The following is a 56298-nucleotide window of genomic DNA, read 5'->3' as shown; positions in this document are numbered from 1 at the left end:
ACCGGGCCGGCCGTCCCGACGGCGCGATCGGCGTCATCGAGGTGCCCACGCTGTACGTCTGGAGCACGCAGGACAGCGCGTTCGGCCCGGCGGCCGCGAGGGAGACCGAGCGGTGGGTCGACGGGCCGTACCGGTTCGAGACCCTCCAGGGCGTCAGCCACTGGATCCCGGAGGAAGCGCCCGAAACGCTGAACCGCCTGCTGCTCGACCATCTGCGAGCGCATGGCGCGCACTGAACCGCAGCGAATACCGCCGTCCGTCGACGCACCCCTGAGACGCACCCCCTGAGACGCACCCCCTGAAAGGTGACCCTGTGAAGACTGCGCGCGCGGCCTGGCGCCGCCTCGAGCCCCTCCACGGCATGATCTATTTCGTCCCCGAGGGCAGGCGACGGTACGCGGACCTCGGACTGAGCGGACATGCCGGGTACTTCGCCTCCCGGAGCGCCGCCTTCGGCCGGGCATCCGCCGAGCTGGTCATCTCGACCTTCTACAACTTCAACCCTGTTGTCGTACGGCAGGCGGTCGCCGGGGCCTGGGACGCGACGACTCCTCAGCAGGTGCTGGACGCGCGGTACGCCGCCGCAGGTGAGGCCCTGCGGCGGGCGGGAATCCACGAGCTGCCCGCTCTGGACGAGGTCCTGGCGCTGACCCGCAGGGCCGCCGAGGCCGCCTGCGAACATCCCCAGGGCCGCCCGCTGTTCGCCGCGCATGCCGTCCTGCCCTGGCCGGAGGAACCGGTACTGCAGCTGTGGCACGCCCAGACGTTGCTCCGGGAGTTCCGTGGAGACGGCCACGTCGCGTGCTTGCTGAGCGAGGGCGTCGGAGGCCTGGAAGCCCTGATTCTGCACGCTGCCACCGGTGAGGTTCCCGTCCACTTCCTCAAGGTGAGCCGCGCATGGTCCGAGGAAGAGTGGGCCGCCACCGAGGAGCGCCTGCGCACGCGGGGCCTTCTCGACGGTGGCTCCCTCAGCGCGGAAGGCGTACGTCTGCGCCAACACATCGAGGACCGCACCGACCACCTCGCCCTCCCCGCCTACGCCGCGCTCGGCGACAGCGACTGCGAACGTCTCGCCGAACTCGCGAGCCCCTTCGGCCGCGCCGTCGTCGACGCCGGCCTCCTCAAGCTCGGCTGACCGGGGCGCTGTGCAGCCCGTTCACATGGTGTTCGCGTTGCCCTCGGCGGCCTCGACGACGTTGGCGAGCTGCACGGCCCGTGTCATGGGGCCCACACCGCCACCTGGATCGGTGAGGAGCATCCGCCGCCCGCCGTGCAGGTGCACCTCGAAGCCGTGGTCGTGGTCCTCCGCGGCGAAGAGCCACGGTTGGCTGTTGTGCGGTGAAGGCGCCAGGGAGGCGGCGCGGGCCAGGTGGAGAGAGGCTCGACCGGGACGCACGTGGGACGCGCGGCCGAGGCTCTCGTACGACACGGACATGGTGCTGCCCCTCTTCAGGAACGTTCCTGACCCGCGGAGCCTTGCTCAGCCCTCGGTGACCAAGTCGTCGGCGACCGTCCTCGCCCAGTCCTCGATCCGGTCGAAGTCCCGGAAGTCGCCGCCCTTTCCGTTCTTGATGATCATCCGGGCGACCCACCCTTTGGCGCCCTCCTGCAGGCAGCCGCCGAAGGTGACGTGCCCGTTGACGTCGAGCCGGGTCATGGCCCGCTTCAGGCCGGGCACGGGCGGGATGTCCCGCTCGGAGGCCGAGGGGTCCAGCGGGCCGCTGCTGAACAGCCAGAGCGGGCGTCCGGCCAGTTCGCGGCGGTGCCGGCGGAGGAACCGGCGGGAGTCCTTGTGCCAGCGTCCGGCGTACACTGCACCGCCGACCACGACGGCGTCGTAGGGGTCCACGCGGGCGACGGAGCCGGCCGGCAGCGACTCGGCGGTGAGACCCTCCTTGCGCAGGACCTCGGCCACGGCCTCGGCGATCTGCGCGGTCGATCCGTTCGTCGTCCCGTAGGCGACCAGCACCTTGGTGGTCATGGTGCTCCGCCTCCTTTCACCTGTTCACAGCTTGCGCAGCCAGTCGTCGGCGATGCCGTGCAGTGCCTGCGCGTCGGGCCGTACGTGCGAGTCGTCCAGCCGGTGGGTGAGCTTGTCGACGACCGCGACCACGCCGTCGATCCGACGTGTCATGGAGACGGCGATCTCCGTCTCGCTCTTGCGCTCCATCTGCCCCATGAGCGTGACCACGCCCTCGGTGACGGAGACGGTGATACTGCGAGGAGGCAGCCACAGCGCCCGTGCGAGCACCTCGTCGACGACCTCGGCGCGGATCTCCGCGTCCGGCCGCAGGAAGACCTGGAGCAGGTCGCGGCGGGTGACGATGCCGACCAGCCGGTGTTCCTCGTCGAGGACGGGCAGCCGTTCGATGTGGTGCTGCGCCATGGTCCGGGCGGCCTCGACGATGGTGTCGTCGGCGTGGACCGTGATCGGCGGTGCGGTCATCAGCCGGCCGGCGGTGCGGGCCCGGGCCTGCACGGCCCGCTCACGGCCCGCGCGGGTGAGCCGGTCGAAGCGGAAGCGCTTCTTCGGCTCGTACGGGTCGGGCGTCTCGGCCTGCCGGACCATCAGATCGGTCTCGGAGAGGACGCCGATGACCCTCTCGTCGTCGTCGACGACGGGCAGTCCGCTGATGCGGTGGTCGCCGAGCAGCCGGGCCACTTCCTTGAACGGGGTGCCGTACTCGGCACGGACGACGTCCGTGGTCATGACGGAGCCGACCTTGTTGTGCTTCATGGTTGTTCCTCCTCAGCGGAGTCGGCGCAGATACGGGTCCTGGAGCCTGCGGGGCAGCTTGGGCAGGGCGCTGACCGAGGGGTGGCACGGTAGGCCGAGGATCGAGCGCGCGCGGGGGTTCACCGCGAACAGACGGCCTGTGCAGCGGCCCGCGTGCAGCTGGTGCAGGATCGCCCGGCCCACCGAGCCCGGCTTGCGTCCGGCGCCGACGACGGCGACCGTGTGCGGCCGCAGCAGCGGTTCGAGGCTGGCGACGTCGGCGGCGCGACCGCGTTCCTCCACGGCCGTGAGGTAGGTGTCGCTCTGGTCGAGGGCGATGGTGCAGCGCACCTCCGGGCCCTCGAAGCGGCGGGCCGTGTTCAGGCCGAGGTCGGCGAAGAGCTTCAGCACCTCGTGGTTCTCGCTGAGTGCGTCGGCCGTGAACGTGGTGATGCCGGCGGCACGGGCGGCGGAGACCAGGTGCTCGACGAGAAGGGTGCCGACGCCCCGGTGGTGCAGTCCGTCCGCGACCGCGATGGAGATCTCCGCCGTGTCCCCCGTCCCGCCGCTGTCGTACTCGGCGAGGCCGATCACCCGACCACCGGTCTCGGCCAGCAGCACCCGGTACCCGGCGCGCGGCTCGGCGCAGGCCCGGTCCGCGGCCACCGCGGCGACGCCCCGGCCGGCGGCGAAGAACCTCAGGCACAGGTTCTCCGCAGACATCTCCTCGTACAGCCCCTGCACCAGATCGTGGTCGTCCCGCCGCACCGGACGGATACAACACCGTGGTGCCGTCCGCGAGCAGGGCGTGGACCGTGGGCCGAATGAGCGTGTCGTCCGTCATCGCGGTTCCCCTCAGCGTTCCTCGGCGTTTTCCTCGGCACTTAAAAGCGTCCGGCGGAACGGGCGGCGGCCCCAGGGGCTGTCCGGGCGGTGCGGGTGGGCCGGTCGGCCCTCAAACGGGGGCCGGGCAGCAGGCAGTCCGGGGGCGGGCGTCGATCACGACGTCGGCGCTGAGCTCGGCTGCGAGCCCGAGCTTGTCGTCGGTGACGTCGGTGGCTGCGACGGTGGCTCCGGCGATCTTCGCGTACTGCACCGCCAGGTGACCGAGCCCGCCGACGCCGGAGATCGCGACAAGCTGCGCGGGCCGCACGTCGGCGACCTTGAGCGCCTTGTACGTGGTCACGCCCGCGCAGGTCAGCGGGGCGGCGTCGACGGCGGTGACGCCCTGCGGCACCGGCTGCGCGAAGTCGGCCCAGGCGAGCATCCTGCCCTGCCGAGCCAGGGCACGGCGACGGCCGGCCGACGCTGAGGTGGGTGACGCCGCCGCCGAGCTTCTCCACGAGGCCGCTGGTCCCCGGCCGGGACCGACCGGCCCAACGGCCCCCGGGTTCACCGCAGCCAGGGGTTGCGGCTGACGAACGGCAGCCGGGCCCATGCGTGGCCCAACCCCCAGACCGCGCCGGCGCCCACGGCGGCCAGAGCGATCAGGACGACCGCGTACACGACGTGGTACTCGGCGAACGGGTTGGTCGACATGCTCGGCGAGCCGTCGGAGAGGTGCTTGGCGGGCGGCCACTGCGCGATCCACATCAGCGCCATCATCAACGTGCCCGCGATCGCGGCCAGGCGGAGGCCGATACCCAGGATCAGCGCCACACCGATCCCGAGCAGGCCGAGCATGAACAGCCAGTCCGCCCAGGCGTCCCCGGCCCAGTCGTGGAACGTCGACTCCATCGGGCCGGCCGCGACCCCGCCGAGGAAGCCCTTGGTGGGCGAGCCACCGTCGACCCAGGCATGGCCCGACTGGGTGGCGTACCCGAAGCCGAACGTCTTGTCGAGGAATGCCCACAGGAAGACGAACCCGGTCAACAGCCGCAGCCCGGCCAAGACATAAGCGCTCGTCGCCGTGGTGTCGGCCGCCGCCTCAGCGGCCCTGGCCTTTCGCAGGGACGGGAGACGGATTCCCAGGTGCCGGTGCGGTTGATCGTGAACTGCCATGATCGTCATCCCCCTCGGGACGGATTCGTTGTTGACACCGTCCACTCTCGTGGCGCGGACATGCCGACGCCGGATGCCGAAGGTCCGTGTCCATGGGGCTGAACGGCCCCTACCTCGGGCCCTGTCGGGGTGGCGCCGGCGACTGCCGTGGCGGCATACCGGAGGCAGTGCCCAGGAGCGGTGACCGCGGCCGGGGTGTCAGGCGACCGGCAGATCGGGCCGCACAAGGGTCCCGGAGCGGCCGTGCACGATCTCGTACGCCGCGTCCAACGCCCCGATCGCGGCCAGCTGCCCGGTGTTCTCCACGAACCGGGCGGCGGCCTCTGCCTTACGGCCCATCGACTCCTGTGCGTAGTGAGCGTCGCGCAGTTCGGCCGGCGTGGCATCCAGGACGGGGCGCTGGTCGGGGGTGCCGTAGCCGGCGTAGACGTTCGGTACGTCGGTCAGCACGAGCAGGAAGTCCGCCTTCAGGTCCTCCGCCAGCCGGGCCGCCGTCAGGTCCTTGTCCACGACGGCGTCCACGCCGTGCAGCGCTCCGGTGGCCCAGTCGGCGACGACGGGAACGCCTCCGCCGCCCGCGCACACCACCACGGTCCCCGTCTCCAGCAGCACCCGGACGGTGTCGGCCTCCACGATCCCCTCGGGCGAGGGCTCGGGAACCACCCGCCGCCGGCCGTGCCGGTCCTCGGCCATGTCCCAGCCGTACTTGGCTGCCAGGAAGCGGGCGGGCTTCTCGGGGTAGATCGGTCCGACCAGCTCGGTGGGGTGCTCGAAGGCGGGGTCGTCGACGCGTACCCGGGTGTGCGTGACGAGCGCGACGACCCTGCGTCCGGGCAGGACGTCGCGCAGGGTGCGGAACAGGAGGGTGCCGATCATGCCCTGCGTCTGGGCGCCGAGCAGATCCAGCGGGTAGGGGGCGGTGAGGGCCGCGTCGGCCGTGCTCTGGGCGGCGAGGAGGTCGAGTTGGGGTGCGTTGCCGTACGTGACGACGAGTTCGTGGTCGTGGGCGAGGGCGGCGATCGCGGTGGCGACGCGGACGATGTTGGTGCACTGGACATCCGCGTCGGGGCGTTCACCGCGGTGCAGCAGGGCGTTACCGCCGAGGGCGACGACGATGCGCATGGTCTCCGCCTCTCTCTTCGCCTGTCTCCGTGGCTTCTGCGCCGTGCGGGTCTCCCCTCCCCTTCATTCTTCCCCTTCATCGAACGCCGGACCGCTCGTCCGCACAGGGTGCCGAAGGGTTCCCGCAGGCCGCCGGACGGCCCGGTCCTGAGGCCGGGTGGCCCATGACCCCGGCGGTCGTGCCTGCTCACGCTGGAGGTGGTGGCTCCGCACGCGGACGACGGCGACCGGGCAGTGCGCATGGTGCAGCACCGCCTGGCTGACCGAGCCCAGCAGCAGCCCGGCCCTGCGTGCGCTCGGCGTTGCGGGCGAACTCGCGGGCGATGCGGGCTGACTGCTCGGCGGGGACGGAGGTCGTTGTCTCCTGCCAGGCCGGGGTGCAGGGCTGGGTGGCGTCCTCGTACGACGCCGACCGGTTGCCCGGGAGGCCGGGGCGGGGCAGGGCGATCTCGACGGTGTCCCCGGCACGGTCGATCAGGCTCGACTCCGGGACCACATCGCCCAGATCGAGGTTCCAGCGGCCTCGCCCGGTCTCTCCCCACCGGAAACCGAGCGAGCCGCCGGGGACCACCGGTTCGCCGGTGGCCCGGTCCGGAAGGACGGTCTTGAACGCCGCGTTCTCTTCGGCCTCCTCGCCACGGCCGAGGTCGGCGGCGGTCAGGAACGCGTCGGTGACGAGACCCTGGCCGTGTTCGCGCAGGTCACGAGGAACGGCGCGTCCGTGCACCTCCTCAAGTAGTGCTGGAAGTACGGCACCTCGCGGTCGACGGGGAACTCACGCAGGATCATGTGCCCCATGGCCATCGCCAGCGCCCCGTCCATGCCGGTGTGCGGGGCCAGCCACTCGTCGGCGTGCTCAGTGACCGACGAGCCTGATCAGAGGATGGACACCCTGGAGCTGTCGTCGTTCGAGCAGTCGCTGCTGGTGGCGGTGCCGGTCCCGGTCGGGGCGCTGACCGACCGGTACGGCGGCCGGGTCATGCGGAAACCAGCCCTTCCCGTCCAGGGGCGGAACGAGTGCCACGGAGCCGAAGAGGCGTCCGGCGGCCCGTCCGACGGGCGTGGACTGCCTGAGAAGTCGGCGGTCCCCGAACGACAGGCGGTGCGCCGGTCAGCCGGTTGCCGGCACCATCACCACAGGGCAGTGGGAGCGGTGCAGGAGGGTGTGCGCGACCGGGCCGAGCTGTGGCCCGGGACGGCTTGTACGGCGGTGGGCGCCGATGACGACGACGGCGGACTCGTGCGTGGCGTCCAGCAGGGCCTGGGCCGGTCCTCTGCGGACCGTGCGGGTGTCGACGCCGACCTGGGGGTGTTCTTCCCGCAGCTTGGCCACGTCGAAGCTCGGCACGGCCTCCTCGGCCAGGTCGCTCTGGGCGCGCCGCCGTTGCCCTGAGCTTGTCGCGGGAAGCAGGGAGGGCAGTTCGGGGGTGATGTGGCGGTGGGTCGAGTGCAGGACGCGCAGCCGGACACCGCGCCGCTCCGCCTCGCAGAAGGCATAGGAGGCCGCGTCGGCGTCGGAGTCGTCCTCCAGGCCGAGCAGCACGCTGCGTTCGTCGTCGCACGGGTGGTCACCGCGTACGACGAGCAGGGGGCCGTGCACATGCGCGGCCAGGCGCAGACTCACCGAGCCTGCCAGCAGCCCGGTGACACCACCCAGGCCGCGGGTGCCGACGACGGTCAGGTCCGCGCCCTCGCTCTCGCGTACGAGCGCCCGCGCGGCGCCGCCCGCCGCGGCCTCGGTCACCACGGACAGGGCCGGATGACGCTCCCGGACGCGTGCGGCGGCCGACGCGAGGACGGGTCCGGCCTCGTCACGGTCGGACACCGCGTACACGACGCGCAGTTCGGCATCGCGGCGCGCAGCTTCCGCCGAGGCCCAGTCCAATGCGCGTACGGCGTTCAGGGAACCGTCCACTCCCACGACCACATGGCGGGTCATCTCCCTCTCCCTTCTGCTCGGCTCCGTGCTCCCGATACTCGTCCTTCCGCGACGTCGCGAGCAGGGGCCAGGCGGAACCTGCTGACACGCCGTACGGCCCCGGGCGCAGGGCCGTTCGACCCCGCCCCGGGCCCACGCGGGAAGTCGCAGACCGGGTCAGGAAGAGCGACGCGCTGGTCAGCCGCAACGCGCGCCTCCGGCGCGTGCTGCGCATCGCCGGTCTGGCGCGGGCACGGGTGGTGGGACTCTTGCCGCCAGAGCCCGCTCCGATACGTGGGTGTCGTCGGACGCGACGCCGATTGCTCCACGTATCCCCGCAGGGCACTCCCAGCGAGCAGCGAGCCGAGTCAGTGAGCGGCGGCATCGGCCCGCGAGTCGACGGACGCAGCGGAGCCTTCGTCGTCCAGGAACTCGCGGATCGCGAAGCCCACCAGCGTGATCACCGCGGTCCACACCACGACTGCCGTCGTCGGGTAGCTCCAGGTGAACAGCACTACGGCCGCGACCACCAGGATGGCCACTCCGATCCAGCGCTTGAAGCGGTGGACGAACCGCCCGACCACACCGAGACGGAACCCGGCCGACGTCGTCACGTCGCGCAGTGCGCCGATGCTCCGCCGGCAGCCGGTGCGCGTGAGAACGGCGATCCTGGACGGGCCGGCGAGGAAGGCACCGGCGGCGGTGAAGAGGGCGACCGCGGCGAGGGCCCGTACGCCGGCCCGCAGGAACTTGACCAGCGCGTCGTACACGGATCCCGCGGCGGCCTGGGACGTCCCTGGCGGCAGATGGTCGAGGTAGACGTCACGGGCCACGGTGAGGCCGATTCCGAGGACCAGCATGGCGGCGAACACGGCCAGCGCGGCCCCGACCAGCGCGTGCCGACGGTTGAACGCCACGTACACAGCGGCGGCCGCGACCAGCAGCGCGATGACGGGCAGCCAGCCGCCGAGGATCTCCAGCACTCTCACGTAGGTCTTGATCTCGCCGACGTCCTCCGACGCGAACACCACGAAGTTCGTGTGGACGGCCGGGATCTTCGCGGCGGGTGAGAAGCCGGCGTCGACCAGCTGGTCCTTGACGTTGGCGACGATCGGCCCCAGGTCGATGACGACCTTGTTGTCCTCCAGCTTGACCGTGCTGTCGGACTGGCCCGTCAGGGCCTTGTCCAGCGCCGCGTGCGCCCTGCGGTTGGCGTTCACCCAGACCGTCTCGAAGGCACTGCTGGTGACCACCCGCTCCACCGTGCTGCTGACCAGCTGCTTGAGACCGTTCGCGATCGGGCCGTCCAGGTCGCCCAGCAGTTCGGCCGCCCGCGGCGGGACACCCTTCTGCTCGGCCACGTCCGTCAACTCCTTGACCAGCGCGTCCACATCGACCTGCGCCAGCACGGCGGCGGTGACCCGGTTGGTGACCGCCTTCTGCACATCGGGGTCGCTCGCCAGTGGTCCCACGGTGTCGACGTAGCGGTCCGTGTCCTGCACGATGCTGTTCGCCCACACCGCGACGACGGACAGCAGCGACAGCAGCGCGGCGAGAAGGATCAGCAGGACCGAGCCGAGCGAGCGAAACGGGTGGTGCCGCGGCGTCCGGGCACTCTCCAGGGCGTTCACCCGCTGCCGCAGTTCGTCCAACTCGCTGCGTTCCCTGGCCGAGAGCTGTTCGTCACCGCTGTCGCTCATGGTCATCAGCAGACCCGTGCGGCGCACGGCACGCGACCTGGGCGAACCCAGGCGGGTGACCGAACGCAACACGGACTCGTCCCTGACTGCGATGCCTCACGCGAGGACAGTGGCGGAGCGGGGCAGGCGGGAGGAGGGTGAGGAGTTACGACGGACGAGGTCCTCACGGCCTTGACCCTCGGCGGTCATTCCTCCCGGCCTCCGCAAGTCGCACCGGCGTGATCCTGCTGATGCCGTCGCCGGATGAGGCGAGAGCCGATGCAGGGCGTGTGGCGCGGGCCGGGTCGCCCGCCGAGCGTCGTTCCCGCCGCGTGCATAACGTGGGTGAGCAGGAAGGAAGATGTGTGTGTGCTTACGTGCCCGGTGGGGCTCGGGTGGCGCTCGCCGTGAGCGAGGCGGCTCATCCGGGCCTGGTAATCGGCTTCGCTGATCCGGGCGTGCAGCAGCAGTCCGGTGCTCCACCGCTCGGTGGCTTCCAGCGCGGCGCGGCGGCCGCGCAGTCGGGCGAGCGGCGAGCGGCGGGCAGCGGGATTCGCGCGGGGTGATCAGCCGGACGGTGTCGTAGACGGCCCCGGCCAGGATGACCACCCCGAGCAGCAGGGCGATCACCGCGGACATGGCAGACTCCCGGTTTCTCGGCGCGCCCTTCGGTCACATTCGCCTGGTCACATTCGCCGGTGCGTCTCATCGTGCTTGGACAGCGGATCGTCCTTCGGCCGGTACTCGTGTCCGGTGTCGTGGCCGCCGTGCATGCCGCGCATCATGAAGAGCATCATCAGCGGGCAGGCCAGCGCGATCGCCCCGAAGAAGAGCGTGGCCACCGGCACGCCGAGGGCCAGGGCGCCGACCACGGCGATCGCGACCGCGATCGCGTACAGGCCGTAGTTGCGTGGGTTGGTGTTCATCACGGGCCTCCTTCACCGGTGCGCCCGTCGGGCGTGTGGTCAGTTCTTGCTGAGTGAGGGGCCCCTCCCGGTGTGGAGCACGGCGAGGCGGCGGCGGTATTCGTCCTCGTCGATCTCTCCGCGGGCGAAGCGCTCGGCGAGCAGCTGCTCTGCGCTGGGCGCGGGCGACGAGGCACCGGTCTTCGGCGCATCGGTCCCCTCCGACCGGGCCAGGGCCCGGAACAGCAGGACACCGAGGGTGATGACCAGCGTCCAGAACAGGATCATGCTCGCCGACATGGCGAACCAGCCCCATCCGCTGAGATCGTGGTCGTACCAGAACATCGTGGTCACTTCCTCGGAGGCCGGGAGGCCGGGTCGGCCGCGGACCTGATGCCTGCGGCTTTCCTGATGCCTCACCCTCACCGTCGCCCCGGCCCGTCGGTACGTCATGGGCCGCACGGGCCAGAGCACCGGGGCCGTTGGACCCTTACCCCGTGGGGGTGTTCGGGAGGAGATTGGGAGGGAGCCGGTCAGAGAGAAGGTCTGTCATGGGGATCGCCGACATCACTGTGATCGCGATCGCGGCTGGGCTGATCGCCACGCTCGGCTGGTTCTTCTTCGGCCCGCGCCGCGCCCGCTCCGCCCGGATCGAAGGCGGGGTGCAGCGTGTGGACGTGACCGTGCGGGGCGGTTACAGCCCCGACGTGATCAGGGTGCGGCAGGGCGTGCCGGTGGAGCTGGTCTTCGACCGGCAGGAGTCCGGCGAGTGCACCAACCGGGTCGTCTTCCCCGACCTGCGCGTCAGTGCCGGACTGCCGGCGCATCAGCGCACCACCGTGCGGCTGCGACCCGAGCAGGCCGGCTCGTACGGCTTCGCCTGCGGGATGAACATGATCCACGGCACGCTCGTCGTCGATCCGGCCGAGGAAACCGGCGGTGGCCCGCCTGCCGCGGCGCTCACGGTCTCGGCCGAGACGCCCCCGCTCTCGGCCGACCGGGAGAGCACACCCGACGGCGGGGACGAGCAGGCAACGGCCGTCGAGGCCGAGGCTGCGGAGGCCGCCGAGCGGCGCGCGGAGATCGCGGACCTGTCCCGCCGTGTCGCCGTGGGCACCGTGTTGACGCTTCCGGTGCTGTTCGCCGTGATGGCCCACGAGCTGTTCGGGGCGGACTGGGTGCCGGGCTGGATGCTCAACCACTGGCTGCAGCTGGCCCTGATCACCCCGGTCATGTTCTACACCGGGTGGCCGGTCCATCGGATCGGCTGGCTCACCCTGCGCCACCGCGGCGCCGACATGAACTCCCTCATCACGCTGGGCACTTCAGCCGCCTACGGCTACAGCCTCCTCGTCACGCTCGCCCCGCGCCTGCTGCCCGAGGACGTCCGCGAGGTCTACTTCGAGGCCGTCGGGGTGATCCTCACCCTGATTCTTCTCGGGCGGCTGCTGGAGGCCCGTGCCAAGGCCGGCACCGGCGAGGCCATCCGCGCCCTGCTGGGCCTGCAGGCGCGCACCGCGCGGGTCGTACGGGACGGAGCCGAAACCGAGATCCCCGTGGGCGAGGTCGTGGTCGACGACGAGATCGTCATCCGGCCGGGCGAGAAGATCCCCGTCGATGCCGAGGTGCTCTCCGGCTCCTCGGCGGTGGACGAGTCGATGGTCACCGGCGAGCCGATGCCCGTGACCAAGCGCGCCGGGGACGGTGTCATCGGCGCCACCGTCAACACCACCGGGTCGCTGCGGGTGCGGGCGGCCAAGGTCGGTGCGGACACCATGCTGGCCCAGATCATCCGGCTGGTGCAGCAGGCCCAGGCGTCCAAGGCACCGATCCAGCGGCTCGCCGACGCCATCTCCGCATACTTCGTGCCCGCAGTGATCGCCGTGGCCGTCGCGACGTTCGCGCTCTGGTACACGGTCGGCCCCTCTCCCGCCGTCACCCTGGCGCTGGTCTCGGCGGTCGCCGTGCTGATCATCGCCTGCCCGTGCGCGCTGGGCCTTGCCACGCCGCTGTCCGTGATGGTCGGCACCGGCAAGGGGGCACAGGCGGGCATCCTCATCCGCTCGGCCGAGGCCCTGGAGACCGCGCACAAGCTGGACACGGTCGTCCTGGACAAGACCGGCACGGTCACGGCAGGCAGGCCGGTCCTCACCGACGTACACACCGCCGACGGCTTCAGCGAGGACGAGGTGCTGCGGCTCGTGGCCGCCGCCGAGGCCGACAGCGAGCACCCGCTGGCCACCGCGGTCACCGAAGGCGCCCGCGAGCGCGGCCTCGCCGTACCGGCCGCCTCCGGCTTCGACTCGGTCACCGGCAAGGGCGTCCAGGCCACCGTGGACGGCCGGGCCGTGCTGGTCGGCACCGCGCGACTCCTCGCGGACGTCGGTATCGGCACCGCTGACCTCACCGCGATCGCCGACACGTTCTCGGCGCAGGGCAAGACCCCGATCCTGGCCGCCGTCGACGGGCGCCCGGCCGGTGTGCTGGCCGTCGCGGACACCGTCAAGGACGACTCCGTGCAGGCGATCGCCGCCCTGCACCGACTCGGCCTGGCCACCGTCATCCTCACCGGCGACAACGCCCGCACCGCCGCCGCGATCGCCGCACAGGTCGGCGTACGGCGGGTGCTGGCCGAGGTGCTGCCGGAACACAAGGCCGACGAGATCCGCCGCCTCCAGGACGAGGGCCGCACCGTCGGCATGGTCGGCGACGGCATCAACGACGCCCCCGCCCTGGCCCAGGCCGACGTGGGGCTGGCCATCGGCACCGGCACGGACGTGGCCATCGAGGCCGCCGACATCACCCTCATCTCCGGCTCGCTGTCGGGGGTCGTCACCGCGATCCGGCTGTCGCGCGCGACCATGCGCAACATCAAGCAGAACCTGTTCTTCGCCCTGGTCTACAACGCCGTCGGAATCCCTCTCGCCGCCGGCGCCCTCTACCCGCTGTGGGGTATCCGGCTCAGCCCGATCATCGCCGCAGCGGCCATGGCCCTGTCCTCCCTGTCCGTGGTCACCAACGCCTCCCGCCTGCGTCGCTGGCATTCCGCGCCCCTGCCGGAGCCAGAAGCAGAGGCCGGGCCGCAGCCGACCGTCGAGTCCGCCGCCGACCGCACCGGGTACGAAGGGGAAGGGAACGGGCGGACGCAGACCGTGACGGATCCGGTGTGCGGGATGCAGGTCGACCCCGCGACCGCGCCGGCCCAGCGGGACGCATTCGACGGCACCCTGTACTTCTGCTCCGGTCACTGCGCCGCCACGTATGACGTCGACCCGGGCCACTATGCCGGTACGCCGGCCGAGGGCGTCCGAACCCGCCGGAACAAGCACGAGCACCATTGACGACTCGGCGGACTTGGCGGACTCGGTGGTGGGGGCATAGGCGTAGTTGCGACCTTCCCGGCGGGTGCGTGCCGGCCCGATCCGCAGGCCGTCACACCTGCCGAGGGCGGCGCTCGGGAAGCATCCCCGCGGCTTCAGCTCCGGACGCGGCAGCAGCCGAGGGGGACATGGAGTGCAGGCGGGCGTCGAGGGAGTAGGCACCCGCGCCGACGAGCAGCAGGAAGAGGCTGCCGCACAGCTGGGCGAGGCCGGTGCGTGCCTCGTGGGCGAAGTCCCACCAGCCGGACTCCCCCTCGAACAGCGGGGCGTCACCCCACAGGATCGGCAGCTTGGTGATCAGCAGCGCGCCGACCATGTTCACGATCATTGGCACGGCGGCGAGTCGAGTGACCAGCCCGACGAGGATGAGCAGTCCGCAGACGATCTCGAACACCCCGTCCAGCGGGGCGAAGAAGCCCGGCGCGGGGATTCCGGCTTTGTCGAACCGGCCGCTGCCGAGCTGGTCGGGCCGAAGGAACTTCAGGATGCCCTCGGAGAGGAAGATCAGTCCGACGTAGAGGCGGATGAGGACGACGGTTGCGGGCGCGCCGGTCGAGGTCAGCCAAGTGAATCGGGCCGGTGACCGAACCATGGATGGACTCACCCTTCCCCATCGGGTTCCGTTGCCCGATGCCGTTCTCGCTCAGGGTGAGCGCGACGATACACATCTTTGCGCTCGGGCCGTCAGTGCGACTCCGGAACCCACCATCCACACCCCGATCCCCGGCCCGGACGGCGCGGTGGCATGGATCGTCCAACGCTCCGAGGACGTCACCGCCTTCGTTCACTCTCGCCGGGCCCGCCGACTCACCGAGGAGTTCACCGAACGGGCAAGGGGCCTGGCAGCCGAGCTCTACGTACGGGCCTGCGAGCTGCACCGGCTGAACCAGGAACTGCGCCAGGCCCACGCCCGCGAACGCCAGGTCGCCGTCGCCTGCAGGAAGCCATGCTCCAGGACCCCGACCTGAGCCGGCACGACGACAACATCGCCGTGCGCTACCTTCCCGCGACGCAATCACTCAACGTGTGCGGCGACTGGTACGACGTCGCCGACCTGCCACCTGACCGCTACGCCGTGGCCGGCGACGTCGTCGGCCACGGCCTACGGGCCGCAGCCGTGATGGGCATGTTCCGCAATGCACTCAGCGCAGCCATCCGGGCCATCCCCAGCCCCGCCCAGGCCCTGGAAGTCCTCGGCCTGTACGCCAGACTGATCATCTACAGCAACGCCGGACAACCTGCCCCCGGTCCTGCTCCCCCCCCCGCTCCCAGGACAGCGCCCTCTCCCCCGACCAACTCGCGGACGCCCTGCTGGCCCGCCTCAGCGTCACCATCGGAGCGCCGGACGGCATCGCCCTGGTCGTCATCCGCCTGCAACCCGGTTCATGCCGTGGCCGATGCAAGCCATCCTGCACCGCCGTACTGGCCTCGGCGAGCGCGGTGAGGAAACCCAGCGCGGTGGCTCCGCCGCCGAGATCGGCCCCTCCCCCTCGGGTGGGTGTCGCCCACTGCGGGGCGGGCACGCCGCGACTACCGTGAGGAGAGGCGGGCCGCTGTCGCGCCAGGCCAGCCGGCTTCCGGAGGGAGATCCCGGTGCCTGCACAACCTCTCGACACGAAGACCGTGACGGCCCTAGTCAGCGACGCCTCAGCCGCGCCGTCCATGCACAACGCGCAGCCATGGAAGTTCCGCTTCCTCCGCGCCGACCGCACCTTTCACGTCCGATCGGACCCCGAGCGGACCATGCCCCACGCCGACCCCACCAACCGCGCCCTCCACATCGGATGCGGCGCGGCCCTGTTCAACCTGCGCGTCGCCGCCGCGCACGCGGGCTGGGAGCCGACCACCCGGCTGCTGCCCGACCCGGCGGACCCGGAACTGCTCGCGACGGTGGAGCTGGCCGAACCCGTACGCCCGGAAACCGACCTCGCCACGCTGCACCCCGCCATCCACCGCCGGCACACCAGCCGCCATCCGTTCTCGGAAGAAGACATACCCCAGGCCATACAGGACACCCTGTCCGGCGCCGCCCTGCGCGAAGGAGCGCGGCTGCTCTTTCCCGCCGAATGGCATGCGGAATCCGTGCTGGACCTGGTCCACGACGCCGAGGGCCGCGACTCGCTGGACCCCAGCCAGTTCCAGGACATCGTCCGCTGGACCCGCATCGGCGCCGACATCACCGCCACGCCGGCCGACGGGATCCCCGACTACGCCTTCGGCCCGCGCAAGCGGGGCGGAAAGGCCCCCGTGCGCGACTTCGCGGGACGACGCCCCATGCCCGGCCGCGAGGTGGCCACGTTCGAGAGCAAGCCTCAACTGGCCCTGCTGGGCACCACCGGCGACCGGCCGGAGGACTGGCTGACGGCGGGACAGGCCCTGGAGCGCGTCCTGCTCGAAGCAACCCTGGACGGGCTGGCGACCTCGCTCACGTCCCACGCCCTCGAATGGCCGGAACTCCGCTGGGCCGTTCGCGACCCGCAGTCGGCGATGGGGTTCGTACAGATGGTGCTGCGCCTCGGGTACGGCGAACAGGGCGTGGCGACACCACGCCGCCCAGTGGGAGACGTGCTGGAAATCGAGCCATGAGGGGTCGACAGGCGGGCAGGAGGACCCGCCTTGTCGAACGCCTTGTCGCCGACCTCAGCGGTGCTCGGGGTTGTCCGCACCCGGTCGGCAGCCGGCGTCCCACTGCGAGCGCTGGTTGCCATGAGCAGGGATGCCTCCGCTCCGCTTCAGCAGGGCGGCGAGGTGCATCAGGTTCCAGGTCATGAAGCTGGTGTTGCGGTTGGTGAAGTCGTTCTCCGGGCCGCCCGAGCCCGGGTCGAGGTACGACGGCCCGGGGCCGGCCGCGCCGATCCAGCCGGCGTCCGCCTGGGGCGGGATCGTGTAGCCGAGGTGCTGGAGGCTGTAGAGGACGTTCATGGCGCAGTGCTTCACGCCGTCCTCGTTGCCGGTGATCAGACAGCCGCCGACGCGGCCGTAGTAGGCGTACTGGCCCTGGGAGTTGAGCAGCGAGGAGCAGGCGTACAGGCGCTCGATGATCTGCTTGGTGACCGAGCTGTTGTCGCCCAGCCAGATCGGGCCGGCCAGGACGAGGATGTCGGCGGCCATCACCTTCTCGTACAGCCCCGGCCAGGCGTCGGTGGCGAAGCCGTGCTGGGTCATGTCCGGGTAGACGCCGGGTGCGATGTCGTGGTCCACGGCGCGGATCACCTCCGTCGTCACTCCGACGGCGTCCATGATGGCCCGGCTCTTGTAGATCAGGCCCTGGGTGTGGCTGAGCTGCGGGGACGGTTTGAGGGTGCAGTTGACGTAGAGGGCTGTCAGGTCGTCGAAGCGGTAGGGGGCATCGGTGGAGGATGAGGCTGCCATGGGGGCAGCCTCTCGCGTGAAGTCCGGCTTGTCCCGGTCCGACGCACCCGTGCAGGCCTTACGGAGTCATGACGTACGGGCGCGGTCCCGTAGGACGGCATCGGGCGGGCCTGGCGTGGCCGTATGCGTGTACTGGTCACCGGCGGTACCGGATTCGGCGGCCGTGGGCCTGCGACCTGTCCTGTGTGAACGCTGTGGGTCACCAGGCCGCGCTGGTCGGGCTCGGCCACGGGGGGGGCTGCCGCGGCGGATTACGTCTCGCACACCGACCACGGGGGCGTACGGGTATGGGTCGGAATGCCGCACGACACTTCTGTACGCCGGTGTCGCTTCCTTCTTCCGCTCGGCGCTCGCCTGGAGTGAGGCACCGCGCGTGTTCGAGGGCAGGCGGCACCGTCGGAGAACGTACGGCGCATCACGGCGTACTCGTCGCGGCTGCGGGCCGAGCCGGGGTGCAGGCCGGTGCCGGGGTGTGGACCCGCGGCGGACCGGCAGCACTGCCTGCATTCAGGAAGCGGCGGCGGGCAGCACCGCCTCGAAGCGAGCGGCAACCGCCGGGATTGTTGCGCACGGTGACCCGGCCCCCGATGCGCCTCCACGATCGCGCGGACGGTCGCGTGGCCGAGGCCCCATGCCCGCGCGGGCGTCCGGGCGTGCGTGCCGGACCGGCCGGTATCCGGTCGCCGTCGACGCGGCCGGGCCCGCCCGGGAGCATCCGCGCACGTGCCCTTCGCTTCCGCAAGGTCGATACTGCCGATAGAACCGCTGTTCCCGCCGAACCGAACCGCCTGCGGCCCGCCCTCCGAAACCTCACAAGCCGTCACCGCCAAGATCGACCACCGGCCTCGCCCAGTCCGATCCGACTGCCGAAACGCTGGTCATGAGCCCATTTGCCGGCTTCACCAGGAGGTACCCACGACTATGCGTGACATTCTCCCGGTGATCGGCGGCTGGTACGCGGCACGGGCGCCGTTCGGACTCGCCACGGTGGTCGCCACGAGCCGCAGCGCCCCGCGCGACCCCGGGGCCGCGATGGCGGTGGGACCGGACGACGAGGTCGTGGGCAGTGTGTCCGGCGGCTGCGTCGAAGGGGCCGTGTTCGAACTCGCGCAGGAGGTCGTGGCGAGCGGCGAGGCGCGGTTGGAGACCTTCGGGTACAGCGACGAGGACGCGTTCGCGGTGGGGCTCACCTGCGGCGGCGAGATCACCTTGCTGGTACGTCCCGTGACGGCCGACTCGGATCCGTCCTTCGGTGAGGTCACGGAGTCCGTCACGGCGGGCCGGCCGGTGACCGTGGCGACGGTGACCGACGGGCCCGCGCCGCGCGGGGCGACCCTGGCGGTGTGGCCGGACCGGGCCGCCGGGACGCTCGGCACTTCCGGACTGGACGTGGCGGTCACGGCCGACGCGCGCGGCGAACTCGCCCTCGGCGTCACGGGCTTGCGGCACTACGGTCGGCACGGCGAGCGCCGCGAGGACGCGGTCACCGTCTTCCTGCACTCCTTCGCGCCGCCGCCCCGCATGCTGGTGTTCGGCGCGATCGACTACGCGGCAGCGGTCGCCCGCATCGGCGACTTCCTCGGCTACCGGGTCACGGTGTGCGACGCCCGCCCCGTCTTCGCCACGCCGAAACGCTTCCCGGACGGGGTGGAGGTGATCGTGGACTGGCCGCACCGCTACCTCAGCGGCATCGACACCGACGAACGCACGGTGATCTGCGTGCTCACCCACGACCCGAAGTTCGACGTACCGCTGCTCGAAGAGGCACTGCGCCGCCCGGCGGCGTACATCGGGGCGATGGGCAGCCGCCGTACGCACGACGACCGGATGAAGCGGCTGGCCGAAGCCGGGCTCGGCGAGGACGAGTTGGCCCGGCTTCGCTCGCCGGTCGGGCTCGACCTCGGGGCCCGTACGCCCGAGGAGGTCGCGGTGTCCGTCGCCGCCGAGATCGTCGCCCTGCGCTGGGGCGGCAGTGGCACCCCGCTGACGGCGACCGCCGGCGCCATACATCCGCACGGAGCGCGGGTCCGCCCGCAGCGAGCTTGAGGGAGGAAGTCATGGAGCTGCACCACGAGTTCACCGTCCCCGTCCCGGTCGACGAGGCCTGGCGCACGCTCCTCGACATCGAGCGCGTCGCGCCCTGCATGCCCGGGGCGAGCGTCGAGGAGTACGACGGCAAGATCGTGACCGGCGCGGTGAAGGTCAAGGTGGGCCCGATCACCGTGACGTACAAGGGCACCGCCGCCTTCGAGGAGCAGGACGAGTCGGCGCACCACATGGTGCTGGTCGCGAGTGGCCGGGAGACGCGGGGCCAGGGCACCGCACGGGCCACGATGACCGGCACGCTCAGCGAGCGCGACGGCGGTACGGCCGTGTCGGTGGACACCGATCTGACCGTGACCGGGCGGCCGGCGCAGTTCGGGCGTGGAGTGATGGCCGAGGTGGGTGACCGGCTGGTCGGGCAGTTCGCCGCGTCCCTGTCGCAGCGGCTGACCGAGCCCGCGGAGGGTGCGGCGGTGGCCGAGGAGCAGCTGGAGCAGCCGCTCGACCTGCTTCGTGCGGCCGGGGGTCCGGTGGCGAAGCGGGCCGGGATGGCCTTGGCGACGGCCGGCGTGGTGTTCGGGGCGGTGCTCGGGGTGGCGCGCCTCCTGCGGTGGCGGCGGGCCCGCCGGGCGTGATCCTGGAGATGACGGGCCCGCGAGTGGCTCGAATCGGCGCCGACGACTCGGACCAATGGGTTTAAGGCGGGTATTAAGGGGTAATCGCGGCACAACGGAGGCATGCGTGCCCCCGGAAACAACGCCTCTGAGCGGGAAGGAGGTCCATGACAGCGCATCTCAGCGCCCGGGCCGCTTCCCCACGTACGGAGCGGCCCGGTTCTATGTGAGGCGCAGCCCCTGGCGATGCCGGCCGTCAGCGAGGGGGCAGCCGGTGCAGTTCCACGTCCGTGAGCCGGCCCTCGGTGACGGTCGCGGTCATGTAGGTGCAGTGGGGCTGACGGCGGCGGTCGGTCGGGGAACCTGGGTTGAGCAGGCGCAGCCCGGTGGGGGCCGTGGTGTCCCAGGGGATGTGGCTGTGCCCGAAGACCAGGACGTCCAGGTCGGGGTAACGGGCGGCGCAGCGCGCCTCGCGGCCCTGGGCGGGCCCGGTCTCGTGGACGACGCCGAAGCGCAGCCCGCCGAGCTCGGCGTACGCCACCTCCGGCAGTCGGGCACGCAGGTCCGGCCCGTCGTTGTTGCCGTAGACCCCGACGAGCCGGGCGCAGCGGCTCTCCAGCAGGTCGAGCGTGGCCGTGTCCACCCAGTCCCCGGCGTGGAACACGACGTCGGCGCGCGGGAGTTCGGCGAGCAGCGGGTCAGGCAGGGCCTTGGCGCGCTTGGGCAGGTGGGTGTCGGACATCAGCAGCAGGCGCACGCCGTCAGGCTACCGGCGTGCGCGATCTTCGGGCCGGTTCTCCGCGCGTGGTCGCTGTGGTTGATCGGTGGACAAACCCAGTGACAGGGTTAGCATTTGGCCACGAGCGCCGTAATCCGACGCAAACGCCCAGCGACCCCTAGGGGGCTCGGAGCTCGATGCCGGTCAAGGTCAGCGTGGTCGTTCCCGTGTACAACCCCGGCGTCTATGTCGAGGACTGCATCGCCTCGCTGCTCGGGCAGTCGCTGCCGCCGGACGAGTACGAAGTGATCTTCGTCGACGACGGTTCCACCGACGACACACCCGCCCGACTCGACGCGCTCGCCGCCACGGAACCCCGAGTGACCGTCGTTCACCAGGCGAATTCCGGCTGGTCGGGCAAGCCACGCAACGTCGGGATCGCCGCTGCCCGGGGCGAGTACGTGATGTTCGTGGACAACGACGACCACCTCGGCGACGAGGCCCTGGAGCGGATGTACGAATACGGCGTGGCCAACGGCGCCGATGTCGTGGTCGGCAAGATGGCGGGCAAGGGCCGGTCGGTGCCGGTGGAGCTGTTCCGCCGCAACCACCCCCGTGCCACCGTCGCAGACACCTCGCTGATCGACAGCCTCACCCCGCACAAGATGTTCCGCCGCGCCTTCCTCGACGACATCGGCCTGCGTTTCCCCGAGGGCAGAAGGCGCCTTGAGGACCACGTCTTCGTCACCGAGGCGTATCTGCGCGCGAGCAACGTCTCGGTGCTCAGCGACTACGTCTGCTACTACCACGTCCGCCGGGACGACGCCTCGAACGCCGGCTTTCAGCGCTTCGACCCCGGCGGGTACTTCAAGAACCTCCGCGAGGCCCTGGACGTCGTCGAGCGGTATACCGAGCCGGGCCCCCTGCGCGACCGGCTGTTTCGCCGCTGGCTGCGTGTGGAGATGGTCGAGCGGCTGCGCGGGCGGCGTTTCCTCGCCTGGCCGGCGGACTATCGCCGGGAGCTGTTCGAGGGGATCCACCAGGTCGTGGTGGAGCGTTTTGGGCCCGGTGTCGCGGCCGGGCTGCAGCCGACCCAGCAGGTCGTCGCCGCGCTGATCGCGGCGGATCGGTACGACGACGTGGAGGCCTTCGCCGAGTGGGAGGCCGGTATCGCGCTCACGGCCGTCCCCGAGCGCGTGGCGTGGCAGGACGGCACGCTGAGGGTGGGGTTCTCGGCCGAGTACGCGGCCGCCGGTGAGCCGATGACCCTCGCCGCCGGCCCGGCCCGTACGCCGCTCGACGGCCCGCCCGGGGACCTTGCCGCGGCCATCGCCTGGGTGGGCGAGGACACCGTCGCCCGGTTCGGCAAGGCCACTGCGGACCTGCTGCTGCGCGAGCGCTCCAGCGCCGCCCAGTACTTCCAGCCGCTGGAGTTCACCCGGGAGGAAGTGCCGGCCGGCGGCGACGGCCGGGTCCGGCTGGTGCTGCACGCGACCGCCGCCGTCGACCCCGCCACCCTCACGCGCGACGGTCTGTGGGACGCCTTCGTCCGCGTCAAGCTCGGCGGCTGGACCAAGGAGTGCCGCCTCGGCCCCGCCCCACGCGAGGACCGCCCCGCCCCGCACGCCGGTGTCGTCGGCGGCCATGTGGTGCTGCCGTACTGGACCGCACCGCACGCGAACCTCGCCCTGGACCTGGACCGCGCGACCCACCGCGTCGGCCTCGGCGCCCTCGCCCCGGACGACGTCACGGTCTCCGGCGCCCGGCTGCGCGCGCCGCTCCCGCTGTACGTCCCTCACGACGGCACGGACGTATCGCTCCGGCTCACCTCGGCCGGCACCGCCCATGACGTGCCCGCCGTCCTGTCCCCGCAAGGGTCCGGGGCGCTGCTGGAGGCGCTGCTGCCCCTGGGCGGCCTGCGGGGAGCGACCTGGCGGACGGCGCTCGGCACACCGGGGCCGCGCTTCCTCACCCTGCCTTTCGCCCTGCGCGCCGGAGTCGGCGGACTGCGCGTGGTGCGGACTCCCCGCCCCCATGCGCTACGCCGGCTTGTCCGCAGGGCACGGCGCAGGCTCGGTACGGCCCTGGGGCGGACGGCGGCCCGGCTGCGGGCCCGGGCCATCAGGAGGTGACGGCATGCGATCGCTCGGCATCGAAGGCGCCTGGACGCTGGAGCCCAAGGTCTTCCCGGACGACCGGGGCAGTTTCCACGAGTGGTACCGAGGTGAGGAGTTCCGCGAGGCCACCGGTTACGACCTGTCCCTGGCGCAGGCGAACTGCTCGGTCTCCCGCTGGGGCGTACTGCGCGGCGTGCACTTCTCGGACGTGCCGCCCGGCCAGGCCAAGTACGTCACCTGTCTGCGCGGCGCCGTCCTCGACGTGGTGGTCGACATCCGCGTCGGCTCCCCCACCTTCGGGCGCTGGGAGGCACTGCGCCTGGACGACGACAGCCGACACGCGCTGTTCCTCGCGGAAGGCCTCGGACATGCCTTCATGGCGCTCACCGACGAGGCGACCGTCGTCTACCTGTGCTCGACGGGCTACGCCCCGGAGCGCGAGCACGGGGTGCACCCGCTCGATCCCGGCCTGGGCATCGCCTGGCCCGGGGACATCCCACCCGTCCTGTCCCCCAAGGACGCGCGGGCGCCGTCGCTGACTGAGGCGCGAGACAACGGGCTGCTTCCTTCGTACGAGACCTGCGCTGCCCGCTACGAGCAACTGCGCGAGGGGCGGTTCGGCGACAGCTGACGGTTCCGCAGCGCCCTTGTCACGGCACTACAGAGGGCTGTCGACCACTCCCTGGACCGCTTTCCGCAACGGCTCCCACCCCCGCGCCCGCCCCACACCCAACGTGCGAGCCCGCGCGAGCGGCCGCCAGAAACCCGCCCCGAGCAGCGCCTCGGGCGCCACCGCCCCCGCCCGGTCCAGGATCGTCTCGGGGACCTTCTGCGGATCGGGAACGTCGTACTCGGCGACGATCTCGTCGTACCGGTCGCGCAACACCGTGTTGCGAGGGTCGGCGCCGAACACCACGAGCTGCCCGGTCGGCTGGGTGTCGACCAGAACGGTCACCAGATCAGGGCGATATCGTCCGAGGATCTCGGCGATCTTGTAGACGTCTCCGGTCCAGGCGCCGGTGTGCCGGTCGCGGGCCGCCTCGTCGACGTTGCGCGGCAGCATGTCGTCGAAGACGATCACGCTGGTCCAGTCGGAGTGCCGCTCGATGTTGATGAAGTCCCGCAGCGCGTACTCGAACAGGTGCATGCCGTCGATGAACGACAGGTCGAGTACGGTGCGCCGCCAGTACCCGAGCGGACTGCGGCCACGGCGCAGATTGCGCAGTGGATGACGGCCGCCCTTGAGGTGGACGAGCGGGTTGTCGCGGGCGAAGAAGTCGTCGCTGGTGGCCTTGACCAGGTGGACGTCGCAGCGGATCTCCGTGACGACCTTGAACGCGGGGTCCACGGCGACGGTGGGGACGCGGGAGAGTCTGAGGCTGCGGCCGTCGTTGACGCCGATCTCCAGGTAGTTGCGGTTCCCGCTGGCCTTGTGCAGTTCCTTCAGGAACTCATGGCGTTTCACGAAGGGTCTCCTTGCGGATCCGGGGCAGTGCTTTGTGCAGAGCGGTGCGCCAGTCACGCGCTCGCGCGAGCCCGAGCCGCTGCCGACGGCCCTGGGCGAGGACGCTGTACGCGGGGCGGGGGGCGGGCCGGGGGAAGGCGTCGCTGGTGACGGGGCGCACCCGGTCGGGGTCGGCGCCGAGGAGCCGGAACACCTCGCGGGCCAGGTCGTACCAGGTGGCCTCGCCGGAGTTGGTGGCGTGGAGGATGCCGGTCGCGTCGACGCCGACGCGCGGGCCGAGGTCGGCGATGAGCGCGGCGACGTCGGCGCTCCAAGTGGGCTGGCCGCGCTGGTCGTCGACCACGTCGACGGTGTCTCGGCTCGCCTCGAGCTCGATCATCGTACGGACGAAACTGCGGCCGTGGGCGCCGTACAGCCAGGCGGTGCGCACGATGGCGCTCGCCGCCGGGAGTTCGTCCAGTACGGCCCGCTCGCCGGCGAGTTTGGTGCGGCCGTAGGCGGTGCGCGGGGCGGTGGGATGGTTCTCCGCGTAGGGGGCTCGGGCGTCGCCGGCGAAGACATAGTCGGTGGAGACGTGGATCAGGCGGGCCTCGTACGTGGTGCAGGTGTGGGCCAGGAGGCCCGGGCCGTCGCCGTTGATGCGCAGGGCCCGCTTCTCGTCCTTCTCGGCGTCGTCGACGGCCGTGTACGCGGCGCAGTTGACGACCACGTCGGGGTGGTACGCGGCGAGGGCGCGGTCGACGGCGTCGGTGCTGGTGACGTCGAGGGCGCGGCGGCCGAGGCCGGTCACCTGCTCACCGCGCGCGCGGAGTTCCTCGACCATGTCGTGGCCGAGCGTGCCGCCCGCGCCGGTGACCAGCCACCTCATCCGTGCTCCTCTTCGACGCGGCGCTTGAGGGATTCCCACCGGGCGCGGTGGTCGCGGTACCAGGTGACGGTGGCGGCGAGGCCCGACGCGAAGTCGTGGCGGGGCCGGTAGCCGAGTTCGGTGCGGGCCTTGGTCCAGTCGACGGAGTAGCGCAGGTCGTGGCCCTTGCGGTCCTCGACGTGCTCCACCCGGTCCCAGCCGGCGCCGCACGCCTCCAGCAGCAGGGCGGTGAGGTCCCTGTTGCTCAACTCGGTGCCGCCGCCGATGTTGTAGACCTCGCCGGGGCGGCCCTTGGTGCGGACGAGTTCGACGCCGTGGCAGTGGTCGTCGACGTGCAGCCAGTCGCGGACGTTGAGGCCCTCGCCGTAGAGCGGGACCTTCGCGCCGTCGAGGAGGTTGGTGATGAAGAGCGGGACGACCTTCTCGGGGAACTGGTGCGGGCCGTAGTTGTTGGAGCAACGGGTGACGCGGACGTCCAGGCCGTGGGTGCGGTGGTAGGCGAGGGCGAGCAGGTCGGCGGAGGCCTTGGAGGCGGAGTACGGCGAGCTGGGCCGCAGGGTGTCCTCCTCGGAGGCCGAGCCGGTCTCGACGGAGCCGTAGACCTCGTCCGTCGATATGTGCACGAAGGGTGCGACGCCGTGGCGCAGGGCGGCGTCCAGCAGGGTCTGGGTGCCGACCACGTTGGTGAGGACGAAGTCGTCGGCGCCCGCGATCGAGCGGTCCACGTGGGACTCGGCGGCGAAATGCACCACCTGGTCGGCCTCGGCCATCAGCTTGTCGACGAGTTCGGCGTCCCGGACGTCGCCGCGCACGAACTGCAGCCGGGGATGGTCGAGTTCGAGGTTGTCCAGGGTGCCGGCGTAGGTCAGCTTGTCCAGCACCGTGATCCGGGGCGCCTCGGGCGCGCCCGGTGCGTCGCGGGCGAGCAGCGTGCGGACGTAGGTCGAGCCGATGAAGCCGGCGGCGCCGGTGACGAGGAGGTTCATGTGTGGATCTGCACCTTGCTGTGGTCTCCGAGGACGAGGCGGTGGGCACTGGGGACACTGGGCGCCGGGGTGACCTCGACGTGCCGCCCGATGAGCGAGGACTCGATGCGGCCCACCCCGTCGATCGAGGAGTCCCGCAGCACGATGGAGAACTCCAACTCGCTGTCGGTGATACGGCAGTTCTCCGCGATGGAGGTGAACGGGCCGACGTAGGAGTCCTCGACGACGGTGCCGGTGCCGACGACGGCGGGGCCGACGATGCGCGAGTTGACGATGCGTGCCCCCTCCTCGACGACCACCCGCCCGACGGTCTCCGACGCGTCGTCGACGTCACCGTCGATGCGACGCGCGAGGCCCTCCAGGACGGTCCGGTTGACCTCCAGCATGTCGGTGACGTTCCCGGTGTCCTTCCAGTAGCCCTTGATGACCGTGCAGCGCACGTCGGCGCGGGCGTCGATCAGGTGCTGGATGGCGTGGGTGATCTCCAACTCGCCGCGCCAGGACGGTGTGATGGCGCGGACGGCGTCGTGGATCGCCGGCGTGAACAGATAGACACCGACCAGGGCGAGGTCGCTCTTGGGGTGCTCGGGTTTCTCCTCCAGGCCGATGACCTGTCCCGCGTCGTCGAGTTCGGCGACACCGAAGGAGCGCGGGTCCTGGACGCGGGTGAGCAGGATCTGGGCGGCGGGGCGGTTGCCGCGGAACTCCTCGACGAGGTCGGTGATTCCGCCGACGATGAAGTTGTCGCCGAGGTACATCACGAAGTCGTCGTCGCCGAGGTAGTCGCGGGCGATGAGGACGGCGTGGGCAAGTCCCAGCGGGCGTTCCTGAGGGATGTAGGTGATTTCCAGACCGAACTTGGATCCGTCGCCGACCGCGTCCTGGATCTCCGCGGCGGTGTCACCGACGATCACGCCGACGTCGGTGATGCCGGCCGCGGCGATGGATTCCAGCCCATAGAAGAGCACGGCCTTGTTGGCCACCGGCACGAGCTGTTTGGCCGAAGTGTGCGTGATCGGCCTCAAGCGCGTACCGGCGCCGCCGGACAGCACGAGAGCCTTCATCTGCTTCACCTTAGCCCCGATTCCGCCGATTTGACGGCGCCGGATTGGCTTGTTCGTCACTTCTGTGCCGCCGGACGTCCACCGGAATCCGGCCTCACCCGCCCAGTGCGATCTCGCTCCATACCTGTTTTCCGCCACTGACCGGCACCGTCCCCCACGCCGTCGACACGGCCTCGACCAGGAGGATGCCGCGGCCGCCGGTGGCCTCCCAGCTGATGCTGGCCGGTTTGACCGGCGTGCGGGGTGAGGCGTCGGCGATGGCGACGCGCAGCCGGTGGTTGAGGAGCCTGAGGTCGAGGCGGACCTTGCCGTCGGTGTGCACGAGGGCGTTGGTGACGAGTTCGGAGACGACGAGCAGTACGGCGTCCATGTCCTGCGGTGGCACCCCCCAGGAGCGCAGGGTGCGCCGGGTGAAGCGGCGGGCGTGGCCGACGGCTTCCGGGACCCGCCAGACCGTCCAGCTCTCGCGCAGCGGGCGCACGGCCATGCCGTCGTAGCGCATCAGGAGCAGGGCGACGTCGTCGCTGCGGCGCGCACCCACGAGCAGGGCGTCGGCGACGAGGCCGAGGTGGGCGGGGTCGGTGAGGGCGAGTTCGTGCGCGAACCGGTCCATCCCGGCGTCGATGTCGGTGTCGGGGGACTCGACGAGGCCGTCGGTGGTGAGGGCCACCACGGTGCCGGGCCGGAGGCTGAGCGGGCTCATCGGGAAGGCGGCCTGCCGCATCACGCCGAGCGGGGGTCCGCCCTCCGCCTCGGCGATCTCCGTGCTGCCGTCCGGGTGGCGCAGCACCGGCGGGAGATGCCCGGCGCGCACGCACCAGGCGGAGCCCTCCTCCAGGTCGACGTCCACGTAGCAGCAGGTGGCGAAGAGGTCGGTCTCCATGTCCATGAGGAGGCGGTTGGCGTGGTGGACCACCACGTCCGGCGGGTGCCCCTCGGCGGCGTAGGCGCGCAGGGCGGTGCGCATCTGGCCCATGAGGGTGGCGGCGGCCGCGCTGTGGCCCTGGACGTCACCGATGACGAGGGCCACGTGGTTGTCGGGCAGCGGGATCACGTCGTACCAGTCGCCGCCCACCTCCAGGCCGGCCGTGGTCGGCAGATAGCGGGCGACGGCCTCCGCGCCGGGCAGCCGGGGCAGGCGGCGGGGCAGCAGCTGGCGCTGGAGCATGCCGACGAGTTCGTGTTCGGCGTCGAAGGCGTGGGCGCGCAGCAGTGCCTGGCCTGCGAGGCCGGCGGAGGCGGTGAGCAGGGCGCGTTCGTCGGGGCCGAAGTCGTGCGGGGCGTCCCAGCCGATCAGGCAGGCGCCGGCCATGCGGCCCCCGGCGGGCAGGGGCAGGACGGCCAGTCCGCCCGGGCCGACGTCGGCGAGGGCGGGCTCCAGCGGGGTGCCGGCGGGCCAGATCTGGGCGCGGCCCTCGCGCAGGGCGGCGGCGAGGGTGGGCATGGCCCGTACCGGCGCGTCCGGCCATTCGGTACGCCATTCCGTGCGCCACAGCTCCGGCCAGGACTCGGGTTCGGGCGGGTCGAGGACGATGACGACGAGCCGGTCGTTCTCCAGCTCGGCGAGCGCGATGCGGTCGGCGCGCAGCGGCCCCCGCAGGGCGGTGACGACGGCGTGGCTGACGTCTCGGACGGTGCCCGCGGTGGCCAGGGCGGCGGCGAGACGCTGGACGCGGGCCACGTCGGTGACCTCGGCGCGCAGGGTGGAGGTGTCGGCGACGGTGCCGACGAGGCGGGCCGGGTGGCCCTCGCCGCCGGGCAGGAGGCGGCCGCGCAGCCTGAGCCATTTGGGCGGTCCGCTGGGCTGCAGGACCCGGAACTCCAGCTCACGGTCGCCGATGGACATGTGGCCGGCCTCGACGACGGACATCAGCGACGGCAGGTCCTCCGGGACGGTCAGGCCCAGCAGGGTCTCGACCTTGCCGTCGAAGTCGTCCGGGCCGAGGCCGAACAGCTCGAGGATGTCGTCGCCGACCTCGACGCGGCCGCTGTCCATGGCGAGGCTGAACGCGCCCGCGGGCAGTTCGCCGCCCTCGGCGGCCGCGGGCAGGGCGGGAAAGGCGACGGCCTCGGCGATCAGCTCCAGGCACACGCGGTCCTCGGCGTCGAAGCCTTCCGGGCTCTCGCTCACGGCGAGCAGACAGCCACCGCCGTCCTCGCCGTGAGCGGGCAGGACGGTCAGGTGGAAGTCCCGCAACGGCGTCCGGCGCGACTCCGCGGAGTCGGCGAGCTCCGCCGGGGCGAGCCACACGGGCCGCCCGGTGCGGTGGGCGTCCGCGACCGGGGACCGACCGCTCAGGGCGTAGCCGTCGCGCAGTCCGTACAGGCTCCGGGGCACGCCGACGGACTCGATCAGGCACAGCAGCTCGCCGTCCTCGCTCGGCGTGTACACGGCGGCGAAGGAGGCTCCGCCGAAGACGAGCGCCTGCTCCAGGACCCGGCGCAGCCGCTCGGGCGCGTCCGGTTCGACGGCGAGCGCCTTCAGGGCACCTTCGGCGCGCAGACTCCTCGTCCTGCGTCCCGCGGCGCCCTCATTGACCACGTCCGCCATTACAGCGCTTATGAGACACCTGCGCAGCCCCTGTGACCATTCGATGGAGCGTCAACAAGGGTCGCGCTCGAAATCCTCCGAACAGTTCTTGACGCATGCGTTCCGCACGTCGATCTCGTGACAGCCATGACTGTCCGCGCCCGCCCGGCCGCTGGAAGTCTCGGCGTCGGGCCACGGAGGGGGACGCATGGACAAGCGGTACGAGGTGTACGCGCTCGCCGACCGGTACTTCTACGAGACGCCGGAACTCATGTCGGCGGGGACCCAGAGCACCGGGCCGGGCTACGAGACGGCACGGCGCGAGGTGCCGGAGGGCTGGGACGCGGCGCGGATCGGCGACTGGCTGACGCTCACGCCGCTCGACGCGGACGGGGCGCCGGTGCCCGGTCCGGCCCAGGGCTGGAAGATCCACGCCTCGGCCACCGGGACAACGCGGAGCGGATCGCCGCGACCGTGTGGGACTACTGCGTGCCCCGGCGCATCCCGTTCAAGTTCGTGCCCGGCCGACGAGGAGCAGCTGCACGTCGTGCTGCGCGAGCTCGGCAAGCTCCTGGAGGGCTTCGAGGGGCCGTACATCCTCACCGATGTGCGGTGGTACGACGGCCCGCTCTACGTCCGCTACGGCGCTTTCGCGCGCACTTTCGTCGTCGACGAGCGCGGCTCGCTCGTGCCGACGGTGCGCGACGGTGAGGGCAAGCGGGTGCCGGACCGGCGGGCGCCGTCCTTCCAGGTGCCGGAATGCGAACGGCAGCTCGTCGCCCTGAGGCGGGCCTATCTCTCGCGCGCCCCGCTCGCCCTGCTCGACGAGGCGACCTGCCACCTGGACCCGCGGGCCGAGGAGCGCGCGGAGCGGGACTTCGCCCAGCGGCCGGGCGGCACCCTGGTGGTCGTCGCGCACCGCATCAGCTCGGCCCGCCGCGCCGACCGGGTCCTCGTCATGGATGGCCGGCACACGGCGTAGGGCACACACGACGCCGGATCGCGTCGATGCGATTGCGGGCACCGGTCTTGCGGGTGATGGCGGCCATGTAGTTGCGCACGGTCCCGTGGGACAGATGCAGGCTCCCCGCGATCTCCGCCACCGAGGCTCCCTCGGCGGCGAGGGATAACACGCTCAGCTCCCGCCCGGTCAGCGGCATCTCGGCGGCCTTGAGGAAACCGAAACCCAGCGAGTCGTCGACGAAACGTTCCCCCTTGGCGACGCGCCGGATCCCGTGCACGAGATTCTCGGGCGAGCCCTCCTTGTCCACGTAGCCGAGCGCCCCGGCCTCCGCGGTGCGCGCCGGCCAGCACGAGGAGCCGGGGTGGTGTCCGTCCCGCCTCGCGTGCGCAGAGGTCGCCCAGCGGTGGGATGCCGTAGGCGTCGGAGCAGTCGAGGTCGGCCGCGCAGACGTCCGGACGCACGGATCGCAGACGGCCGGGCGCGCTCTGCCACGAGGCGTCGGACACCCCGAGGTCCGGTTCCCGGCGCAGCCACTCCGCCAGGACCGATCTGACCAGACACGCGTCGTGCACCAGAAGCACCCGGATCACTGCCCGTCCTCTCGACTCGCCGTACACCAGTTCCTCGGTGAAATTGCGCGTGCCCCATTGTTCGCGTCCGGCACCGTCGCCGGGCGCGAAGAACCCGCCATCAGGGTGCGTGGGGGCGCACGCGCGGCGCCCGTACGCCGCGCTGCGCTTCGACTGTGGGGGCATGCCCCGGGGCCGAGGGGGTACGCGGCGGATCTCGCCGTGCCGCGGGTACCCGTGCGCCCGTATGCAGGCCCGAGCCGGGGCCGCCGGGCTTTCGCCGTGCGCGACGGGCCGCGAGGGAGGAGATTTGAGCCCTGGGGCCCGGCGCGCGTGAGCGGCTCGGGTCGCCTCCGGGACGCGCCCGTGCGAGGAGGTGGTCGGCGTGTCCGACGGGCAGACGTCCGCCCAGGCACCGGCGGCCGCGAGGACGCGGGTCGGCCGACCGCTGCTGTCGCTGGCGCTGGCCTCGATGATGGACGAGGTGCACGCGCACTCCGGTGCCGTGTACCTGCTGGCGGCCGACGAACCCGTACTGGAGATGGCGGTGATGGCGGGGCTTCCACGGGCGTTCGCGGCGCCTTGGGAACGGGTCGGGCTGAGCGCGCCGATCCCCGTCGCGGAGGCGGTGCGTGAGCGGCGGCTGGTGTGGGTCGGGGGCGAGGAGGACATGGCGGCCCGGTATCCGCGTATCGCTGTCGTGCTGCCCTATCCGTTCGCGCTGGCCGCGCTGCCCGTGGCCACCGAGACCGCCGTGTACGGCGCGATCTTCGTGACCTGGCCCGGTTCGCATTCTCCGGAGCTGTCGGAGCGCGAGAAGGAACATCTCACCGCGGCCTGCCGCCGGCTCGCGGTGCGGCTGGAGCGCGCCATGGAGGACAGCCGCCCGCCGCTGCCCGAGCCCGATCTGCTCGCCGGGCCGGCGTTCGGTGGCGTGGCCGGCACGCTCGGCACGGTGGAGGCGGCCCGGATGGTGTCGCGGCTGCCGTACGGGCTGTGCTCGCTCGATCTGCACGGCCGGATCAGCTTCGCCAACCCGGCGGCGGCCGAGCTGATCGGTGTCCCGGCCAGCCGGCTGCTCGGCAACCAGCTGTGGGCGTCGGTGCCCTGGCTGAACGACCCGGTGTACGAGGACCGTTACCGGGCCGCGCTGATGAGCCAGCAGACGACGTCGTTCGTGGCGTTGCGCCCGCCCGGCGACTGGCTGTCGTTCCGTATCTATCCGAGCACGACCGGCCTGAGCGTGCGGATCAGCAGGGCCCGTGCGGTGGCCGAGATGGGCCGCAGGGGGCCCGAGCCCGAGGACGCGCCGGCCCGGCTGGTGACCATCTCCCAGGTGCTGAGCCTGGCCGGTGCGCTCACCGAGGCGGCGGGGGTGCAGGACGTGGTGCAGCTGGTCGCGGACGAGATCGTGCCGGCCGTCGGCAGCCAGGCCCTGGTCGTTCTCGGCTCGCGGGCGGGCCGGCTGCATGTGCTCGGGCACCGCGGCTATCCGGATCCGCACATCGTGGAACGGTTCGACGGGCTGCCACTGACCGAGCAGACCCCGGGCGTACACGCCCTGAGCACCGGGGTGCCCGCGTTCTTCGAGTCCAAGCAGCAGCTGGAGCGCCTGTATCCGATGCGGCACGCTACTCCCGACGGCTTCGCGGCCTGGGCGTATCTGCCGCTGATCGCCTCCGGCCGGCCGGTCGGCACCTGTGTGCTCGCCTACGCCGAGCCGCACCCCTTCCCGGCGGACGAACGCGCGGTCCTGACCAGTCTGGGCGGGCTGATCGCGCAGGCCCTGGAGCGGGCCCAGCTCTATGACGCCAAGCATCAGCTGGCGCACGGCCTGCAGGCCGCCCTGCTCCCCCATTCGCTGCCGACGCTGCCCGGCATCGACGCTGCCGCACGCTATCTGCCCGCCATGCAGGGCATGGAGATCGGCGGCGACTTCTACGACCTGGTGCCCACGGAGCAGGGCCTGACAGCGGCGGCAGTGATCGGGGACGTGCAGGGCCACAACGTCACCGCGGCCGGCCTGATGGGCCAGATCCGCACAGCCGTACGCGCGTACACGACCGTCGGGCAGGCGCCCGAGGAGGTCATGCGCAGCACCAACCGGCTGCTGCTCGACCTCGGTTCCGACCTGTTCGCCAGCTGCCTGTACCTGCGGCTCGACCCGGAACATGGGCGGGCGGTGATGGCCCGCGCCGGGCATCCGCCGCCGCTGCTCAGACGGCCGGACGGGCGGGTACGAGTGCTCGACCTCGCCGGAGGCCCGCTGCTGGGCATCGACGGCTCGCCCACCTATCCGACGGCGGAGGTCGACCTCACGCCCGGCTGTGTGCTCGTCCTCTACACCGACGGGCTGATCGAGTCCCCCGGCGTCGACATCGAGGACGCCCTCGCCGACCTGGGCCAGGTCCTCACGGAGTCCGGGGAGCGGCCCTTGGACGAACTGGCCGATCTGCTCATCCGGCATGCCGCGTCGGTGCGGGAACGGGTCGACGACGTGGCGCTGCTGCTGTTGCGGGCGCGGGGCTGAGGGCATGGCTGCGGGTGGGAGCGACAGGACGGCGGCGGGCGAGGCCGACGACACGGCTGCGGGCCCGGGGCCGATGACCCGCTGCAGGCGGGAGCTGACGGCACGCCGCAGGCGCCGACGCCAGGCCGACGACACGACTGCACGCCCGGGACCGATGACCCCGCCGCGGGTGGAGGGCTGACGACCCGGCTGTTGCCGGGCGCGAGGTCGACGGCCCCGAAAAGCGGCTCCGAAACGGACGGTCCGGCCCTCCCGCCGGAGGGCCGGACCACGTTCTCTCTCCAGATCACTCGGATCCGTGTGCCGGTGTCGGGTCGTCAGTTCCCGACGCCGTTGCCGACGATCTCGCCGAGGCCGTTGCCCGTGCCGTCGGCGTTGCCGTTGCCGACCTCTTCACCGGCCCCGGCTTCCTCACCGCCGACCTCTTCACCGGCTCCGGCCTCTTCACCAGCGCCCGCTTCGTCGCCGGCGCCCGCTTCCTCACCCGCACCGGCCTCCTCGCCGCCGGCCTCTTCACCAGCGCCCGCGCCGCCCGCGGCGTCGCCGAGGGTCGCGCCGACCGCCTCGAGGGCGGTGGTCACCGGCTGGAAGAACGTCTCGCCGCCGACGGTGCAGTCGCCGCTGCCGCCGGAGGTGAGGCCGATCGCCAGGCCGTCCTGGGTGAACAGGGAGCCGCCGCTGTCGCCGGGCTCGGCGCAGACGTCGGTCTGGATGAGCCCGGTGACCGTGCCCTCCGGGTAGTTCACGGTGGCGTCGAGGCCCGTGACCTGGCCGTCGTTCAGCCCGGTGGTGCTGCCCATCCGGAGGACCTGGAGACCGACCTCGGCGTCCGCGGCCTGGCTGATCGGGACGGTCTGGTCGCCGGTGTTGACCTCGCTCGGCGCCTCGGTCGCCGGGTCGTCGTACTTGACCAGCGCGAAGTCGCCGTCGCCGGGGAAGGTGGCCTGGTCGACGGTGGCGATCGGCTGGCCGCCCTCGGCGTCCGACCATTGCTCGGCCGCGACCCCGCAGTGACCGGCGGTCAGGAAGGCGGGGCTGCCGTCGCCCGCGGTGACGTTGAAGCCCGCGGAGCAGCGTGAGCCGCCGGCGAAGATGGCGTCACCGCCGGAGAGGAAGGTCTTGAAGGTACCGGCCGACTTCTTGATGGTCGCCATGCCGGAACCGAGGCTGTCGACGGTCGACTCCAGCTGGTCCCAGTTGTCGCCGGTGACGGTGCTGTCGGCGGTGACGAGGATCTTGTTCGTTCTGGGGTCGACCGCCCAGGCCGTGCCCGGGATGGTCACCTCGGACTTCAGGGTCTGCGCGCCGGACGCGAGCTCGGTCAGACTGTTCTCGACCTCGCGGATCTTCGCGCCCGCCTGCTTCGCCTGGACGACCACGTTGTTGTTGTCGCCGGGGATGACGTTGACGACGAGCTGTTGGCTCTCGGCGTCGTAGTACGAACCGGCGAAGGCGTCGCCGAGCATTCCCGCGAGCTGCGAGGCGAGATCCGACGCGTCAGCCGCCTTCAGGGTCTTGGGGGCGGCGGCACCGTCCGACGCGCCGTCCTGGGACGCGTTGGCGTTGGGCAGCAGGATCGCGGCCGCTCCGAGCGCCACCACGCTGCCCGCGGCTATCGCGGCCTTGCGCTTCGGAATTCGCTTGTGACTCAAACTTCTCGACCTCCTGGGGGACGGGGTCTGTGCCGCCGTTCGTCCGGCGGCTTTTCGGGGCGCCTGGTTGGCAGTTGGTACGCACGGTTGGAGTGGAGCGTTCAACTCCGTTCACTCACACCCCGCTCGAAACACCGAATCGGCCAAGGACCGCGCCCACAGGCCCACCGGCGGGAACAATCCCCCATATGACGATGACCACCGCCGAAGCCGACAAGATCCTCTCCGCCAACTTCGCCCCCTGGGTCCTTCAACTGGGCCTGTCGGTCGAGGCGGTGGAAGAGCACCGCGCGATCCTGCGTATGCCCTGGTCGGACGGGCTCGCCCGGGAGGGCGGCGCACTGTCGGGGCAGGCGCTGATGGCCGCCGCCGACACCGCCACCGTGATCGCCGTGTCGGCGGCGCGCGGGGCGTACGGGCCGATGACGACGGTGCAGCAGTCGACGTCTTTCCAGCGCGCCGTGATCGGTTCGGATGTCCTGATCGAAGCGGTCGTCACCAAGCTGGGCCGTCGTATGGCGTTCGCCGACATCACGATGACCGCCGAGGGGTCGGGAGACATCGCGGCCCGCGCGAGCACGGTGTACGCACTACTGGGCTGACACGATCCGCCACCGGTCGGTAGCGGTCGGTTGTGAACACCGATCGGAATCCTGGCTTCAGCGAATCTGCACATTCAATACTCAACGAAGTCACCCTGGGCCAGGGTTCTGCACAAGGTGCTACCCACGGTCACCCCCTTGGGGCGGGAGTGTCGGATTCGCGGCCGCAACGGCTGGGCCCTCCTTGAGCGGATGCAACAGCTCGCCCGAGCCGATGCTGTGACGCATGTGAAGAAGTCGCCGACAAGGCGTGCCCGCGTCTGCACGGATCGATGCCGCTGAGATCAAAGTGCCCTGGTGAGGCCGGAGTTTGATTGGAAGCCCGTACCCGCAGCGTGCTTTGATCCATCGCACCGCAGGGGCCGCGAACGGCTTCCGGAAACGGGCACCGGGCGCCTGCGGTCGCGGCCGTCATCTGTCCCCAGAGGGGGCCGCTCCCCCTTGTGAAATACCCATTAGGAAGGGAAGTTCCATCATGAACTCCACCCCCCAGGTTGCGACCGTCGAGATCTCCGACGCCGAGCTCGACAACGTCTCCGGCGGCCTGCAGGTCAACGCCGTGAACGGCGCCCTCGACGCTGTCAACGGCATTGCCCCGGTTTCCGGCCTGGTCGACACGGTCGTCGGCACCGTGGAGGGTGTCACCGGCCTGAACACCGCCCCGGTCTCGGGCCTGGTTGCCGGTCTCTGATCGCGCCTCTTGTACCGCTGAGTCCCGGAGCCGTTCCCCGGCTCCGGGACTCTCGGGTGCCACAAAACACCTGGCACCACTCGCACCACGATCTGGCTTCACACGAGCCGGTCTCACTCATCCTCAGGTGAGGGAAAGTTCCGTGCAGTTCCGCCAACAGGCCCTCGCCAAGCTCCAGTCACCGGAGGAGCTCGACCTTCCGGTGCGCTTCGCCCGCCCCCAGGGCTGGCTGGTGCTCTCCGTGACGGTGGTCGTCATGGCCGCCGCGTCCGTGTGGGCCATGACCGGCTCGGTCACTTCCACGGTCGGCGCGCCCGCCGTCCTCACCCACGGGCAGGGCAGCTACATCCTGCAGAGTCCGGTCGCCGGCCAGGTCACCGCGGTCCTCGCCGAGCAGGGCCGGCGGCTCCCGGCGAACTCCCCCGTCCTGAAGGTCCGTACGGCCAAGGGCGACACGGTCGTCCGTACGGTCGCCGCGGGCCGGGTCACCGCGCTCGCCGCCACCATCGGGCAGATCATCTCCACCGGAGCGAACGTCGCCGCCGTGGAGAAGGTCGCCCACACCGAGGACCCCCTGTACGCCACGGTGTACGTGCCCGCCGAGAACGCGGCCTCCATCCCCGACAAGGCAGCCGTGGACCTCACCGTCTCCTCCGTGCCCACCCAGGAGTACGGCGTCCTGCGCGGCCATGTGAAGTCGGTGGACCGCTCCGCGCAGTCGGCGCAGCAGATCGCCGCGTTCCTCGGGGACCAGCAGCTGGGCGAGCAGTTCACGAAGGACGGCCGGCCGGTGGCCGTACTGGTGAAGCTGGACAAGGAGTCGAGCACCAAGAGCGGCTACAAGTGGTCGTCCGCGGACGGGCCGCCGTTCTCCCTCACCTCCATGACCATGGCCGACGCCTCGATCCGGCTGGCCGACCAGCGTCCCGTCGATTGGCTGCTGCCGTGAGCGCCGCCCAGGAAACGCGCAGCAGGCGCCGCGCCGCCCCGCCGAAGCGCCCCGTGCCCAAGGGCAGGTCGAAGACCGTCCGCACGCCCACCGTGCTCCAGATGGAGGCCGTGGAGTGCGGCGCCGCCTCCCTCGCGATGGTGCTCGGCCACTACGGCCGCCACGTCCCGCTGGAGGAGTTGCGCATAGCCTGCGGTGTCTCCCGCGACGGCTCGCGCGCCAGCAACCTGCTCAAGGCCGCCCGCAGCTACGGGCTGACCGCCAAGGGCATGCAGATGGACACGGCCGCCCTCGCCGAGGTGAAGACGCCGGCCGTCCTGTTCTGGGAGTTCAACCACTACGTCGTCTACGACGGCATGGGCCGCCGCTTCGGCCGCCGCGGCGTCTACATCAACGACCCCGCCAAGGGCCGCCGTTTCGTGCCCATGGAGGACTTCGACGGCAGCTTCACCGGCGTCGTCCTGGTGATGGAGCCCGGCGAGGGCTTCAGCAAGGGCGGGCGCAAGCCGGGCGTGCTCGGCGCGATGCCGGCCCGGCTGCGCGGCACCGCGGGCACGATGCCCGCCGCCGTGCTGGCGAGCCTGCTCCTGGTGGTGGTCGGCGCGGCGGTGCCCGCGCTGAGCCGCACCTACATCGACATGTTCCTCATCGGCGGCCAGACGTCCCTGCTGGGCGTGCTGTTCGCGTCCATGGGGACCTGCGTCGCGCTCACCCTCGTGCTGACCTGGCTGCAACAGGCGAACCTGCTGCGCGGCCGCATCATCTCCTCCACCCTCTCCAGCGCCCGCTTCCTGCGCCATCTGCTGCGGCTGCCGGTGACGTTCTTCTCCCAGCGCAGCCCGGCCGACCTGGTGCAGCGCCTCCAGTCGAACGACGCCGTGGCCGAGACGCTGGCCCGCGACCTCGCGGCGGCGGGCGTGGACGCGGTGGTCGTCATCCTCTACGCGATCCTCCTCTACACGTACGACCCCCAGCTCACCTTCGTCGGCATCGGCGTCGCACTGCTGAACGTGGTCGCCATGCGGGTCGTCATCCGGCTGCGTGCCACCCGCACCGCGAAGCTGCGCGCGGACAACGCCCGGCTCACCAACACCGCCTACACCGGCCTTCAGCTGATCGAGACGATGAAGGCGACCGGCGGCGAGGACGGCTACTTCCGCAAGTGGGCCGGACAGCACGCCACCACGCTGGAGGAGCAGCAGCGGCTCGGTGTGCCGAGCGCCTGGCTGGGCGTGGTCGCCCCGACGCTCGCCACGCTCAACAGCGCGCTCATCCTCTGGATCGGCGGTATGCGGGCGGTCGAGGGCGGCATATCCGTCGGTCTGCTGGTCGCCTTCCAGGCCCTGGTCACCCGCTTCACCGCCCCGATCACCCGCCTGAACGGCGTCGCGGGCCGCATCCAGGACTTCGCCGCCGACGTGGCCCGCCTGAAGGACGTGGAGAACTTCGAGGCGGACCCGCTCTACGGCCGTCCCGGCGCCGGCGAGTCGACACGCCGGCTGAACGGCCACGTGGAGCTGCAGAACATCACCTTCGGCTACAGCCCGCTCGACAAACCCCTGCTCACCGGCTTCGACCTGACGGTCGGCCCGGGCCAGCAGGTCGCCCTGGTCGGCGGCTCCGGCAGCGGCAAGTCGACCGTCTCCCGGCTGATCTCGGGCCTGTACGCCCCCTGGGAGGGCGTCATCCGCATCGACGACCAGCGCATCGAGGACATCCCGCGCGGCGCGCTCGCCGCCTCCGTCTCCTTCGTCGACCAGGAGGTGTTCCTCTTCGAGGGCACCGTCCGCGACAACGTGGCGCTGTGGGACCCGTCGATCCCGGACGACGCGGTGGTGGACGCCCTGCGCGACGCGGCGCTGTACGACGTGGTCATGCGCCGCCCGGGCGGCATCAAGAGCAAGGTCGAGCAGGACGGCCGCAACTTCTCCGGCGGGCAGCGCCAGCGCCTGGAGATCGCGCGGGCGCTCGTACGCCGGCCCAGCATCCTGGTGCTGGACGAGGTGACCAGCGCGCTGGACGCCGAGACCGAGCAGGTCGTGATGGACAACCTGCGCAAGCGCGGCTGTGCCTGTGTGGTGATCGCGCACCGGCTCAGCACCGTGCGCGACAGCGACGAGATCGTCGTACTCCAGCACGGCACGATCGTCGAACGCGGGCGGCACGAGGACCTCGTCGCGCGCGGCGGCGCGTACGCGGCACTGGTCAAGGAGCGGTGAGATGACCTCCGTCCACGAGGGCGACCTCGTTCTCAACGCGCTCGGTCAGATGGGCACGCGCATCGACTGCGCGGGATTCAACCGCCTCGACCTCGAGGGCCCGCAGGTGCTGTGGCTGGTCGCGTCCGGCGCCGTGGACCTGTTCGCGGTCGACGCCGGGCAACAGGGCCACTGGCACCACCTCGGCCGTCTGGAGGCGGGCTCGCTGCTGCTCGGCCCGGTCGCCGGACCGCAGCACACGCTGGTGGCACGCCCGCTGAGGGACTGCGTCGTGCACCGCATAGGGCTGCGTGAGCTGTACCAGCCCGCGAACACGCAGACCTGGTCCTACGACGAGTACGGCAACCCGCAGTACGTCCCTCCGACGACGAGCCCGCTGGAGTACGCTCTCGCGCTCGGCGTCGGCCGTAGCCTCTCCATCCTCTTCCAGGCGCCGATGGCCACCGAGCGGGCCGCCGAGATGACCGACGACGACGTCTTCTGGATGCAGGTGCCACCGGGCAGCGTGCAGTACGGCTCGCTCTACGGCGCGGAAGCCGCCGCCGACCTGCTGATGGACCCGGCGGTCTGGCAGTCCATGGTCGACCAGCAGTACCGGCTGCTGACCACCCTCGACCGCTGGATCGAGCAGCTGGAGCGCACCCACGAGACGCGCACGGCCGAGGGCATCAAGGCCGGCGAGGCGGTGCGCGCCCAGGCCGACCGGACCCTGCTCGCGTCCATCGGCAAGCGCAGCGACAAGCGGACGACGGCCGCCGACGCGGACGCCAGTTACGCGGCCTGCAAGCTGGTCGCCGAGGCCGCCGGGATCACGCTGGCCGAGCCCGCGCAGAGCGGCACCGAGAGCGACCGGATCGACCCGGTCGAGCGGGTGGCCATCGCGTCGCGCGTGCGCGCCCGGGCCGTACGGCTGGACGGGCGTTGGTGGCGGGACAACATAGGGCCGCTGGTGGGCCACCGGGCGCTTTCGGGCGCGCCCGTAGCCCTGCTGTGGCGGCGTGGCGGCTATGTCGCCGTCCATCCGGCGACCGGCCGTGAGACGCCGGTCGAGAAGGCCAACGCGGAGGAGTTCGAGCCGCGTGCGGTGATGTTCTACCGCCCGCTGCCCGACCGCGCGCCCAGCCCGCTCAGGCTCCTGCGGTTCAGCATGCGGGGCACCGGCGGTGATCTGACGAACCTCCTGCTCAGCGGCCTGGTGACGGTGGCGATCGGTGCGCTGGTGCCGATCGCGACCGGCAAGATCCTCGGTGAGTTCGTGCCGAAGGCCCAGACCGGGCTGATCGTGCAGTTCTGTCTGGCCGTGATGATCAGCAGCGTCGTGGCCGCGGCGTTCATGCTGCTGCAGAACCTGACGATCCTGCGTCTGGAGGGCCGTATCGAGGCGACGCTGCAACCGGCCCTGTGGGACCGGCTGCTGCGGCTGCCCACGAAGTTCTTCACCGAGCGCTCGACCGGCGAACTGGCCAGCCAGGCCATGGGCATCAGCGCGATCCGCCGGCTGATGGCCGGAGTCGGCCCCGTCGTCGCGTCATCGGTGACGGTCGGCGCGATGAACCTGGCGCTGCTGTTCTGGTACAGCGTGCCGATGGCGATGGCGGCGATCGGCATGCTCGTCGTCATCGCGGGCGTGTTCCTGGGGCTCGGACTGTGGCAGGTGCGCTGGCAGCGGCGGCTGGTGGTGCTGAGCAACAAGCTGAACAACCAGGCGTTCCAGACGCTGCGCGGGCTGCCGAAGCTGCGGGTCGCGGCGGCCGAGAACTACGCGTACGCGGCCTGGGCGGACCGGTTCGCGCGCAGCCGTGAGCTGCAGCAGAAGGTGGGGCGGATCAAGAACCTCACCACGGTGATGGGCGCCGTGTACCTGCCGGTGTGCACGCTGCTGATGTTCATGCTGCTGGCGGGTCCCGCGCGGGGGTCGATGTCGGCGGCCGCGTTCCTCACCTTCAACACCTCGGTGACGATGCTGCTGACCTCGGTCACCCAGCTGACCGGCTCGTTCGTGTCGGTGGTGGCCGCGCTACCGCTGTTCGAGGAGATCAAGCCGGTGCTGGACGCGACGCCCGAGGTGCGCACGGCGAGCACCCGGCCGGGCCCGCTGACCGGGGCGATCGAGGCACGCCGGCTGTCCTTCCGGTACTCCGACGACGGTCCCCTGATCCTCGACGACGTGTCCTTCGACGTACGCCCGGGCGAGTTCGTGGCGATCGTCGGCCCGAGCGGCTGCGGCAAGTCGACCCTGCTCAGGCTGCTGATCGGCTTCGACAAGCCGGTGTCCGGCAGTGTGCTCTACGACGGCCAGGACCTGTCGGCGCTCGACCAGTCGGCCGTGCGGCGGCAGTGCGGGGTCGTGCTGCAGCACGCGCAGCCGTTCACCGGGTCCATCCTGGACGTCATCTGCGGTACGGAGCCGTACACGCCGGAGGAGGCGATGGCGGCGGCCGAGATGGCGGGGCTCGCCGAGGACATCAAGCGGATGCCGATGGGGCTGCACACGATCGTCTCGGGCAGCGGCGCGATCTCCGGCGGCCAGCGGCAGCGCCTGATGATCGCCCAGGCGTTGATCCGCCGCCCGCGCATCCTCTTCTTCGACGAGGCGACCAGCGCCCTCGACAACGAGACCCAGCGCACGGTCATCGAATCGACGAAGGCCCTCAACGCCACCCGCATCGTCATCGCGCACCGCCTGTCCACGGTGCTGGACGCCGATCGCGTGATCGTGATGGAGGACGGCAAGGTCGCCCAGCAGGGTCCGCCGGCACAGCTTCTCGCGGACACCAGTGGGCGGCTGCACGAGCTGGTGCGGCGGCAGATGGCGTGAGTGCGGCGCTTGATCAAGTCCAGGGACGGCTCAGGGCTTTGCGGGGCAACCCCTGAGGCGTCGCCCCGACGGCGACCCCGACCGCACCCCGGTGCCTTCCCTGATTCCCGTCCTGCGCTGTTGTGACGCCGATGGGATCACTGCCACGTTCGATCATGCGGGCAACCCCCGTGATCCGATCCGCAGGACCCTCGGAAGGGACTTCATGCAACCACTCTTCAGGGCGCTCACCGGAGTGCTCGCCGCCGGATTACTCGCCGGATCGGCGATGCCGGGCGTGGCGGCGGCCTCCGACCCTCCCGGCAGAAGCTCGACGACACGGGAGACGATCGACTGGAAACCGTGCCCCAAGGACACCACGGCGGACTGCGGGACCCTGCGCCTGCCCGTCGACTGGGCACGGCCCTCGGGCGAGACGTTCGACCTCGCGGTGGCCCGTCGCAAGGCGGCCGATCCGGGTCGGCGGGTCGGCGTGCTGCTGGTCAACCCGGGTGGACCGGGCGCTTCGGGTGTGGAGTTCGCCGTGGACGATGCCCCGGCCCACTTCAGCGCGGACATCCAGGAAAGATTCGACATCGTCGGGTTCGACCCGCGGGGTGTAGGCAGCAGCCATCCGGTGAAGTGCTCTTCTGAGCTGCTGGACCAACAGCCGTCGGTCTACCCCCGCAATCAGGCGGAGTTCGATCGGCTCGCCGATTTCAACCGCGCGTTGCGCGCGGATTGCCGGCGGCACACCGGTCCGCTCTTCGACCACGCCGACACCTTGAGCGTCGTGCGGGACATGGATGCCCTCCGCAGGGCGCTGGGCGAAAAGAAGATCAACTACTTCGGCCACTCCTACGGCACCTTGATCGGCGAGCAGTACGCGGAAGAGTACGGTGACCGCATCCGGGCCATGGCCCTCACCGCGAACATCGACCACAGCCTCGGCGCCCGGGAGTTCCTCGTCTCTTCCGCGGCCACCGCCGAGGACTCGTTCCACCAGTTCGTGAAGTGGTGCGACCGCACCAGCTCCTGCGCACTGCACGGCCGGGACGTGACCGCCGTATGGGACGGCTTGCTGGCGCGCGCGGACCGAGGGGAGGTACACGACCCCGAGAGCCCGGACCGGGCTCTCACCGCGAACGACATCGCCCTGTTCGCCGTCAAGGCGTTCTACGGCCCGTACTGGGACGAACTGGCCACTTATGTGGCGGGTCTCGACGCGCGGAAACCGGCCGAGCGGCGAGGATCCGAACGATCCCAGCAGGCGGATCCGGAGACGAGGGCGGAGCCGTTCCCCGCGGTCTTCTGCCAGGACTGGCGCATCCGGGCCAAGGACTACCGGGAGTACGCCCGTCTCACCCAGGCCGAACTACGCGCCGCACCTCACATGCGCGGCTCACCTCGCGCACACAAAGGGGCGGCCGGCTGCATCGGCTGGCCCGACGAGGTGAACAACCCGCAGCACCGGCTGCGCATCACCGAGGCGCCCACGATCCTCATGCTGAACTCGCTGCACGACCCGGCGAGCAGTTTCGCGTGGGCGGCCAACGTGCACCGGCAGACCCGCGGGACGACGGTCCTGGTCCCGTATGCGGGCGCGGGACACAGTGTCTACAACCGCAGTGACTGCACACGTGACGCCGTGGACGACTACCTCACGGAGCTGAGAATCCCGAGTGCCGGGAGCAGTTGCGCCCCCACCGGAACGCACTGACCGGACTCAGGAGTCCAGGCCGGGGACCGGGGCGCCGGAGGGGACGCCGGCGGCCACATAGCCGTCGTAGAACTCCTTCCAGGGCGCCTCGGCCCCGGCGTGCGGCCCTTCGAAGCGCTCCCCGCGCGCGTGCGCGTCGAGGGCGGCCAGGCAGACCTCCCAGCCGGCGCTGTTGCGGGCGGCGGTGTTCTCGGCGTCGAGGACGTTGGTGAGCGTGAAGCGGGTGCGCCTGTCGTCCAGGGGCTCCAGGTCGAAGTGCAGCTCGTCGCCGCCCCACTCGAAGGACAGGTGCCGGGGCTCGTCGACGTAGATCACCCGGCCCGTGGAGTCCTCCATGTTCGGGTCGCCGCTGAACCTGATGGTGCCGCCGGGGCGCAGCTCGATCTCGGCGCGGGAGGGGAACCAGTGGGCCAGTTCGTCGGCGTCGGTCACGAACTGCCAGACGCGCTCGACGGGATGGTCGTAGGTGCGGCTGAAGCGGACGGCCGGGCGGCCGTCGTCCAGGGTCAGACAGGTGCCGGAGAGGTCGGCGGTCATGGTGGATCAGTCCTTCGTGGTGGGTTCCTCAGGAGCGTGCGAGGTGTCGTCCGGCGTCTCGTCGAGTCGGCGGCCCAGGGCGTCCAGGCTGCGGTTCCAGAGCTCGCGGTACGGGGCCAGCCAGGCGTCGAGTTCGGCGATCGGGGCGGGATCCAGGGCGTAGACGCGGCGCTGGGCATCCTGCCGCACCCGCACCAGGCCCGCCTCCCGCAGCACCTTCAGATGCTTCGACGTACTCGGTTGACTCAGCCCGCATGCCTCCACGATCTCCCCGACGGGCCGCGGCCGCTGAAGGAGCAGCGCGACGATGGCGCGCCGGTGAGGATCGGCGAGGGCGCTCCAGAGCGTGGCGTCGGGCATGAACCCAATATGCCTCTGCGATTATATTCCTGTCAAGGAATAAAGCGCTCTCGCTTCTGTGCGCCCCCGTTGCTCCCACCCCGAAACGGGTACTGGCGACGCATGCGAATCAGCGTCGTGGATGTGGGGTCGAACACGGTTCGACTGGTGGTGGCCGATGCGGCGGACGGGGTACCACTGCCCGTCCATACCGAGAAGTGGCGGCTGAGGCTGTCCGAACAGGTCAGGCCCGGGGAAAGCATCCCCGAGGAGGCCGTCGAGCGGCTGGCCTGCGCGGTGTCCGCCGCGAGCCGCACCGCGACCAGATGGGGCGCCGCCGCTCCCCTGGCCTTCGCGACCGCCGTGGTGCGCAGCGCTCCGAACCGCCAGGAGGTGGTGCGGACCGTGCGCACCCGGACGGGGGTGAGTCTGTGCACGCTGCCGGGCGAGGTCGAGGCCGAGCTCACGTTCCTCGGGGCGCGGCGGTGGATGGGCTGGCGGTCGGGCCCGCTCGCCCTGCTGGACATCGGCGGGGGCTCGCTCGAAGTGGCCTTCGGCCGTGGCCGGTTGCCCGAGTTCGTGGCGTCGCTGCCGCTCGGCGCGGGACGGCTGACCCATGAGTTCTTCGCCGACGACGACCCGCCGGCGACGCGACAAGTACGGGCGCTGCGCCGCAAGGTCCGCCATCAACTGCGGGACGTCGCGGCCCGGATCCGCTGGGAGGGACCGCACACGGCGGCCGCCACCTCGCGTACGTTCCAGCAGCTGGGCCGGTTGTGCGGGGCCGCGCCGGGTCGCCACGGGCCCTTCGTGGAACGGCAGTTGGCGCGCTCGCACCTGCGCGAGGCCATCGGACGCCTGGCCGCGCTGCCCGCCGGCGAACGCGCAACTCTCCCCGGCATCTCCGCACCGCGCGCCGCACAGAGCCTGGCCGGTGCGGTGGTCGCGCACACGGCGATGAAGCTGACCGGCCTCAGTACGGTGACGATCTGTCCGTGGGCGATCCGCGAAGGGATCATGCTGCGGCACATCGAGGACGGCGCGTCCTGGTGGGCGGAGATCACCCGTCTCGACGAGGAGGCCGTTCCGTCCGACCCGGTGCCCCTGCGGATCGCGAGCGCGTCCGCGACCAGCTGACGCCGGGAAAGGCTCACAGCACGCAACCGACAACGACGGAAGGAAGCCCCGTGACCGACCGCAAGAAGCAGCGCGAGAAGCACCCCGACACAGCGTTCGAAGCGGTCATCGACGAGATCGCGGAAGCCGAGCGCCGCACCCGGGACTCCGCCGAGCAGCGCCGCCGCAGGGGCGAGGCCGGCGACGCCATCACCCCCAACACGCGCGCCCAGGAGGAGTCCGAGGGCGAGTGACCGGGCGGGTGACCCGGTGCCCCACGGGTACTCGGCGGCCATGGCACACGACGTCCGTCCGGCACAGGGCGGCGAGGGGCCCCCGCTGCCGACCGCGCGGGGCCCCGTCTCCGCTGCCGTCGAGGAGTATCTGCGGGGTGCGCGCCCACCGCCCCGGCACCAGGACGTGGCGGGCACGGCCGTCTACGGCGACGACCTCAAGCTCGCCCTCTACCTCTGCTACGAACTGCACTACCGCGGTTTCGCCGGCGTGCCGGAGACCCATGAGTGGGACCCTGACCTGCTGCGCGTCCGCGCGGCACTGGAGCACCGCTTCCTGACCGCCTGCGCGCGGACGCGCCCTCTCACGACACCGTCGAGGACGCGCTGGCCGACCTCCTCGTCGAACCCGTCGACGGCACGGGCGTCAGCCACTGTCTGTACGCCGAGGGCGAGTTGTGGCAGCTGCGGGAGTACGCGGCCCAGCGCTCCCTGTACCGCCTCAAGGAGGCGGACCCGCACGCCTGGGTGCTGCCCCGGCTGTGGGGCAGGGCCAAGTCGGGCATGGCGGCGGTGGAGTTCGACGAGTACGGCGGCGGCCGGCCCGAACGCGTCCACGCGCGCCTCTTCGCCGACCTGATGACGGACCTGGGCCTGGACGCGACGTACGGGCGCTCTCTCAACGCGGCGACCGCGGAGGCCCTGGCCACGGTCAATCTGATCTCCCTGCTCGGCCTGCACCGGGCGCTGCGTGGAGCGCTCGTCGGCCATTTCGCGGCGGTCGAGATCACCTCGGCACCGGCCTCGCGGCGCCTGGCCGAGGCGATGCGCCGCACGGGCGCCGGGTCCGCCGCCGAGCACTTCTACGACGAGCATGTCGAGGCGGACGCGGTGCACGAGCAGGTCGTACGCCATGACGTCATCGGCGGCCTGCTCGCCGAGGAGCCGCATCTCGCTCCGGACGTCACCTTCGGCATCGACGTCACCGGGCATCTGGAGGACCGCTTCGCCGACCGGCTGCTCGGCGCCTGGCGTGCCGGACAGTAGTCGCTGCGCACAGCCCTACGATCCGAAATGCCCCTTACTTAGACACCGCCCTGCTGGTCGGCGCCCTGCGCGACGAGCCGGTGCCCGACGGCGCGGACGTCCTCGACGTGGGGACCGGTTCGGGTGCGCTGGCGATCGAGGCCGTGCGACGCGGCACGTATGTGACCGCGGTGGACATGTCGTGGCGCGCGGTGTGCACGGCCCGGCTCAACGCCCGGCCGGCCCGGCTCCGGAGGATCCGCATCCGCATCCGCATCCGGCACGGCAACCTCTTCGCCCCGGTACGGGGGCAGTCGTTCGACCTCATCCTCGCCAATCCGCCGTACGTACCCACGCCCGACACGGGCCGCGCACCGCACGGTGCGGCCCGGTCCTGGGACGGGGGCCGGGACGGACGGCTCGTCCTCGACCGGATCTGCCGGGAGGCCCCCACCCTGCTGCGCCCCGGCGGCGTTCTGCTGGTCGTGCACTCTTCGCTCAGCTGCCCGGACCGGACACTGACGCACCTGCGCGGGGCAGGGCTGAAGGCGTCCGTGACGCGGCGTCGCATGATCCCGTTCGGCCCCGTGCTGCGGTCGCGGGAGGGCTGGCTGCGCGAGCGCGGCCTGCTGTCCGCCCCGGATCCGAGGGAGGAGCTGGTGGTCGTCCGTGCCGAACTCCCGGTCTGACGAGCCGCGCCGCATCGAGGTCCAGCGCCAGGGTCCCTTCTTGGTGGAGGGCCCGGTGGAGGTGGAGTTGGAGGACGGCACGATCGTCACCTCCGACCGGTTCCGCGTCGCCCTGTGCACCTGCCGCCGCAGCCGCCGCTACCCGTGGTGCGACACCAGCCACCGCGACCGGGCCAGGGAGCGGTGAGCCGGTCAGTCGCAGTACGACTCGAGCGTGCCACGGCGCCGGATGTCGAGCGTCGCGCAGTGGAACGAGCCGCCGAACGGCGCGTAGTGCAGCAGGTCGCAGAGGATCGGCTCGAACCCCCACTGTTCCAGCGCGCGCACCATGCCGGTGTGGTGGCGCTCGGCGATCACCCGTTTCTCGTCCACCATGAGCACGTTCATGCTGAGCCATTTGCCGCACATCGAGGTGATCCTGAGCAGGCGGTCGTCGATCGGATCGGGTTCGGGAGCGACCAGGATGTCCCAGGACTTCAGGACGTCGGGCAAGCGGTCGACGCCGACGTACTCGGGATTGACCAAGACCTTGCCGGGTGCGAGCGGGACGAAGGTAGTGTCGATGTGCATGGGCGTGCGGCAGCGGCTCTCGATCTCGTGGATGCGATAGCCGGGCCCGAGATGGCGGCGCAGCCACTCGATGCCCATCCGATTGGTGACATTGCTGCGCGTGACGAACAGATCGCGGCCCGCGCGTACGAAATCCGCGGCATCGAAGACCGGCTCGAACTCGGTGAGGATGTGGCGCACGGGCTCGCCGGGCCCGGGCGCACGGAAACCCGGCTCGAACAGCTCGTCGGTGAGCTGCGGCTTCGGCGCCGCCGTCCAGCGCGCGCCGCGCCGGAAGTAGTCCTTGAGGATCGCGCGATACGAGTGGGTCTCGAAGTACCGGCACGGCCAGGCCATCGGGGTCTCGATGATCTCGTCGCCGATCACGAGCAGGCTGTCGCGCGGACAGGTGTTGCAGAAACCGCGCGACGACCAGTGCGGGGTGCTGAAGCGTCGGCTGTGGTCGACCGCGTCCGGGCGCCTGACCGTGACGTCGAGGGACCGCAGGAGAGCGATGAACTGTTCGAGTTCGGCCTGCGCCCGTTCGATCAGCACGCGCGGATACTTGAAGCCGCCCGCGAGCCCCAGCAACCGCCCCGTCCATGGCGGGACGTTGCAGGTCACGACCGGATGACGGGACGGGATCGTCGCGCCGTCGAGACGCCCGACCACGATTTCCTCCAGCGGGTCCCACTCGTTGTGCGAGTTGACCGGCGAAACAAGGTGTTCCTCCACAACGCCGCCGAGTACCCCGCACCCGCTTGGTCACGCGCAGTGGCCAAGCAGAGCCGTCGATCGATTCGCGAACAACAACACAGGCGAAGAGTCAATCACTACGGGCGACATTCACCAGGTCGAGTGAACCAGATCTTGCGCGCGGCGCCGCAGGGATGCTCACCCTCGTCTCCGGGTAACAACCCTGATCAAATGCGCCCCTTCTCCGAGGTGGAGCGGACATGACGCCGGACGCCGACGACCGCGCCCCCCATCCGACCGAGGACATGACGGCGGACCCCTTCCGGTGCGTGCCGCCCCCGGCGAACGCCCATGCCCGCACGCGCAGATGCGGGCCGTTCACCGTGGTCGAGGTCGTGGGTGAGATCGATCTGGCGACGGCGGCGCTCCTCGCCGAACATCTGGACGCGGCGACGGCGAGGCCGGAGTGCGACGTGGTGGTCGATCTGCGGCGGGTCGACTTCTTCGACTGCTCGGGCCTGCGCGTCCTGTGCCGGGCCGAAACGCGGGCCGGGGGCCACGGCGGTCGCCTCCGGGTCGTCTCCGACGCGCCTCGGATCCGGCGGCTGCTGCACGGCGCGGGCCTGCTCGGCCGTTTTGCGCCCTTGTCCAGGGTCCCTGGGGAAAACGAGTGATCCCCCCGGGGAAAGCGGGTGATCCCATGACGGTCCGAGGTGTCGGCCGGGCGGCCCCACTCCGCCCGACCGACCCCCGATGCGAGATCACAGAGGGCCCCTCGGCACGGCTAGCACTCCCCATCCGCGAGCCGTTTGCCGAACTGCACGGGGACCGTGCGATCCCGGTCCTTTAGAACGCGAAGAGACTCGTCGTGTACGAGCCCTTCACGCACTCGTTGGCGAACGTGCGCTCATAGGAGACTCGCTTGCCCTGCCAGACCCCGTCGACGGTGACGATCACGGGGTCGTACTGCTTGGTGCACAGCACGCCGTCTCTCGCCGTCAGTGCATCGAAGTTCCCACTCACACCCCGGAGTTCGGCACAGGCCGAGGCCGAGTCGGGATGGGTGCCGGAGGACGTCGGGGCGCAGCTGAGGGTGACCGCGCGCACCGGGGTGCTCATGCCGGCGGTGTCACCGTGGGCCACGGTGAGCACCAGGGCCGAGGGTGCGTAGAGCGAGGTGGGAGTGGCGTCCGGGGCGGCCAGGGCGGATCCGGTGAGGGGTCCGCATACGGCGGTGGCCGTGAGGCCGATGGTCGCTGCCCAGCGCGCGGTGTTCCGCATCGTGTGCATCCTTCCGCTCGAGTTGAGGGTGTGCCGGCTCCGGCGCGATCGGTGCCGGAACGACGAGCGGGAGTCTGCCGACTCCGGCGCCGAAACTCACATCGACACCACGGGTTTCAGTAACCTTGCGTATTGAATCAGTGGCGTGAAGTAACGGACTTCGAACGTTCCAATGCCGGAAGTTGGCGGCTCTTGATCGTTCCAAGTCGCCGAGTGGCCGGTTATCGCACGTTCAGCAATAGGCCTGAAACATTCCGGTTGGGCCCTCCGGTTGAGCTCTCGGCTGACTCGTCCGCCACTCCCTTGCGTTCACGGGCGGGCGGAGTAATCGTGATTACATGATTACCAGCGAGCAACGAGAGAAGCTGCGCGGCTGGTTCGCCGGCCGCTTGCCCGACGACCTCTTCGAGGACCTGACCGAGGTGACGGTCGACCGCGAGGAGATCACCGTGATCGGCCGTATCCCAGCACCCCACCTGGCCGAAGGCGTCTCGGCCGCCGAGCGGGAGGCGGCCGTGGAGGGCCGGATCCAGGAGTTCCGGGAGCGCACCCGGGAGACCCGGATCGGGGTGGCCCGTGAGGCGGAGCACCGGTTCCGCCGGAAGGTCTCCTGGGGAGTGGAGTGCGGTGGCGAACGCGCCCTGTTCACGCACATCGCCGCCCCCGTGATGACCCGGCTGCGTCAGCCCGAACGCCAGGTCCTCGACACCCTGATCGCCGGCGGCGTCGCCCGCAGCCGCAGCGACGCCCTCGCCTGGTGCGTACGGCTCGTCCAGCGGCACACGGACGACTGGCTCACCGAACTGCGCGAGTCCCTGGAGAACGTCCAGCGGGTGCGGGCGCAGGGGCCGGACACGGAGCCGGAGGACGCGCCCACGGACAGCGACTGATGGAGGTTGGTACGGCCCTGACGCCCTCCAGGTCTTCAACCGCGGGCGGCGCGGCGGCGGTTACCGGTTCGCGCACAGCCGTTGTCAGACCCGTCCGCTAGGTTGCGGGCATGACCAACTTCGTACTGGTGGCAGGGGCGTGGCTCGGGGCGTGGGCGTGGGACGAGGTGGCCGCTGAACTGCGCGCGGCAGGGCATGACGTCCATCCGCTGACGCTGTCCGGCCTCGCCGAGAAGCAAGGTATGGCGGCCGGGCAGCAGACCCACGTCCAGGACATCGTGGACGAGGTCGAGCGGCTGGATCTGCGGGAGGTCGTCCTGGTCGGGCACAGCTATGCGGGCGTCCCTGTCGGTCAGGCGGCCGAGCGGATGGGCGACCGGCTGACCCGCATGGTGTTCGTCGACGCCATGGTCCCGGTCGACGGCGAGTCCTCCCTCTCGGGCTGGCCAAGCGAGGAGGTGCGGGACGCGATCGCCGCGACCGGCTTCTGGCCGCCACTGGCCGCCGAGGACTTCGCGGGGCAGGGCCTGACGGACGAGCAGATCGCCCGCATCGTGACCGGCGCGACCCCGCACCCGGGTGCCACGACGACGGATCCGGCCGTGCTCTCGGGCGACCTGGGCGAGCTTCCGACGACGTACGTCAAGTGCCTCCTCGACGGCGCCGAGCCGTGGGGGGCCGCGGCCGAACTCCTCAAGAGCGACCACTGGGACCTGGTGACCATGGACACCGGCCACTGGCCGATGTTCTCCCAGCCGCGCGAACTGGCACGCCTTCTGCACGAGTCGGCGACCAGACCCTGACCCCTCCCCTCCTGCCTACTCGTCGGTATGGTCGGCGTACTGCGCGTTCTCAGCGACGAGAGGCGGGATGTACGACATGGCGAAGCACTGGGCGGACCTCCAGTACGAGATCTATCTGAACGGGATGACGGGTGCCGTACCCCGGCTGCCCACCGATCTGACCCGGCTGGAGGAGCTGACCGAGCAGCGCCTCGGTCCCGGTCCCGTCGGCTATGTGGCGGGCAGCGCGGGCGACGGCAGCACCGCCCGCGCCAACCGGGACGCCCTGCGGCGGCGTCGGATCGTGCCGCGCATCCTGCGGGAGGTGCACGAACGGGATCTGTCCGTCGAGGTGTTGGGCCGCGCGCTGCCCGCCCCGCTGGCGCTGGCGCCGGTCGGGGTGCTGTCGATCGTGCACCCGGACGCCGAGTGCGCGGCCGCCCGGGCCGCCGCCGCGCAGGGCGTGCCGTACATCCTGTCCTCGGCGTCCAGCACCCCCATGGAGCAGGTCGCGGAGGCGATGGGCGACGCCGAGCGCTGGTTCCAGCTGTACTGGCCGAAGGACCCGGAGGTGGCCCGGAGTTTCCTGAACCGGGCGAAGGCGGCCGGGTTCTCCGCGCTCGTCGTCACCCTGGACACGCCCATGCTGGGCTGGCGGCCACGCGATCTCGACCGGGCGTATCTGCCGTTCCTGCACGGCGTGGGCACCGCCAACTACTTCTCCGACCCGGCCTTCCGGGCGGGCCTGGCCAAGCCGGTGCAGGAGGATCCGAACGCGGCCGTCATGCACTTCGTCGGGATGTTCGCGGACCCCGCCAAGACCTGGCCGGACCTGGCGTTCCTGCGGGAGCACTGGGACGGCCCGATCGTCCTGAAGGGCATCCTGCACCCGGACGACGCCCGTGCGGCCGCCGACGCCGGGATGGACGGGGTCGTCGTCTCCAACCACGGCGGCCGCCAGGTGGCCGGGGCCATCGGGGCGGCGGACGCCCTGCCCCGGGTCGTGGAGGCGGTCGGCGACCGGCTGACCGTGCTGTTCGACAGCGGCATCCGCACCGGCGACGACATCTTCAAGGCGCTCGCGCTCGGCGCGCAGGCGGTGCTCGTCGGACGGCCGTACGCGTACGGGCTCGGCCTCGACGGACAGGCGGGCGTCGAGCACGTCATCCGCTGCCTGCTCGCCGAATTCGATCTCACCCTCGCCCTGTCCGGGCACGCCACCCCCGCCACGATCGGCCCCGCCGACCTCATCGAGGAATCCGCATGACCGCCCCGAAGAACGTCCTCGCCGTCATCTCGCCCCATGTGGGCGGTCGAGACATCGGCGCCGGCCTCGCCACACTCTTCCCCGAGGGGGCGAACGTCACCGTGGTCGAGGTGGCCGACGAGGACCCGGCCGCCCTGCGCGCCGCGCACGTCGTCATCACCGCGCTCGCCCCGGTGACCGCCGAACACCTCGCCGCCGCACCGGAGTTGGAGCTGGTGCAGTGCGCGAGCCACGGCTTCGACTACGTCGATGTGGATGCGGCCCGCGAGCGCGGCGTGCGCGTGTGCAACATCGGCTCCAGCGGTGCCGAGGCGCAGAACGTGGCCGAGCAGACCTTCGCCCTCATGCTCGCGCTGGCCAAGCAGATCGTCCCCGCCCACACCGCGCTCGTCGAGGCCGACTGGGCACTCCCCCGGCTGCAGCACTCGCTGACCGAACTGTCCGGCAAGACGCTCGGCATCGTGGGCCTGGGCCAGATCGGGCGGCAAGTCGCCCGCCGCGCGGCCGCGTTCGACATGAGCGTCGTCTACGCAGGTCGACGCCGGCTGCCGCCGGAGAAGGAGGCGGAGTTCGGCGGTGCCCGCCATGTCCCGCTCGACGAACTGCTGCGCACCGCCGACTACGTCTCCCTGCACGCCCCGCTCACCGACGAGACCCGCGACCTGCTCAACGCCGAGCGGCTGGCGCTCCTCAAGCCGACGGCGTTCGTGATCAACACCGCGCGGGGCGCCCTGATCGACCAGGACGCCCTCGCGGACGCGCTGGAGAAGGGCGCCCTGGCCGGCGCGGGCATCGACGTCTTCGACCCCGAACCGCCCACCGCGGCCCTGCGCCTGCTCCGCGCCCCGAACGTGGTGCTGTCCCCGCACGTCAGCGGCGTCACCCGCGAGACCCTCGTCCGCATCGCCCTGGCAGCCGTGGAGAACGTGACCGCCTTCCTGTCGGGCGGGGCACCGCGGGATGTCGTGAACTAGGCCGGCGTTCTGGGCCGGTGGCGGGTCTCGCGGACGCCGCGGCCGGGATGGTCCTGACCGGGCGGCGTCGGACCGAAGCGGATCGGCCCGACGCGGCAACCTGTTCGGCACGACAGCCTCTTCGCCTACGCGTCCTCCTCCGCCAACCCCACCGCCCGAGTCCCCGGTGTGCCGCTCTCCGGGCTCGACAGCGCCCCGGGGCTCGCCGATGTCACCGGATCGGTCAGCCAGCGCTGTGCGTCGGAGCCGTCGCGGACCTTGACGACGATGTCGGCGCCCAGGTCCGCCGTGGTGAACGCCAGGGCGAGCTGCTCGTCCCAGCGAGGCAGCAACTCACCCTGCACGGTGAGGTCGTAGCGCACGTCATCGGCCCGCTTGGAGTCGTCGTCGGCGCATGTGCCGAGGATCACCACGCCGGCGTCCGCGTGCGAGTCCAGACACAGGCCGGGGTCCGCCACGCTGCGCAGCAGACCGTCCTTCTCGTACGACCACTGCTGGGTGTCGTCCGAGGAACACTCGGCCGACTCGACACCGGCCCCGGCCTTCGGCTCGCCCCGGATGTCGAGGCACAGGTCGGCGTCGGAGTTGCGCAGCCTGGTCTGGCGCGGTGCGTTGGGGAGCTGGGCCGTGCCGGGCGGTGAGGAGGAGACCGCGGGGGGCACCTGGGATCCGGTGCCGCCCCCGGTGGCGGAGGCGGCCGGGTCGACCCCGTCGTCGTCCGACAGCAGGCCTGCCGCGAGCATGATCGCGATCAGCCCGGCGGAGGCCATGCCCACTCCCGTGAGCAGCGTCCGCGAGGAGCGCGATCCGCCGGGGGCCCGGCGGACCTGTGCGGGGATCCGCGACAGGAGGCGACGTCGTCCGGCGCCGTGCCGGGCGGCGCCGCGGGTGCGGGAGCCGTCGCTCTGGGTGCGGCCGGGTCTGGTGTCCAGATAGCGGCGCGCGCCCCAGCCGAGCACCGACTCCGCGATGAGCACGCCCAACCCGCCTTCGAAATGACTCAGTTGTTCGGCGGCGTTGCGGCAGTAGCGGCACTCCGTCAGATGCTGCTGGACATCCGGCAGCAGGGCTCCACCCCGGCGAATGGGGACGTCGAGGAGGCGGTTGTAGAACCGGCAATCCTTCGTCGGCGCAAGTTCCCGATGGGCATGTACACAACCTTCGCGGAATTTATCACGCGCCTGTTCGAGCGCGGCCGAGGCGGTAACGGTATCCATGCCCACCAGGCCGGCGGGCACGCTTAACGGCTCGGCCTCGACCTCGGTGTGCCAGAGCAGACATCGGGCAAGTCCCGGAAGTGCCTGGAATGACCGATCGGCGAGCTTCCGGTTTTCGGGCGTCATGGACTTCGCGGTACGCATACCGCGACCGCCCGCGGGTTTCCCGAGCTCCGGCACAACGTCTGCTATTCGGTCCTCGGCCGACCACTGGCGGACGGTGTCCCGCACGGCGACGAGGAGCCGGGGTCGGAGCGCGGCGGCCGGTTCGCCCAGCGCCAGGCGGTCGAGGACCTGGTGGAAGGCGGCGGCGGTGACCATGTCGGCGACGTCCGTCGGGGAGGCGAGACAGATCACCGCGTATTCGTGGATCGGTTGCCAGTGCCGCGCCATGAGCAGCGCGACGGCGGGAGCGGCCTCGCCGTCCGGACGGCCGCGCAGCCGGGCGGCGAGACCTTCGTCGGATTCTTCGGGAACCCCGCCGGGCGGGGGGTAAGGAGGGCGAGGGGGG

Annotated in this window: 51 protein-coding genes and 7 pseudogenes (1 of these 58 only partly in view); 29 read left to right on the top strand and 29 right to left on the bottom strand. The window is 71.4% G+C overall.

The features are described from left to right. Both ADL12_RS45695 and ADL12_RS45690 read left to right on the top strand, forming a co-directional pair. Positions 1-236, top strand: the 3' portion of a protein-coding gene (locus ADL12_RS45695) for an alpha/beta fold hydrolase (RefSeq protein ID WP_341846409.1). 604 nt of this gene lie to the left of the window's left edge; the window shows 236 of its 840 coding nt (coding positions 605-840); its start codon lies off the left edge, out of view; it ends in the stop codon at positions 234-236. A 77-nt stretch (positions 237-313) separates the two neighbouring features. Then, positions 314-1135: an SCO6745 family protein gene (locus tag ADL12_RS45690; RefSeq protein ID WP_079052642.1), complete on the top strand. Its 822-nt coding sequence runs from the start codon at positions 314-316 to the stop codon at positions 1133-1135. A gap of 21 nt (positions 1136-1156) precedes the next feature. Here the strand turns inward: ADL12_RS45690 and ADL12_RS45685 are convergent, their stop codons facing one another. The 12 genes and pseudogenes from ADL12_RS45685 to ADL12_RS45640 form a co-directional block, all read right to left on the bottom strand. Then, entirely contained in the window at positions 1157-1435 is a 279-nt protein-coding gene (locus ADL12_RS45685) for a hypothetical protein (protein ID WP_062714683.1), read from the bottom strand. A gap of 45 nt (positions 1436-1480) precedes the next feature. After that, positions 1481-1981 carry a flavodoxin domain-containing protein gene (locus tag ADL12_RS45680; RefSeq protein ID WP_062714681.1) on the bottom strand — a complete coding sequence of 167 codons (501 nt, stop codon included), beginning with the start codon at positions 1979-1981 and terminating at the stop codon, positions 1481-1483. Between the two features lie 24 nt (positions 1982-2005). Then, positions 2006-2737, bottom strand: a complete 732-nt coding sequence (locus ADL12_RS45675; protein WP_062714679.1) for a CBS domain-containing protein — start codon at positions 2735-2737, stop codon at positions 2006-2008. Between the two features lie 51 nt (positions 2738-2788). Next, positions 2789-3560 (bottom strand): annotated as a pseudogene (locus ADL12_RS45670) (N-acetyltransferase family protein); the annotation flags it as partial. A gap of 144 nt (positions 3561-3704) precedes the next feature. Beyond that, positions 3705-4065: pseudogene (locus tag ADL12_RS57945) on the bottom strand (zinc-binding dehydrogenase); the annotation flags it as partial. A gap of 43 nt (positions 4066-4108) precedes the next feature. Beyond that, positions 4109-4717 (bottom strand): DoxX family membrane protein, encoded by a 609-nt coding sequence (locus ADL12_RS45660; RefSeq protein WP_062714930.1) that lies wholly within the window; start codon positions 4715-4717, stop codon positions 4109-4111. Between the two features lie 198 nt (positions 4718-4915). Beyond that, a complete protein-coding gene (locus tag ADL12_RS45655) occupies positions 4916-5839 on the bottom strand; it encodes a carbamate kinase (RefSeq protein ID WP_062714675.1) in 924 nt (307 codons plus the stop codon). Between the two features lie 63 nt (positions 5840-5902). After that, positions 5903-6124: pseudogene (locus tag ADL12_RS57500) on the bottom strand (universal stress protein); the annotation flags it as partial. After that, positions 6102-6697: pseudogene (locus ADL12_RS45650) on the bottom strand (nitrate reductase subunit alpha); the annotation flags it as partial. The pseudogenes ADL12_RS45650 and ADL12_RS57500, both read right to left, overlap by 23 nt. Further along, on the bottom strand, positions 6696-6863 hold the full coding sequence (locus ADL12_RS55885) for a hypothetical protein (protein ID WP_208614760.1): 168 nt from the start codon (positions 6861-6863) through the stop codon (positions 6696-6698). The gene ADL12_RS55885 and the pseudogene ADL12_RS45650, both read right to left, overlap by 2 nt. A gap of 87 nt (positions 6864-6950) precedes the next feature. Then, positions 6951-7778: a universal stress protein gene (locus ADL12_RS45645; RefSeq protein ID WP_208614759.1), complete on the bottom strand. Its 828-nt coding sequence runs from the start codon at positions 7776-7778 to the stop codon at positions 6951-6953. A gap of 347 nt (positions 7779-8125) precedes the next feature. Further along, positions 8126-9388 (bottom strand): hypothetical protein, encoded by a 1263-nt coding sequence (locus ADL12_RS45640; RefSeq protein ID WP_062714927.1) that lies wholly within the window; start codon positions 9386-9388, stop codon positions 8126-8128. A 413-nt stretch (positions 9389-9801) separates the two neighbouring features. Here ADL12_RS45640 and ADL12_RS54715 point away from each other — a divergent pair, with 413 nt between their 5' ends. After that, positions 9802-10002: a hypothetical protein gene (locus ADL12_RS54715; RefSeq protein WP_159053505.1), complete on the top strand. Its 201-nt coding sequence runs from the start codon at positions 9802-9804 to the stop codon at positions 10000-10002. Positions 10003-10122: 120 nt separating this feature from the next. Here the strand turns inward: ADL12_RS54715 and ADL12_RS45635 are convergent, their stop codons facing one another. Both ADL12_RS45635 and ADL12_RS45630 read right to left on the bottom strand, forming a co-directional pair. Beyond that, entirely contained in the window at positions 10123-10362 is a 240-nt protein-coding gene (locus ADL12_RS45635; RefSeq protein WP_062714671.1) for a DUF2933 domain-containing protein, read from the bottom strand. 39 nt (positions 10363-10401) lie between these two features. Continuing rightward, positions 10402-10686, bottom strand: a complete 285-nt coding sequence (locus ADL12_RS45630; protein WP_062714669.1) for an SHOCT domain-containing protein — start codon at positions 10684-10686, stop codon at positions 10402-10404. A gap of 206 nt (positions 10687-10892) precedes the next feature. Here ADL12_RS45630 and ADL12_RS45625 point away from each other — a divergent pair, with 206 nt between their 5' ends. After that, a complete protein-coding gene (locus tag ADL12_RS45625; RefSeq protein WP_062714667.1) occupies positions 10893-13682 on the top strand; it encodes a heavy metal translocating P-type ATPase in 2790 nt (929 codons plus the stop codon). Between the two features lie 91 nt (positions 13683-13773). Here ADL12_RS45625 and ADL12_RS45620 read toward each other — a convergent pair whose 3' ends face one another. Next, entirely contained in the window at positions 13774-14313 is a 540-nt protein-coding gene (locus ADL12_RS45620) for a DoxX family protein (protein WP_062714665.1), read from the bottom strand. Between the two features lie 148 nt (positions 14314-14461). On the opposite strand from ADL12_RS45620, the gene ADL12_RS58795 reads away from it, so the two are divergent. The 3 genes from ADL12_RS58795 to ADL12_RS45610 all read left to right on the top strand — a co-directional run bounded on the left by ADL12_RS58795 (position 14462) and on the right by ADL12_RS45610 (position 16307). After that, positions 14462-14689, top strand: coding sequence for a hypothetical protein (locus tag ADL12_RS58795; RefSeq protein WP_062714663.1), 228 nt, complete (start codon positions 14462-14464; stop codon positions 14687-14689). Then, positions 14668-15165: a PP2C family protein-serine/threonine phosphatase gene (locus tag ADL12_RS58790; RefSeq protein ID WP_425265222.1), complete on the top strand. Its 498-nt coding sequence runs from the start codon at positions 14668-14670 to the stop codon at positions 15163-15165. The genes ADL12_RS58795 and ADL12_RS58790 overlap by 22 nt, the downstream gene beginning before the upstream one ends. 149 nt (positions 15166-15314) lie before the next feature. Beyond that, positions 15315-16307: an Acg family FMN-binding oxidoreductase gene (locus ADL12_RS45610; RefSeq protein ID WP_062714661.1), complete on the top strand. Its 993-nt coding sequence runs from the start codon at positions 15315-15317 to the stop codon at positions 16305-16307. A 54-nt stretch (positions 16308-16361) separates the two neighbouring features. On the opposite strand, the gene ADL12_RS45605 is transcribed toward ADL12_RS45610, so the two are convergent. Next, positions 16362-17093 (bottom strand): flavodoxin family protein, encoded by a 732-nt coding sequence (locus ADL12_RS45605; protein ID WP_062714659.1) that lies wholly within the window; start codon positions 17091-17093, stop codon positions 16362-16364. Positions 17094-18014: 921 nt separating this feature from the next. On the opposite strand from ADL12_RS45605, the gene ADL12_RS45600 reads away from it, so the two are divergent. After that, entirely contained in the window at positions 18015-19139 is a 1125-nt protein-coding gene (locus tag ADL12_RS45600; RefSeq protein WP_062714658.1) for an XdhC family protein, read from the top strand. An 11-nt stretch (positions 19140-19150) separates the two neighbouring features. Then, positions 19151-19771 (top strand): SRPBCC family protein, encoded by a 621-nt coding sequence (locus ADL12_RS45595; protein WP_062714655.1) that lies wholly within the window; start codon positions 19151-19153, stop codon positions 19769-19771. Positions 19772-20006: 235 nt separating this feature from the next. On the opposite strand, the gene ADL12_RS45590 is transcribed toward ADL12_RS45595, so the two are convergent. Further along, positions 20007-20507, bottom strand: coding sequence for a metallophosphoesterase family protein (locus tag ADL12_RS45590; protein WP_062714653.1), 501 nt, complete (start codon positions 20505-20507; stop codon positions 20007-20009). A 158-nt stretch (positions 20508-20665) separates the two neighbouring features. On the opposite strand from ADL12_RS45590, the gene ADL12_RS45585 reads away from it, so the two are divergent. After that, positions 20666-22600, top strand: a complete 1935-nt coding sequence (locus ADL12_RS45585; protein WP_062714651.1) for a glycosyltransferase family 2 protein — start codon at positions 20666-20668, stop codon at positions 22598-22600. Positions 22601-22604: 4 nt separating this feature from the next. Next, positions 22605-23216: a dTDP-4-dehydrorhamnose 3,5-epimerase gene (gene rfbC / locus ADL12_RS45580; protein ID WP_062714649.1), complete on the top strand. Its 612-nt coding sequence runs from the start codon at positions 22605-22607 to the stop codon at positions 23214-23216. Positions 23217-23243: 27 nt separating this feature from the next. Here rfbC and ADL12_RS45575 read toward each other — a convergent pair whose 3' ends face one another. From ADL12_RS45575 to ADL12_RS45555, 5 genes are all read right to left on the bottom strand, one after another. Further along, on the bottom strand, positions 23244-24050 hold the full coding sequence (locus ADL12_RS45575; protein ID WP_062714647.1) for a class I SAM-dependent methyltransferase: 807 nt from the start codon (positions 24048-24050) through the stop codon (positions 23244-23246). Further along, complete coding sequence (rfbD, locus tag ADL12_RS45570) at positions 24037-24918, bottom strand: dTDP-4-dehydrorhamnose reductase (RefSeq protein ID WP_062714645.1); 882 nt, start codon at positions 24916-24918, stop codon at positions 24037-24039. The genes ADL12_RS45575 and rfbD overlap by 14 nt, the downstream gene beginning before the upstream one ends. Next, a complete protein-coding gene (gene rfbB, locus ADL12_RS45565; RefSeq protein WP_062714643.1) occupies positions 24915-25904 on the bottom strand; it encodes a dTDP-glucose 4,6-dehydratase in 990 nt (329 codons plus the stop codon). The genes rfbD and rfbB overlap by 4 nt, the downstream gene beginning before the upstream one ends. Then, complete coding sequence (locus ADL12_RS45560; RefSeq protein ID WP_062714641.1) at positions 25901-26968, bottom strand: glucose-1-phosphate thymidylyltransferase; 1068 nt, start codon at positions 26966-26968, stop codon at positions 25901-25903. The genes rfbB and ADL12_RS45560 overlap by 4 nt, the downstream gene beginning before the upstream one ends. 94 nt (positions 26969-27062) lie before the next feature. Next, positions 27063-29519 carry a SpoIIE family protein phosphatase gene (locus ADL12_RS45555; protein ID WP_062714639.1) on the bottom strand — a complete coding sequence of 819 codons (2457 nt, stop codon included), beginning with the start codon at positions 29517-29519 and terminating at the stop codon, positions 27063-27065. Positions 29520-29706: 187 nt separating this feature from the next. Between ADL12_RS45555 and ADL12_RS45550 the strand changes: the two are divergent. Further along, positions 29707-30480 (top strand): annotated as a pseudogene (locus tag ADL12_RS45550) (class III lanthionine synthetase LanKC N-terminal domain-containing protein). Here the strand turns inward: ADL12_RS45550 and ADL12_RS45545 are convergent. Further along, positions 30455-31052: pseudogene (locus tag ADL12_RS45545) on the bottom strand (response regulator transcription factor). The pseudogenes ADL12_RS45550 and ADL12_RS45545 sit on opposite strands and share 26 nt — an antisense overlap. Positions 31053-31407: 355 nt before the next feature. Here ADL12_RS45545 and ADL12_RS45540 point away from each other — a divergent pair. After that, positions 31408-33561 (top strand): SpoIIE family protein phosphatase, encoded by a 2154-nt coding sequence (locus ADL12_RS45540; RefSeq protein ID WP_062714634.1) that lies wholly within the window; start codon positions 31408-31410, stop codon positions 33559-33561. Between the two features lie 317 nt (positions 33562-33878). On the opposite strand, the gene ADL12_RS45535 is transcribed toward ADL12_RS45540, so the two are convergent. Continuing rightward, positions 33879-35213, bottom strand: coding sequence for a S1 family peptidase (locus tag ADL12_RS45535; protein WP_062714631.1), 1335 nt, complete (start codon positions 35211-35213; stop codon positions 33879-33881). 188 nt (positions 35214-35401) lie between these two features. Between ADL12_RS45535 and ADL12_RS45530 the strand changes: the two genes are divergently transcribed. From ADL12_RS45530 to ADL12_RS45505, 6 genes are all read left to right on the top strand, one after another. Continuing rightward, a complete protein-coding gene (locus ADL12_RS45530; RefSeq protein WP_062714629.1) occupies positions 35402-35815 on the top strand; it encodes a PaaI family thioesterase in 414 nt (137 codons plus the stop codon). Between the two features lie 475 nt (positions 35816-36290). Then, entirely contained in the window at positions 36291-36506 is a 216-nt protein-coding gene (locus ADL12_RS45525; RefSeq protein WP_030052098.1) for a hypothetical protein, read from the top strand. Between the two features lie 142 nt (positions 36507-36648). Continuing rightward, the gene (locus tag ADL12_RS45520; RefSeq protein WP_062714627.1) at positions 36649-37455 is read left to right on the top strand and encodes an HlyD family efflux transporter periplasmic adaptor subunit; all 807 of its coding nucleotides are present in this window, start codon (positions 36649-36651) and stop codon (positions 37453-37455) included. After that, positions 37452-39674, top strand: coding sequence for an NHLP family bacteriocin export ABC transporter peptidase/permease/ATPase subunit (locus ADL12_RS45515; RefSeq protein WP_062714625.1), 2223 nt, complete (start codon positions 37452-37454; stop codon positions 39672-39674). Before ADL12_RS45520 ends, ADL12_RS45515 begins: the two co-directional genes overlap by 4 nt. A gap of 1 nt (position 39675) precedes the next feature. Beyond that, positions 39676-42492, top strand: coding sequence for an NHLP bacteriocin export ABC transporter permease/ATPase subunit (locus ADL12_RS45510; protein ID WP_062714623.1), 2817 nt, complete (start codon positions 39676-39678; stop codon positions 42490-42492). 205 nt (positions 42493-42697) lie between these two features. Continuing rightward, a complete protein-coding gene (locus ADL12_RS45505; RefSeq protein WP_244188285.1) occupies positions 42698-44191 on the top strand; it encodes an alpha/beta fold hydrolase in 1494 nt (497 codons plus the stop codon). 6 nt (positions 44192-44197) lie between these two features. Here the strand turns inward: ADL12_RS45505 and ADL12_RS45500 are convergent, their stop codons facing one another. Further along, positions 44198-44728 carry an SRPBCC family protein gene (locus ADL12_RS45500; RefSeq protein WP_062714620.1) on the bottom strand — a complete coding sequence of 177 codons (531 nt, stop codon included), beginning with the start codon at positions 44726-44728 and terminating at the stop codon, positions 44198-44200. Between the two features lie 6 nt (positions 44729-44734). Beyond that, the gene (locus ADL12_RS45495) at positions 44735-45088 is read right to left on the bottom strand and encodes an ArsR/SmtB family transcription factor (RefSeq protein WP_062714618.1); all 354 of its coding nucleotides are present in this window, start codon (positions 45086-45088) and stop codon (positions 44735-44737) included. 102 nt (positions 45089-45190) lie between these two features. On the opposite strand from ADL12_RS45495, the gene ADL12_RS45490 reads away from it, so the two are divergent. The 5 genes and pseudogenes from ADL12_RS45490 (at position 45191) to ADL12_RS45470 (ending at position 48318) form a co-directional block, all read left to right on the top strand. Continuing rightward, the gene (locus tag ADL12_RS45490; protein ID WP_062714616.1) at positions 45191-46204 is read left to right on the top strand and encodes a Ppx/GppA family phosphatase; all 1014 of its coding nucleotides are present in this window, start codon (positions 45191-45193) and stop codon (positions 46202-46204) included. Positions 46205-46254: 50 nt separating this feature from the next. Then, on the top strand, positions 46255-46437 hold the full coding sequence (locus ADL12_RS45485; RefSeq protein ID WP_062714614.1) for a hypothetical protein: 183 nt from the start codon (positions 46255-46257) through the stop codon (positions 46435-46437). A 40-nt stretch (positions 46438-46477) separates the two neighbouring features. Beyond that, a pseudogene (locus tag ADL12_RS45480) lies at positions 46478-47463 on the top strand (iron-containing redox enzyme family protein). Next, positions 47445-48131, top strand: a complete 687-nt coding sequence (locus ADL12_RS45475; RefSeq protein ID WP_062714612.1) for a HemK2/MTQ2 family protein methyltransferase — start codon at positions 47445-47447, stop codon at positions 48129-48131. The pseudogene ADL12_RS45480 and the gene ADL12_RS45475 overlap by 19 nt, the downstream one beginning before the upstream one ends. Continuing rightward, a complete protein-coding gene (locus tag ADL12_RS45470; RefSeq protein ID WP_062714610.1) occupies positions 48112-48318 on the top strand; it encodes a CDGSH iron-sulfur domain-containing protein in 207 nt (68 codons plus the stop codon). The genes ADL12_RS45475 and ADL12_RS45470 overlap by 20 nt, the downstream gene beginning before the upstream one ends. Positions 48319-48323: 5 nt before the next feature. Here ADL12_RS45470 and ADL12_RS45465 read toward each other — a convergent pair whose 3' ends face one another. After that, entirely contained in the window at positions 48324-49415 is a 1092-nt protein-coding gene (locus tag ADL12_RS45465; protein WP_107120203.1) for an amidinotransferase, read from the bottom strand. Between the two features lie 221 nt (positions 49416-49636). On the opposite strand from ADL12_RS45465, the gene ADL12_RS45460 reads away from it, so the two are divergent. Next, complete coding sequence (locus ADL12_RS45460) at positions 49637-50050, top strand: STAS domain-containing protein (protein WP_079052641.1); 414 nt, start codon at positions 49637-49639, stop codon at positions 50048-50050. A 172-nt stretch (positions 50051-50222) separates the two neighbouring features. Here ADL12_RS45460 and ADL12_RS45455 read toward each other — a convergent pair whose 3' ends face one another. After that, on the bottom strand, positions 50223-50657 hold the full coding sequence (locus ADL12_RS45455) for a protease inhibitor (RefSeq protein WP_062714608.1): 435 nt from the start codon (positions 50655-50657) through the stop codon (positions 50223-50225). Positions 50658-50995: 338 nt separating this feature from the next. On the opposite strand from ADL12_RS45455, the gene ADL12_RS45450 reads away from it, so the two are divergent. From ADL12_RS45450 to ADL12_RS45435, 4 genes are all read left to right on the top strand, one after another. Next, positions 50996-51547, top strand: a complete 552-nt coding sequence (locus ADL12_RS45450) for a hypothetical protein (RefSeq protein WP_062714607.1) — start codon at positions 50996-50998, stop codon at positions 51545-51547. A 110-nt stretch (positions 51548-51657) separates the two neighbouring features. Further along, positions 51658-52350, top strand: a complete 693-nt coding sequence (locus ADL12_RS45445; protein ID WP_062714606.1) for an alpha/beta fold hydrolase — start codon at positions 51658-51660, stop codon at positions 52348-52350. A gap of 76 nt (positions 52351-52426) precedes the next feature. After that, the gene (locus ADL12_RS45440) at positions 52427-53596 is read left to right on the top strand and encodes a lactate 2-monooxygenase (protein ID WP_062714921.1); all 1170 of its coding nucleotides are present in this window, start codon (positions 52427-52429) and stop codon (positions 53594-53596) included. Beyond that, entirely contained in the window at positions 53593-54570 is a 978-nt protein-coding gene (locus tag ADL12_RS45435; protein WP_062714605.1) for a 2-hydroxyacid dehydrogenase, read from the top strand. The genes ADL12_RS45440 and ADL12_RS45435 overlap by 4 nt, the downstream gene beginning before the upstream one ends. A 125-nt stretch (positions 54571-54695) precedes the next feature. On the opposite strand, the gene ADL12_RS45430 is transcribed toward ADL12_RS45435, so the two are convergent. Next, on the bottom strand, positions 54696-56298 hold a 1603-nt coding region (locus ADL12_RS45430), incomplete at its 5' end, for an RICIN domain-containing protein (protein WP_062714604.1).

The organism is Streptomyces regalis, assembly GCF_001509475.1.
Classification (GTDB): domain Bacteria; phylum Actinomycetota; class Actinomycetes; order Streptomycetales; family Streptomycetaceae; genus Streptomyces; species Streptomyces regalis.
This window is presented reverse-complemented; position numbering and strand designations above follow the sequence as displayed.

Bases quoted from the DNA above. Each gene is read 5' to 3' on its own strand.
- ADL12_RS45660 (WP_062714930.1), bottom strand. From the start codon at position 4,717: ATGGCAGTTCACGATCAACCGCACCGGCACCTGGGAATCCGTCTCCCG.
- ADL12_RS45525 (WP_030052098.1), top strand. From the start codon at position 36,291: ATGAACTCCACCCCCCAGGTTGCGACCGTCGAGATCTCCGACGCCGAG.
- ADL12_RS45685 (WP_062714683.1), bottom strand. From the start codon at position 1,435: ATGTCCGTGTCGTACGAGAGCCTCGGCCGCGCGTCCCACGTGCGTCCC.
- rfbC (WP_062714649.1), top strand. From the start codon at position 22,605: ATGCGATCGCTCGGCATCGAAGGCGCCTGGACGCTGGAGCCCAAGGTC.
- ADL12_RS45625 (WP_062714667.1), top strand. From the start codon at position 10,893: ATGGGGATCGCCGACATCACTGTGATCGCGATCGCGGCTGGGCTGATC.
- ADL12_RS45655 (WP_062714675.1), bottom strand. From the start codon at position 5,839: ATGCGCATCGTCGTCGCCCTCGGCGGTAACGCCCTGCTGCACCGCGGT.
- ADL12_RS45675 (WP_062714679.1), bottom strand. From the start codon at position 2,737: ATGAAGCACAACAAGGTCGGCTCCGTCATGACCACGGACGTCGTCCGT.
- ADL12_RS45440 (WP_062714921.1), top strand. From the start codon at position 52,427: ATGGCGAAGCACTGGGCGGACCTCCAGTACGAGATCTATCTGAACGGG.
- ADL12_RS45490 (WP_062714616.1), top strand. From the start codon at position 45,191: ATGCGAATCAGCGTCGTGGATGTGGGGTCGAACACGGTTCGACTGGTG.
- ADL12_RS45560 (WP_062714641.1), bottom strand. From the start codon at position 26,968: ATGAAGGCTCTCGTGCTGTCCGGCGGCGCCGGTACGCGCTTGAGGCCG.
- ADL12_RS45595 (WP_062714655.1), top strand. From the start codon at position 19,151: ATGGAGCTGCACCACGAGTTCACCGTCCCCGTCCCGGTCGACGAGGCC.
- rfbD (WP_062714645.1), bottom strand. From the start codon at position 24,918: ATGAGGTGGCTGGTCACCGGCGCGGGCGGCACGCTCGGCCACGACATG.
- ADL12_RS45680 (WP_062714681.1), bottom strand. From the start codon at position 1,981: ATGACCACCAAGGTGCTGGTCGCCTACGGGACGACGAACGGATCGACC.
- ADL12_RS45460 (WP_079052641.1), top strand. From the start codon at position 49,637: ATGACGCCGGACGCCGACGACCGCGCCCCCCATCCGACCGAGGACATG.
- ADL12_RS45510 (WP_062714623.1), top strand. From the start codon at position 39,676: ATGACCTCCGTCCACGAGGGCGACCTCGTTCTCAACGCGCTCGGTCAG.
- ADL12_RS45605 (WP_062714659.1), bottom strand. From the start codon at position 17,093: ATGGCAGCCTCATCCTCCACCGATGCCCCCTACCGCTTCGACGACCTG.
- ADL12_RS45435 (WP_062714605.1), top strand. From the start codon at position 53,593: ATGACCGCCCCGAAGAACGTCCTCGCCGTCATCTCGCCCCATGTGGGC.
- ADL12_RS45495 (WP_062714618.1), bottom strand. From the start codon at position 45,088: ATGCCCGACGCCACGCTCTGGAGCGCCCTCGCCGATCCTCACCGGCGC.
- ADL12_RS45500 (WP_062714620.1), bottom strand. From the start codon at position 44,728: ATGACCGCCGACCTCTCCGGCACCTGTCTGACCCTGGACGACGGCCGC.
- ADL12_RS45585 (WP_062714651.1), top strand. From the start codon at position 20,666: ATGCCGGTCAAGGTCAGCGTGGTCGTTCCCGTGTACAACCCCGGCGTC.
- ADL12_RS45645 (WP_208614759.1), bottom strand. From the start codon at position 7,778: ATGACCCGCCATGTGGTCGTGGGAGTGGACGGTTCCCTGAACGCCGTA.
- ADL12_RS45450 (WP_062714607.1), top strand. From the start codon at position 50,996: ATGATTACCAGCGAGCAACGAGAGAAGCTGCGCGGCTGGTTCGCCGGC.
- ADL12_RS45445 (WP_062714606.1), top strand. From the start codon at position 51,658: ATGACCAACTTCGTACTGGTGGCAGGGGCGTGGCTCGGGGCGTGGGCG.
- ADL12_RS45630 (WP_062714669.1), bottom strand. From the start codon at position 10,686: ATGTTCTGGTACGACCACGATCTCAGCGGATGGGGCTGGTTCGCCATG.
- ADL12_RS45600 (WP_062714658.1), top strand. From the start codon at position 18,015: ATGCGTGACATTCTCCCGGTGATCGGCGGCTGGTACGCGGCACGGGCG.
- rfbB (WP_062714643.1), bottom strand. From the start codon at position 25,904: ATGAACCTCCTCGTCACCGGCGCCGCCGGCTTCATCGGCTCGACCTAC.
- ADL12_RS45555 (WP_062714639.1), bottom strand. From the start codon at position 29,519: ATGGCGGACGTGGTCAATGAGGGCGCCGCGGGACGCAGGACGAGGAGT.
- ADL12_RS45530 (WP_062714629.1), top strand. From the start codon at position 35,402: ATGACGATGACCACCGCCGAAGCCGACAAGATCCTCTCCGCCAACTTC.
- ADL12_RS45635 (WP_062714671.1), bottom strand. From the start codon at position 10,362: ATGAACACCAACCCACGCAACTACGGCCTGTACGCGATCGCGGTCGCG.
- ADL12_RS45455 (WP_062714608.1), bottom strand. From the start codon at position 50,657: ATGCGGAACACCGCGCGCTGGGCAGCGACCATCGGCCTCACGGCCACC.
- ADL12_RS45505 (WP_244188285.1), top strand. From the start codon at position 42,698: ATGCAACCACTCTTCAGGGCGCTCACCGGAGTGCTCGCCGCCGGATTA.
- ADL12_RS58790 (WP_425265222.1), top strand. From the start codon at position 14,668: ATGCTCCAGGACCCCGACCTGAGCCGGCACGACGACAACATCGCCGTG.
- ADL12_RS45620 (WP_062714665.1), bottom strand. From the start codon at position 14,313: ATGGTTCGGTCACCGGCCCGATTCACTTGGCTGACCTCGACCGGCGCG.